This is a genomic window from Paenibacillus sp. FSL R5-0636 (genome assembly GCF_037974255.1).
Taxonomy (GTDB): Bacteria; Bacillota; Bacilli; order Paenibacillales; family Paenibacillaceae; genus Paenibacillus_AQ; species Paenibacillus_AQ odorifer.
Genome location: NZ_CP150232.1, coordinates 3979330 through 4037000, shown reverse-complemented (window position 1 = coordinate 4037000; position 57671 = coordinate 3979330). Strand labels below are relative to the sequence as shown.

Sequence of the window (57671 nt, the reverse complement as noted above, 5' to 3'; positions counted from 1 at the left end):
TTGTTTATAGATGATCCATTGTGGAATGAAGTTCCGTTCTATATCCGTACCGGCAAGAGAATGAAAGAGAAATCAACAAGAATTGTTATAGAATTTAAAGAACCGTTTAATGATAACAATAACAAAAATAAAGGGAATGACGTTCCAAATCTACTCATCATCGAGATCGGTCCAAATGAAGCCATTACGCTTCAGTTGAATACGAAGGATCAGCTGCAAAAAGGGAAACTTGAACCTGTCCTCGCTACTTATGAAGCCGGAACTTCAGACGTACCAGAAGCTTACGAAAATCTGATCTTTGATGCGCTTCGTGGTGACGCCACTTTCTTCGCTCACTGGAAAGAAGTCGAGCTGTCTTGGCAATGGGTTACACCAATCCAGGAAGCTATGGAGGAGGGGCTAATGCCACTTCATACCTATGCTTCAGGTTCTTATGGTCCAAATGCGGCTATGGAGCTTTTGGGTGAAGACCGCTGGTGGTTTGATGATGCAGATCAGGAGTCAGATGTTCTCGACGCTCAAGCAGAAGTTGCAGCAGCGCAGGAATCTATACGGCCAGGGGCTTAAGCCCCTGCCTGTTTTTTTTGCCAATTTAGCTAAAATACATCATAAGAATCTATAAATCGGAGGGAATTTACATGAAAGTAGGATTAGTTGGGTTAGGAAAAATGGGTTTTAATTTGGGTCAAAATTTGCTGGATCATGGACATGAGGTTGTTGCTTTTGATCTGAATGCACCTGCTGTAGAAGAAATGAAAGCTAAAGGCGCTAGTGGAGCAGTTACGCTTCCTGAATTGGTGCAGCAATTGGAAACGCCAAGAATCATTTGGATCATGGTTCCGCATCAGGTCGTTGATTCTGTAATCGCTGAACTCACTCCACAATTGTCTAAAGGTGATATCGTTATTGAAGCAGGAAACTCGCACTACAAGGAATCTATTCGCCGGTATGAGGAATTGAAGGAGCACGGAATTCACTTTATGGATGCAGGCACCTCTGGTGGTATGGAAGGGGCGCGTAATGGCGCTTGTTACATGGTTGGCGGAGATCCCGAAGCTTGGGAAGTTGTGGAGCCAATTTTCCGTGATACAGCTGTAGAAAGCGGCTTTTTATATGCTGGTAAAGCAGGTAGCGGCCATTTTCTAAAAATGGTGCATAACGGTATCGAATACGGCATGATGGCTGCGATCGGTGAAGGTTTTGAGGTTCTGGAAAAGAGTGAATTTGACTACAACTTTGAGGAAGTAGCTCGGGTGTGGAATCACGGCTCTGTAATCCGTTCATGGCTGATGGAACTTGTGGAACGCGCCTTCTCGAAGGACGCTAAACTAGATGAGATCAAGGGCATTATGCATTCGTCTGGTGAAGGCAGATGGACGCTTGAAACCGCCTTTGATCTACAAGCGGCGACTCCGGTTATCGCAATGGCGTTATTGATGCGTTACCGTTCCCTAGAAACTGACACATTTACTGGTAAAGTAGTAGCTGCACTGCGGAACGAATTCGGTGGACACGCTGTGGAAACTAAATAAGATTGGCCGACTCTGAAATGAGTGTTTACAAGCTCGAATTTCCCGCAATTTATGTTGCGGAGAAATTTGGGCTTTTTATTTTAAGGGGAATAGATAATGGGAAGTATAGATGGAGTACGAATTTAATGCAGTTTACATATTTTATGGGTAGAAGGGGAAGTTAGGAAGCAAGGGGGAGATTTCATGCAAAGTGGAATTCGTGAGCGACTTCATTTTCTAAATAAATTTTTGCATGCGCCCCGACAATATGGTAGTGTGACTCCCAGTTCACATTGGCTGGCCCAGACGTTGCTTGATCCAGTGCCTTGGAACCAAGTGCATTCTATGGCTGAGTTGGGTGCGGGGACTGGTGCAATCACAAGGTTTATTCCGCGTGGAGAAAAGACCGGTATGAATGTTCTTCTATTTGAAATAGATCCTGATTTTCGCAGTCAATTAAGAGAGGAATTCCCCGGATGTTTCTGCAACAACGATTGTCTCCGGCTGCGTCTTGCGCTTCATAACAGCAGTCTGGAGAAGCTGGATTGTATCGTGAGTAGTTTGTCTTTGATGAATTTCTCGAAGCCAGACCGCACTAGGTTTATGGAACAGATCACGTCTTCTTTAAAAGAAGGAGGGTGGTTTATAACCTATGAATATTTTCCGCGGATGAAAACAGAGTTGAGCCAGCATTTTGAGATCCTACACACGAAGTGGGTGCTGCTGAATTTTCCGCCAGCGCTTGTATATATTTGCAGGAAAAAAACCACAACGCAAGTGAAGCGCGAAAATCCCAAATCAACCGTCGACGTGGTCCCAATCTCTCAGGTTTATACAAAAAGATAATCATCTCCATACAACAAATGCCGTCACCCATTACTCATTGGGGAACGGCATTTTTAATTGGGCGCCGAAGGCGTTTGAGCCCGATTAATAGAGAAGCTCGATATTCTCTTCGTTCAGGCGTTTCAGCCAAACCTCAGAAGGCTGGCGGTCTGTGATCAAAAAGTCGATTTGGCCAAGCTCGATCAGCTTCGTAAAGGCGGTCTTATCGAATTTGGTGTGATCGGCCAGGAGTATGACCTTGTTAGCTTGACGTAGCATATATTTCTTGAGCTCGCACTCCGGTTCATTAGAATCTGTGATGCCCCGCTCCATATCTATTCCTTTACAACTGATAACCGCAGTATCCACATTGTATCTTTGAATGGTGTCATGTGCTACAGGACCCACGAGTGACATGGATCGGTAACGTAAAGAACCTCCGGTAGAGATGATATCCATCCCTGAATTCGAGAACTCATGCAAAATATTAATCGAGTTCGTGATAATGGTCAGATTGTTTTTATTGCCAAGCAGTTTTAGAAACTCAAAGGCTGTGGAGCTAGGATCCACCATTAACGTATCTCCATCATTGATTAAATCGAGCGCCTTGAGGGCGATTCCCCGTTTGATATCTGTATTCAGCGCATTGCGTGTAACAAAAGGCAAATCCTCGTTCGTGTGACGATTCAGCATGGCCCCGCCATAGGTTCGGCTCAGAATGCCATCCTTCTCCAGCTTCTCCAAATCTCTGCGTATCGTCTCTTCTGTAACTTCAAACATCCGGCTTAGATCAGAGACTAATACTCGTTTATCCTGATGAACAAGATCTATTATTTTTTTGCGTCTTTCAGCTGCAAGCATAGGGATCACCTTTCCGAAATCTGTATATTCCTTAATCTTAGCTCCAAATATCTGTGTTTTGCAATAAAATCAACGTAGAATCATGTTTGTTTTCCAATAATATTCACAAAACGGATATAAAACAAATAAAAACAACATAAATAATATTTAAAAAGTTGACAACAAAGATTTGCAGACATACGATGAAGGAGAAAAGAAGTCCTGTAGTGGTAATTAGATTTGAAAGATACCAGAGCCGGCCCAGTTGCGATTCAGAGGCCAGCCTGAGGCGCTGCAGCCGGAATACTACGCTCTAGCTTGCAGAGTTGTGTGTAAAACTTTGGTGTTGATAAATTAACTTTAGGAGGCTGGTCAAGCAATGAGCACGCATGTGTATTATGTTCCATCGATCAATATTATGGGCAAGGGATGCTTGCAGGAGATTGGTCCATACATCCAAGAACTTAAATTAAAAAAGGCGCTAGTAGTTACGGACAAATTCCTTATGAAAAGTGGCATTGCTGGTAAATTGCTGGCGGTATTGGACGAAGCGGGGATTGAATATGCCATCTATGATGAAGTGAAACCCAATCCGACCTGTAAAAATGTCCACGATGGCGTTGATTATCTCAAGTCGCAGAATTGTGATTATCTGATTTCCATCGGCGGTGGATCACCACAGGATACTGCCAAAGCCATTGGTATCATTGCCACAAATGGCGGTCATATCAAAGAATATGAAGGTGTACACAAGTCTAAGCATAAATCACTGCCGATTGTCGCCGTAAATACCACTGCTGGTACTTCGGCTGAAGTGACCATTAACTATGTAATCACAGACGAAGATCGCAAAGTGAAGATGGTTATGGTAGATAAAAACAGCCTTGCGACGATTTCAGTCAACGATCCTGAGCTTATGGTTGATAAACCAGCTGCACTTACCGCGGCCACGGGTATGGATGCACTGACTCATGCGATTGAAGCGTTGGTGACGCCAGGAGCTTATCCGGTAACTGATGCTACGGCACTAGCCGCAGTGGAGCTAATTTTTGCTAACCTGGCTCGTACTGTGAAGAATGGCCATGATATCGAAGCGCGTGAACAGATGGTATACGCGATATTCCTTGGCGGATTGGCTTTCAATAATGCGGGGCTTGGTTATGTGCATGCGATGGCGCATCAGCTGGGCGGCGTATACGATCTGCCGCACGGCGTATGTAACGCGATGCTGCTGCCTTTTGTGGAAGAAGAAAATGCCAAATATGTGCCTGAGAAATTCAGATCCATTGCTAAAGCGATTGGACTTAATGTAGAGAACCAAACGGATAAACAATGCGCGGATTTCGTAATTGAGTCGATCAAGGCGTTGTCTAAAGAAGTAGGGATTCCAGCCAAATTATCCGAGCTTGGTGTAGAAGAAGTAGATCTTGATCTTCTGGCTGAAAATTCGATGAAGGATGCTTGTGCACCAGGTAACCCTTTTATTCCTACTAAAGAAGAAGTTATTACACTGTTCAAAAAAATATTATAAATCACCCCTTATCATAGGAGATTGTTTATGAATAATCACATCGCCGTTGACATCGGTGCCTCAAGTGGGCGGTTGGTGCGCGGAATATTGCAAGAAGGTATTCTTTCCTTAGAAGAGCTTCATCGCTTTAGCAATAGCTTTACGGAACAAGAGGGTTCCTGTTTCTGGGACATTGATTATTTAGTAGAGCAGATTATGATCGGGCTTCAGAAGGCTAAAACCGATGGAATTACTACCTGTACGCTCGGTATTGATACATGGGGTGTAGATTATGTGCTGGTAGATGCGGACGGGAATCGTGTTCAGGAAGTATACGCCTACCGGGACCGCAGAACGGATCTGGCTGTGGATCTGGTGGCAAAGCAGCTTTCACCACAAACCGTCTATGAAAAGACAGGAATCCAGCAGTTATCCATCAATACCTTGAATCAGTTATATGTTCATAATGAAGAAGAGTTAGCGCAAGCGGATCAAATTTTACTTGTACCAGATTATCTATATTACCGACTGACTGGCCGCAAGATCAATGAGGTTACTATTGCATCTACAACACAGCTGTTGAATCTGGAAAGCCGGGATTTTGACGATGACCTATTAGAATTCTTGAATATCAGGAAAGATCAATTTTCAAAATTAACTGAGCCTGGTGTAGTGGTTGGTCCTCTTGACGAAGCTTTAATCCAACAATATGACCTGCCAGAATGCCAACTGATCTGTGTGGCTTCCCATGATACGGCCTCAGCAGTGCTAGGTGCTCCACTTCAAGAAGGCTCAGCTTATATCAGCAGTGGAACTTGGTCTTTACTCGGTGTAGAAAGAACGGAGCCTCTAAATTCTCTACAAGCCATGCAGGCCAACTACACCAATGAGTGGGGAGCCTACGGAACTTATAGATTCCTCAAAAATGTAATGGGCTTATGGCTTATTCAAGAGGTTCGCAGATTACTGAACAATCGATATAGTTTTGCGGAGCTTGCAGAGCTTGCACAGGGAGAAGAAGGGTTTCGCAGCCTGATCCCTTGTAATGCACCAAGGTTTCTTAATCCATCCAACATGATAGAAGAAATCCGCAGTGCCTGTATGGAGAGTGGGCAGCCCGTTCCGGAGACACCTGGACAGTTAGCACGTTGTGTTTTTGACAGCTTGGCGTTATCCTATCTAACTTATTTGGAAGAGTTGGAGGAGCTGACAGAAGGTCGGATCGAGGGATTGCAAATTGTCGGCGGCGGGGCGAACAACCGGCTTTTATGCCAACTAACAGCTGATGTTATCGGCAGGGAAGTAAAGGCTGGACCAACGGAAGCGACTGCTCTAGGAAATATAGTAGTGCAGATGATTAGCACAGATTCCATTGCAGACATAACTGAGGCAAGAGCTATTATCGAACAATCTTTTGAAATAACATCATACATTCCGCAGCCGATCAAGCATTTTGATAACATTCTAAATCGCTGGAGAAGCCTTCATCTGTCCAGAGTGAATGAGCTTATCTAAGCGAAACAGACATTGCACTATTTTAGGAGGATAAACAGCATGGATCAGAGCATTATCACTAGCTATAACGAAGCCAAAAAACTATACGCCGCCCACGGTATTGATGTGGATAAAGTGCTGGAGCGACTCGCGCAAATTAAAATTTCCATACATTGCTGGCAGGGTGATGATGTAAAAGGTTTTCTTTTTAAGGAAAAAGAACTAAGCGGGGGCATTGCGGTAACGGGAAGTTATCCGGGCCGGGCGGGTACACCAGATGAACTACGTCAAGATTTAGAAAAGGCGTTATCTCTTATTCCTGGTAAACATAAGGTTAACCTGCATGCTATTTACGCAGATACAGATGAACCTGTAGATTTGGATGAACTAGAGCCACGACATTTTCAATCCTGGGTGGATTGGGCGAAGGAGCAGGGCTTAGGGCTTGATTTTAACCCTACTTGTTTCTCACATCCGAAAGCAGCCGATGGATTCACTCTCAGTCATTCGGACGCGGAGATTCGGGATTTCTGGATCAGACACTGTAAAGCTTCACGTACGATCGCTGAGCATTTTGGGCGGGAGCTGGGTCAGCCTTGTGTGACGAATTTTTGGATTCCAGACGGATATAAAGATACGCCAGTAGATCGGCTAGCTCCAAGAGTACGTTTAAAAGAGTCGTTGGATGAGATTTTTAGTCAGGAAATAGATCCGCTTTATAATATGGATGCCTTGGAAAGTAAACTGTTTGGAATTGGCTCTGAAAGTTATGTGGTTGGCTCTCATGAATTCTATATGGGTTATGGTTTAACAAATGGAAAAGCAATCTGTCTGGATGCGGGACATTTTCATCCTACAGAAGTGATTTCGAATAAATTATCTTCGATTATGATGTTCAGTGAGCAGCTGCTGCTGCATGTTAGCAGACCTGTCCGCTGGGACAGTGACCATGTGGTAACGATGGATGATGAGCTGCTGGAAATCGCCCGTGAATTAGTTCGCGGGGATTTACTTCCTCGTACAAATATTGGATTGGATTTCTTTGATGGCAGTATCAATCATCTCGCGGCATGGGTCATTGGCACCCGCAACACTATTAAGGCGTTGCTGCGTGCGATGCTGGAACCAGTGGAAGAACTTAAGCAAATCGAGCAGTCCGGGGATTATACTTCACGTCTTGCTCTGGTAGAAGAGTTCAAATCGTATCCGTTTGGAGCGGTCTGGGATTACTACTGTGCATCACAAGGTACACCGGTGCGTGAACAATGGCTTACTGAAGTCAAAAATTATGAACAGGACGTTTTGTCTTTAAGATAAAAGTGGATACGGAGAGCAGCAAATACAAAGGAGAGAATAGACTATGAGTACATCCTTGTTAGAGTCAAAAGGTTATATTGCCAGCAGTGAAGCTCCATTTATTCAGGAAATGTCAGAGATCACCCGTCATATGTGGGAGCTTGGCTGGGATGAACTGAATGGTGGGAATGTCAGCTATTTGCTGGATGAGAATGAGGTGGCTAAGTATATTAATGTACTGGAGCCGTTGCGCACGATCAAACTCACCTTTCCGGTAAAAGAATTAGCAGGCAAGTATTTTATCGTAACAGGTTCGGGCAAATATTTCAGAAATGTGATTAAAGACCCTGAAGCGAATCTGGGTGTGTTAAGGGTTAGCGGCAATGGCGAAAGTGTGGAAGTATTGTGGGGATTGCGGAATGGTGCAGTTCCTACGAGTGAGCTCGCTTCGCATTTTATGAGTCATATTGAACGCTTGAAAGTAGATCCCACACACCGTATCGTGCTGCATACACATGCTACAAATGTTATCGCGATGACCTTCACGCATGATCTGAACGAACTGAAGTTTACCAAAACACTATGGGAAATGTGCACAGAGTGCCTTGTTGTTTTCCCTGATGGGGTCAGCGTTATTCCGTGGATTGTTCCGGGCAGCAGTGAGATCGGCCGCGAAACCGCTAAGAAAATGAAGGATCACCGTTTAGTCATCTGGCCGCAGCATGGGATTTTTGGCACGGGCTCCACCATGGATGCTACCTTTGGTCTAGTAGAAACGGTTGAAAAGGCTGCAACGATCTACAACTTGATTGGCGGTAGAGAAATCAAACAAAAGATCACAGACCAACAGCTATGGGATTTAGCTAAAGCATTTGGAGTTACACCTAAAGCGGGGATTCTTGAAGTCTAGAGAGTCATTATAATTTGGTGAAAACCGGGCATTCGTAGATTCTGCGAGGTCCGGTTTTTTTTGTCTTTTTCTTAAAATTTGCATTTCCCATCTTTTGGGTAGATAATAAGCTTACTTAAAGTAATCAATTAATAAATTGGAGGTAACATATGAATACAGAGCAACTATTTTCACCTTTTCAAGTGGGGAATCTTTCGCTGTCGAACCGATTTGTAATGGCGCCGATGACACGCGCGCAGTCTCCGAATGGTGTGCCGGGAAGCAATGTTGCCGCTTATTATCGTAGACGTGCAGAGGGTGGAGTGGGATTAATTGTTACTGAGGGTACTGCGGTAAATCATCCAGCGGCTGTCAGTCACCAAGATATTCCTAATATACATGAAGAAGCATCTTTAGAAGGCTGGAAGAAGGTTGTGGAAGAGGTTCATGCAGCTGGGGGCAAGATCATCCCGCAGCTTTGGCATGTGGGAATGGCGCGTACAATCGGCGAGTATCCTAACGTTGAAGCCCTTCCTGTAGGCCCTTCGGGTCTGAATTTAGCAGGTGAGCCGGTGACAGAGCCGCTGACTACAGAAGAGGTTGAAAGCTTAGTAACAGCCTTCGCTCAAGCGGCGGCAAATGCCAAAAGCGTTGGCTTTGATGGCATCGAGCTGCATGGCGCTCATGGGTATCTGATAGACCAGTTCTTCTGGGATAGAACGAATAAACGTACCGATCGTTACGGTGGCGATTTGGTAGGAAGAACAACATTCGCTGTCGAGATCATTAAAGCATGCCGTCAAGCGGTTGGACCAGACTTCCCAATCGTGCTGCGCTTTTCCCAGTGGAAGTTGGGGGCGTATGATGAGAAGCTGGCGAAGACTTCAGAAGAACTTGCGAGTTTCTTGGCACCGCTTAGCGAAGCGGGTGTAGATATTTTTCATTGCTCGACCCGACGCTTCAGTCAACCTGAATTTGCTGGCTCTGATCTTAATTTAGCTGGATGGACTAAGAAACTTACCGGGAAGCCGTGTATTACAGTGGGCTCTATTGGCCTGCAAAGCGATTTCTTCGCAGAAGATAAAGCTCAGAAGCCTGCGGATAATATCGATGAGTTAACTGAAAGGTTCGGTCGGGAGGAGTTTGATTTGGTTGCAGTGGGCAGAGCGCTTATTAGCGATCCGGCTTGGCCCGCTAAAGTACAAAGTGGAGCGATAGACGAAATCATCCCATTTACTCCTGAAGCGACGAATACTCTTTACTAAAACTAGCAGAATATACAATGACTATTTTTTTAGGTAAGAGGTTGTATAACTGTTTCAAGAGTAGTGTATCTGCTTATAATAGTAGCATACCCCCCTTAATATGATAGAACTTGACCCTGCCAAACGTTGGCGGGGTATTTTTTTGTCGATATGCAACGCTCCTTTACATCATTAATAGATCGGGCACTTCTATGTTAGGCCAGCATTATGTTATAATTTTAAATTAGCAAAGTATAAAAATAATTGTTGAACAATAGAGGACGTGAAAACAGCATGACAAAGGGGAACCACAACTCACCGGACTTAAAATCCGGCAAGGGTTCTAAGGATTATTCGAAATATTTTGATTTTAGTGATGCAAAGGTAATTAGTGAAGAAGAAGGTAAGGTTACTTACCGGATTAAAGGAAGAAATGTGCAAATTAATAGCCAGCCTGACTATAAAGAAGGAAAACGGCGCGGCAAGGAAGAAATAGAAGTGCATTATGATTTCGAGATTCCTGAAGAGATGCAGAATTTCGGAGTGGGCAAATATTATCATATAACGACTTATGGCTGCCAAATGAATGAGCATGACACGGAAACGATGAAGGGCCTATTGGAACAGATGGGCTACCGCAGTGTCGCTGACCGTAATGACGCGGATCTCATTTTGCTGAATACTTGTGCGATTCGGGAGAACGCCGAGGATAAGGTATTTGGAGAGCTAGGACATCTTAAGAACCTGAAGATCGAGAAGCCGGGTCTGTTGTTAGGGGTATGCGGTTGCATGTCCCAAGAGGAAGGCGTAGTCAACCGGATTATGTCAAAGCATGGCTTCGTGGATATGATCTTCGGTACGCATAATATTCACAGATTGCCACACCTCATTAAAGAAGCGGTATTTAGTAAAGAGCTTGTGGTTGAGGTATGGTCTAAAGAAGGCGACATTATTGAGAACTTGCCGAAGAAGCGGGAAGGCATGCGCGCTTGGGTGAACATTATGTATGGCTGTGATAAGTTCTGCACGTATTGCATCGTACCGTTTACACGCGGTAAAGAACGCAGTCGTCGTCCAGAGGACGTCATCGCTGAGGTGAGAGAGCTTGCCCGCCAAGGCTTCAAGGAAGTAACGTTGCTGGGGCAGAACGTAAATGCTTACGGTAAAGATTTTACAGACATTGATTACACTTTCGGTAACCTGATGGATGATATGCGCCTGATTGATATTCCGCGCATTCGCTTCATGACATCGCATCCGCGGGATTTTGACGATAAATTGATTGAGGTTCTAGGCAAAGGCGGTAACTTGGTGGAGCATATCCATCTGCCGGTACAATCGGGAAGTACAGCCGTTCTTAAGAAAATGAGCCGTAAATATACCCGGGAAGCTTACCTGGAATTAGTGCGTAAGATTAAGATAAGTGTGCCGAATGCTGTATTAAGTACCGATATTATCGTTGGTTTCCCTGGGGAGACTGATGAGCAATTTGAAGATACCCTATCGCTTGTGCGTGAGGTTGGGTATGATATGGCATATACGTTCATTTATTCTCCGCGGGAGGGTACACCAGCAGCAGCTATGGAAGATAATGTACCGATGTCGGTGAAAAGTGAACGTCTGCAAAGATTAAATGATCTCATCAAGGAGAACAGCCGGATCATTAATGATCGGATGCTGGGTGAAGTTGTAGAGGTGCTGGTAGAAGGGGAGAGTAAGAATAACTCCGAAGTCCTTTCTGGCCGTTCCCGCGCTAACAAGCTGGTCCATTTTGAAGGTCCGAAGGAGCTTATCGGCACATTTGTAAAAGTGAGAATTACAGATACCAAAACATGGTACATTAAAGGGGATATTGTGGTTGAGGCCGCAGCTGTTCATTAATCACATACGAATGGGGAGATGACTAATGAGTACAGAAGAACAACGGTTGAATAAATATGGAATGAAGACTTATAATACCCGTGATCTGATCGTTCGCGAGGATATTATGGGCAAAGCTAAAGAATTAGCATCATTAATCTCAACCAGCGAAGAGGTTCGCCATTTTCAGCAGGCGGAGCAAAAAATTCTTAATCACGAGCGTGTGCAAGGACTGATTGCAACCATTAAGAAAAAACAAAAAGAAATCGTGGCCTTCGAAAGCTTCAATAATAAAGATATGGTCGCCAAAATTGAACGTGAAATTGAAGTGCTGCAAGATGAGATCGACGGTATTCCTGTCGTCAATGAATTTCAGCAAAGCCAGAGCGATATTAATTATTTGCTCCAGCTAGTAATTTCCGTGATTAGAGATACCGTTTCGGAAAAAATAAATGTGGAAGCCGGCACCGAAGCGCCTCCGACCACATGCGGATAACCCACACTCAGTTCAGGGGGCGGATGCAGATCCGTCCCTTTATTTCAATATAAGAGGTAGAAGTAAGATTCAAGAATATACATAATCCTTATAATTCAACGACAAGGTCGTTTCTCATATAGTCTTTTTTGTAGGATAATGTAAAATAATGGAATTTAGCTGTTGATTTATGAAGAACATGTTTGGTACATTTAAAGATACGAATAAGTAAAACTACAGCTTCGGAAAAGGATGGGGCAATTATGAGCGACAATGGGGAATTAACCTATAACGCCAAAAAATATCGTACACCGGATGGTGTTCCGGCCGACATTGTAATGTTTACACTGACCAAACGCGAACGGAAGACGGTCACTAAGACGCTGCCTTTACGTGAATTGAAGGTAATGTTAATTAGACGGAAAAAATGGCCATGTGCAGGCATGTGGGCTCTACCAGGCGGATTCTGTCAGGAAGATGAGTCTATTTATGATGCTGCAACTCGTGAGCTGAAAGAAGAGACCGGTGTCGATGGAGGTCACTTAGAATATCTTGGAGTTTATAGTACACCTGGCCGCGACCCTCGGGGATGGATAATCAGCCATGCCTTTTTCGCCTTAGTAGAAGAGTGGATGCTGGAACAAAGACAAGCTTCCGACGATGCGGGTGAAGTGGGTTTATTTACGTTGCAGGAAGCGTTAGAAGAACTGGAGCTCGCTTTTGACCACCATGAAATCATCAAGGATGCATACGTACGTATCCAACAGCAAATGCTGCAGACAACGATAGCAAGACAGTTTTTGCCTAGGCATTTTACGCTAAGTGAGCTTTATCAGGTGATTCAGACAGTAGTGCCGGAATTTAAAGAGCCAAATTTTATTCGTAAAATCACGTCAACACGCAGCCGTCAGGGTATATTAAAAGAAGTGAGAGATGAAGAGGGCAATGCACTCAGCTCCAATCAATACTCACAACGCCCGGCTCAGCTGTATATGTTTACAGATCACGAGCCATTGTTGTCCATTTATACGTAGTGTCTTAAATCAGGGGAGGGACGATTCTCATGAGAGCACTAATAGTAATTGACTTTACCAATGATTTTGTCAATGGGAATTTACCGGTTGGGCAGCCTGCAATCGACATCGAGCCAAGAATCAGCCAATTAACATCTGAGTTTGTCCAAAATGGCGATTATGTTGTAATGGCTGTAGATTTACATGAAGACAATGATCCTTATCATCCTGAGAGTAAACTGTTTCCACCTCACAATGTACGAGGGACTGAGGGGCGGGAGCTTTATGGAAGTCTGAAAACTGTTTATGAAGCTGACCAGGATTCCATCTATTGGATGGACAAAACTCGATATAGCGCTTTTAGTGGAACCGATCTAGAGATCAAGCTGCGGGAACGTGGCATTACTGACCTTCATTTGATTGGTGTATGTACAGATATATGTGTTTTGCACACTGCGGTGGATGCATATAACAAAGGTTTTATTATTACTTTGCACGAAGATGCGGTCGCCAGCTTCAACGCGGATGGACATAAATGGGCACTAAATCATTTCCGGGGAAGTTTAGGAGCAGACGTTGTTAAGGCATAATACTATAAAAAACATACACATACAGCAACGTGGATATTAGGAGATGAGGACTTGAAGAGAGAACTTGCGCTACATACAGATAAATATCAGATCAATATGATGTATGCTCACTGGGTGAATGGAAGCCATAAGCGAAAAGCTGTATTTGAAGCTTATTTCCGCAAGTTACCTTTCGGAAACGGCTATGCCGTGTTCGCAGGATTAGAGCGTATCGTTGGGTACATCGGCGGTTTGCGTTTCACCGAAGATGATATCCGTTACTTGTCGGAGCAAGAAGAAAATTACGCTCCCGCTTTTTTGGAAGAACTGCTGCAATTTCATTTTCAGGGCAATGTTTATTCGATGAAAGAAGGGGCGTTGATTTTTCCGGATGAGCCACTAATCCGTGTGGAAGGGACGATCATGGAAGCGCAGCTGGTGGAGACCGCCATTCTGAACTTCATGAACTACCAGACGCTGATCGCTACGAAGGCTTCCCGAATTAAGCAGGTGGCTCCGAATGATATTCTGCTGGAGTTTGGTACCCGACGGGCACAAGAAGCGGATGCGGCGGTCTGGGGCGCTAGAGCGGCTTATATCGGCGGCTTTGATGCAACCTCTAACATGCTGGCAGGTAAAATGTTTGGCATCCCTACCAAAGGTACACATGCGCATTCTTGGGTTCAGAGCTTCAGCAGCGAGCAGGAAGCTTTTGATGCTTATGCCAAGGTGATGCCGGATGAAGTTACACTATTAGTTGATACCTTCGATACGTTGCGCAGTGGTGTGCCGAATGCGATTAGAACCGCCAAAAAGCTTGAAGCTCAAGGTAAAAAGATGATCGGTATCCGCTTAGACAGCGGTGACTTAGCCTATCTATCCCGGCAGGCGCGGAACATGCTGGATGAAGCTGGGCTCGATTATGTGAAGATTGTGGCATCCAATGATTTGGATGAGAATACAATCATGGATCTGAAGCTGCAAGGTGCAGCCATCGACACGTGGGGCGTAGGCACCCAATTGATTACGGCTTCGGATCAACCCTCTTTGGGTGGGGTCTATAAGCTGGTAGAAATTGAGTCCGCAACGGGAGAAATGGTACCGACGATCAAGATTTCTTCTAACCCTGAAAAAGTATCCACGCCAGGCAGCAAGGACGTATTCCGGATTATCGGGAAAAATGGCAAAGCGCTAGCAGATTATATCTGCTTCCCGGAAGAGGAAGCTCCGCGCAACGGCGGTCGGGTGAAGCTGTTTAATCCGCTGCATCCATACATGCACAAGTATGTGGAGCGCTATGAAGCGCTGCCTATGCTTGAGCCGATCTATGTGAACGGCTTCCAGGTCTATACTTTGCCGGATCTGAATGAAGTTCGCCGTTACCATCGGGAGCAGAAGGATCTGTTCTGGCCGGAATATCTGCGTAAGCTCAATCCTGAGGTGTACCGGGTGAATCTGAGTGAGAAGGTCTGGACTAACAAGCAACAATTGATCGCGGAGCATATTCAGCCGGAGATCGAGTAGATTTTGTAGTTTCGATGGAAAGAAGCATGGGAGGATTAGATTCCCGTGCTTTTTTGCGTTTGGGTGAAGCCGACGTTTGGGTGAAGCTTGCGTTTGTTAACTTCGAACGCCGCGAGTTTATTTCTGAAAGTATATTAAGCCAGCTTGTCTGCGTATATCTGATTTGGCTTTCGTTGCATTTTGTGCAGCAGAACACTAGTTAAAGTATATCGACAAATTACCATAAACCCAAAAGAATAAGTAAATCCTGTAGAATGTGGCGAATCCGGTGTAAGTAGGCAAATCAACGGTATAAATCCCGTAGAATGGGGCGAATCCGGTGCGAGTGGGCGAATCAACGGTATATCTCCCGCAGAATGAGGCGAATCCGGTGCGAGTAGGTAAATCAACGGTATAAATCCCGTAGAATGAGGCGCATCCAGTACGAGTAGGCAAATCAACGGTATAAATCCCGCAGAATGTGGCGAATCCGGTGTGAGTGGGCAATTCAACGGTATAAATCCCGCAGAATGGGGCGAATCCGGTGCGAGGAGGCAAATCTACGGTATAAATCCCGTAGAATGTGGCTCGTCCGGTGCGAGTGGGCAAATCAACGGTATAAATCCCGTAGAATGAGGCGAATCCGGTGCGAGGAGGCAAATCTACGGTATAAATCCCGTAGAATGAGCCGAATCCGGTGTGAGTGGGCATATCAACGGTATATATACCGTAGAACGGGACGAATCCGGTGCGAGTAGGCGAATCAACGGTATATATACCGCAGAATGTGGCGAATCCGGTGTGAGTAGGCAAATCTACGGTATATCTCCCGCAGAATGTGGCGAATCCGTTGCGAGTAGGCAAATCTACGGTATAAATCCCGTAGAATGTGGCTCGTCCGGTGCGAGTGGGCAAATCAACGGTATAAATCCCGCAGAATGAGGCGCATCCGGTGCGAGTAGGCAAATCAACGGTATAAATCCCGCAGAATGAGGCGAATCCGGTACGAGTGGGCAAATCTACGGTATAAATCCCGCAGAACGGGGCGAATCCGGAACGAGTAGGCAAATCTACGGTATAAATCCCGTAGAATGTGGTGAATCCGTTGCGAGTAGATAAATTAACGGTATAAATCCCGCAGAATAGGGCTCATTAGGTGCAAGTAGGCAAATCTACGGTATAAATCCCGTAGAATGAGGAGAATCTGGTGTGAGTGGGCATATCAACGATCCCATAAGAAAAGGTGTATCCCCGTTCTACGCAATCGCGAAGAACAATGGATACACCTTTTTACATGTCAATGCGAGCAATTTAGTTTAGTTCTTCTTCCGGAATTTCGCGAATGACCAGATGGTAAGCATCAGCAGGAAGCCCAGACATGTGCCTATGCTGATCCGGTTCTGAGTGTCGAAAAGGAAGGAAATCGTAATAACCGACAAACAGATAAGTGTCAAAATCGTTATATAAGGAAAGCCCCAGACTTTAAAGCTTGGCTCTTTAGGATAGGTTTTTCGCAGCTTCAGCTGTGATAGACAGATGCTGATCCATACCAAGCTTACTACGAAGCCGGGAACAGCCATCAGCAGCCGGAAAAGTCCATCCTGTGCGAAGTACGCTAACATAGAACCAACAAAAAGAACTATAGCGCAAAGTTTAAGACTGTTGATCGGCACACCTTTTGCTGAGGTCTTTGCTAAGCTACGTGGAGCTTCACCCTGTGAAGCCAAAGAGTGCAACATCCGTGTGGCGCCATAGATACCGGAGTTAGCAGCAGAGAGCACAGCTGTAATCAGTATGAAGTTCATAACATGGTCAGCACCCTTAAGTCCTGTAGCCGCTAACACCTGCACAAAGGGGCTGGTATGCTCGTTAAGCTGATTCCAAGGAATTAACCCACAGATGATCAGAATTGGAATCGTATAGAACAGAATAACGCGCAAAATGAAGCTTTTGACAACTCTAGGCAACACTTTTTCTGCATCTTGAGTTTCTGTTAAAGTTAGTCCAATCAGCTCAGATCCGCCATATGAGAACATGACGACCAGAAGGGCAGAGAAGATAGGTGTCCAGCCTTGTGGGAATAATCCGCCATAATCCGTAAAATTACTTAAATAGGGTGTCCCTTCAGACATAGGCAATAGCCCAAACAATAATGCAGCTCCCAGAATAATAAAGATGATAATCATAGCTATTTTGATTCCTGCTAACCAAAACTCCGTCTCTCCATAACCGCTTACACTCATCATATTGATGCCAATAATTAAAGCCCCGCTTGCTAGACTCAGTAGCCATAACGGAACATCCGGTAACCAGTATTGCAAGAAGCTTCCTGCCGCCAGCACTTCGATCACGCAGACAGTCAACCACATGAAGCAATATAGCCAACCCACGATAAAGGAGAGCCGTTCTCCAAAAGCCTCGCGAATGAATTCCTTCATATTTTTGTTCGGGTATACCGTGGCCATTTCGGCAATTGCACCCATAACGACTAGTAGCAGCAAGCCTGCCAATACATAGGAGAGAACAACCCCTGGTCCAGCAATGCTTATCGTCTCAGAGCTTCCTTTAAAAATCCCCGTACCGATTACGCCGCCCATCGCCATAAAGCTGATATGCCGTGGAAGCAATTTTTTCTGTAATGATGCTTCGTTTGACTTCACATTTAATGCCTCCTAAGTAGGTTCAAAAAATTACACCAAGAATCAGTTTATCCTGAAATGGACTAGTTGAAAAGTATAAATGATACACATTTGTAGAAATAGAGGTGATTTTTCATCGGTGTGTGATATTTATCATGAACAATGTGATGAATTTAACATCTTAATTTTTAATTTTATTGCTAAATGAAAGTAGATAAATAAGCTTAGGCAACACTTGGAAAATGCAAGATTTGTCACTTCGCGTCTTGCGAAATCAAGTTACAATCGTTGAAAAAGTCAAAAGGATATTATACTAGATGACATTCTGAAAGGGGCTATGTCGGTGGTACAGTTACCAAAAGTGAACGAGCTCGGATTTTTTGAGATTCGTCTGGAGTCAATTGGAGGGTTGGGTGCGAACCTGGCTGGTAAAATGCTTGCGGAAGCAGGTGTTGTCGGTGCTGGAATGAATGGGGTCAGCTTTTCGTCATATGGTTCGGAGAAGAAGGGATCAGCGGTAAAAGCGCATATCCGGTTTTGTGATTTGAACACACCTATTCGTGACACGTCTCCGGTTGAGCGTCCGCATGTTGTTGGGGTATTTCACGAAGCACTAGCAAAGACAGTTAACGTAATTAGCGGAATTTATGAACATAGCACAGTATTGGTAAACTCAGCAAAATCGCCGGAGGAATTGAAATCCTCCCTGAATATGATGGCAGGAACTATTGCAGTCGTTGATGCTACAACTATCGCCTTAGATGAGAAAAACCGCGTTAATATGGCGATGCTGGGCGCGTTGTTCCGGATGTGTGATTTCTTGGACCCTGAAATTATGAAAGGCGTTATAGAGAAATCACTAGGCAAAAAGTATCCACAGGCAGTACAGTCAGCGCTGACTACTTTCGACCGTGGATTTAATGAAGTTAAGTTTATGCATTTTCCACTGCCTGCGGGCGTGACAATGCCTGAATTCGTGCGGTCTGATATTTCCGCATTGGGTTATGAAACACAGCCTATCGGCGGTACCATTACGAATCCTGGGAGCAGCTTTTTAAAGAACTTGAGCATTTCTCGCTCCGGTTTGCTGCCTCATTTTAAGCAGGAGGATTGTATTCATTGTGCGCAGTGCGATACGGTGTGTCCTGATCTGTGTTTTGTTTGGGATGAGCAGCCTGATAAGAAGGGGCGTCCACAAATGTTCCTGCAAGGTATTGATTACCAATACTGTAAAGGCTGTTTAAAATGTGTAGAAGCTTGTCCTACAACTGCCTTGTCTGGCGAACGTGAGGAAGAAGGCTACGCAGAGAGTCATACGGTCCGGCATATTTTTGATCTCGTTACTGAGGCCTAATTAACGGAGGAAAGGTGGAATACACGTGGCAATAGATTATGAAAAAGAAGTAGGCTCTGCTAAAGTAGAGCAGAAATTCCTATATGAATCCGGCAATGAAATGGCAGCTTATGCTGCTCATCAGATTAATTATCATGTAATGGGGTATTTTCCGATTTCTCCATCGACAGAAGTAGCGCAATTTCTTGATACGATGAAAGCGAACGGCCAGCATGATATTATGCTGATTCCGTCAGATGGCGAGCATAGCTCTGCTGGAATCTGTTATGGCGCTTCAACGGCTGGCGGACGTGTATTTAATGCTACCAGTGCCCAAGGTTATATGTTCATGCTTGAGCAATTGCCTGTACAAGCTGGTACGCGTATGCCTATGGTTATGAATCTAATCTGCCGTTCGATCTCTGGACCGCTGAATATTCACGGGGATCATTCTGATTTGTATTTTGCCCTGAATACAGGTTGGCCTATTTTAATGTGCCGGGATCCACAATCTGTTTATGATATGAACCTAATGGCATTGAAGCTTGCTGAACATGCTAAAGTTCGTCTTCCGGTAATGGTGGCTTCAGATGGATATTTCACTTCCCACCAGAAGCGCCGCGTACAGGCCTTTACTCATCGGGAGGATGTTCATAAATTTGTTGGAGCACAACCTCCAACAGGTTTCACCGATACTTTAGACCGCAATAATCCGGTAACCGTTGGTCCTTATATGAACGAACCTGACTATATTAACAACCGTTATCAACAGTCCGTAGCTATGTACAATGCGGGTGAAGTTTTTGAAGAAATCGCGAAGGAATTTGCTGAGTTAACCGGACGTTATTATCCAATGATCGAGGAATATCGGATGGAAGATGCTGAAGTAGCAGTATTCTTGATGAATTCTGCCTCTGAGATTATTAAGGATGTTGTAGATCAGCTTCGTTTGCAAGGAATCAAAGCCGGTGCAATCTCGCCGAATATGATCCGTCCTTTCCCGCAGAAGCAAATTGCTGAAGCGCTGAAAAACGTTAAAGCAATCACCGTTGGTGACCGCGCAGATTCTGTTGGCGGACACGGTGGTAACATGGTCAATGAAATTAAGGCAGCCCTGTTCACATATGGCAACACTACGACTAAAGTAATAAGCCGTATTTACGGTTTGGGTGGTAAGGACTTCTACGCAGAAGATGGTCATGCATTTTTCCAATTAGCAATTGATGCTGTTGCTGCAGATCGAGTAGACATACCATTTGATTATTACGGCCACAATCCGGGTACACCAGATAAAGCTCCACAACGTCTTCTGAAGCCAATGGACTTTGACTCACTGAAGACAGGCTTGATCACTGTGAAACAGGATGAAGCAACGGGCAAATTAAGCGTACGGATTCCGCCGCTACGCAGCTTGACGAAGAAACCTAAACGGCTCTCCCCAGGGCATGGTGCGTGTCCGGGTTGTGGGATTTTCTCAGGACTAGAGACTTTCTTCAAAGGGATTGAAGGGGATATCGTCGCACTTTATCATACAGGCTGTGCCATGGTAACGACTACGGGGTACCCGTATTCCTCCCATAAATCAACGTTTATCCATAATCTTTTCCAAAATGGAGCGGCTACCTTGTCCGGTGTCGTAGAGATGTTCTGGGAACGCAAACGTCGCGGTGAGCTGGATGGACTAGGGCTTAAAGAGGACTTTACGTTTGTTATGGTAACCGGAGATGGCGGCATGGACATCGGGATGGGACCGGCAATTGGAGCTGCGCTGCGTGGTCACAAAATGATTATTGTAGAGTACGATAACGAGGGTTACATGAATACTGGAGCACAGCAGTCCTATTCGACACCACTGGGTCATCGTACTTCAACCTCCAGTATCGGCAAGCAGCAGCAAGGTAAAGTGACTCAGCATAAAGATACAGCACAAATTATGGCGGCTACTAACATTCCTTATGTCTTCACGGGTTCGGAGGCTTATCCGCAGGATCTGGTGAAAAAAGCGGCAAAAGCACAGTGGTACGCACAAAACGAAGGTTTGGTGTATGGTAAAATCCTGATCGCATGTCCGCTAAACTGGATGTCTGATGATAAGGAAGGCACTAACATCGTTTCATTAGCTGTTGAGTCTTGCTTCTTCCCGTTATATGAAGTAGAGCATGGTTCTACGAATATCACATATAATCCTGAAGACAAGGGCAAACGTGTCGAGCTCTCAGCATGGCTGAAGACAATGGGTAAAACTCGTCACTTGTTGAAACCTGAGAATGAGCCAGCTTTGCACAGCTTCGAAGAAGAAGTTGAGCGCCGTTGGAATCGTCTCAAGGCAAAACACGAACATCCTGACTTATAAGATGTGTTTATCTCCAGCATATAAAATATGAAAAAACCCGGCAGATTTGTCTGCCGGGTTTTTTGTGGTTAGGGAGCATTTGCGCGTAAGAAACAGTTTTCGGACACCACTGACCTTAAACACAGTCTTCTTTCCCATTTGGAATTCTAACGGACTGCATAGCAGTTATCGGCCCTAAAAACTCCCAATATGAACCCTTTTTGAAGGAATAGTGTCACTGGAGTCCGCGAAACTTCTGAAAAAGCTAAGAACCGGCAAATAACGTCATTTAGGTCCTATGTGTTAAAGACTTGGTCATTTACAATTAGAATAAAGTCCAATTCCCTTTTACTCTTGCATGTTGTTCTGCCCTAACCAGAAGATAGCGGGTACAAATGACAAGACAAGAACTACCTACGATTAAAGCGCCGAGAGCCCACCACCAGCTAATCCCGATATTATCGTATAACGCCCCGCGCACGAGAACCAGACTATATGTGAGTGGAAACAGAAGGGATAGGCCCGTTGCCCATGCTGGGAATACCGCTGGTGGAATACGAACCCCACCAAACAGCTCCATTGGTGCTTGAAAGATGTAATAGAGTAGCCCTGAATCCCTTGAGAATAGAGATATCGCACACAGCAAAGCTCCCCATATAACCGCTGATATCATGATAAGTACTAATACAGGCAATAAGGCGCCCCAGTTAACAGTCGTTGCATCCGCAAGAAAAATGAAAGTCAGGATGGAGAAACAAGCGAACATCCATATTCCGTGAAATAGTGAATATATGGAACGTCCATACAGGAAGGCCATTTTTGACGCTGGGGTTAGGAACACTACCTCAAGTGTGCCCCCTTTGCGTTCTTGTTCGAATAACCATGCGGCTTGCACAACCGTCCAGTATAACTGAAAGACGAGATATCCGCTCAGCAGAAAAAGGGGAATCCGTCCATCTGGTATAACTTTTGAGAGTGCTGATCCTGCTCCTGTTCTAAAGGGCTGCATAGTAAAGTAGGTGGTTAAAAAGGTGAGCGCCGGCCAGAGTAGAAGTGAAAAAAACACTGCGCGTCCCTTAACTCTATTTCGATGCTGCTTAGTGATCTCCGCGCTAAGGGTAAACCATAAGCTATGTAAGTTCATGATACCCTTCCTTCCGAAAGGAGGATAATCGCATCCTCCAAATTAGGTTTTTCGGATGCGAAGCTTTTAATGCTAAGCCCATGCTCCGTAGTCCATGGCAGCAGCTCTGTAATGATCCTATCAGCCGAAGGTGTCTTTACAGAAATGCGCTGCAGTCCATCATTTCGAAGTTCAAGTTTTTCTGTTGCGCAGACACCCATTAATTCCGCAGGCTGAGTATATGTTCGTAGATGCTCTAGTAGCTTGGGACGAAGTGATTCATGCCAGCCTGTAACCTCTAAATGAGCAGTTTGCGAGCCTGCAACCTGATGGACAATCCGCTCAGGTTTGTCACAGAGCAGAAGCTCGCCTCGATTCAGTACATAAACCCGGTCACAGAGTTCTTCGACCTCCTGCAAATAATGGCTGGTCAGAAGGATACCCTTTCCACTGTCCAGTGCAAGCTTTCTTATCGTACCGCGAAGCTGCCTGGCAATGGGGGCATCAAGGCCAAGTGTGGGCTCATCTAGAAATAAGTATTGTGGATCGTTGATAAGTCCGCGGGCGATTTGCAGTCGTTGCTTCATCCCTTTAGAATATTGCTCAACGGGTTGGTCAGCAGCTTGGGTCAAACCTACTTCCTCCAGAAGACGTTCTGCTTCTCTAGCGATTTGAGGGCTGTTCATTCCATAGAGTTTACCGAAGTATTGAAGATTCTCTCTACCAGTGAGTCGCCAGTACAACATTCGTTCTCCTCCGGCGATCATATTTACTTTTTGCTGAATGGCCTGTCGATTCTTGTGCAGTGACATTCCATCGACTTCAATACTGCCTGAGGTTGGCTCTAGGAGAGTAGAGAGCATACGGATTGTAGTGGTTTTTCCAGCGCCATTTAGACCGAGAAGACCTACGATTTCCCCCGCAGCGATATCTAAAGATAGTGATTTCACTGCAGTCACTGATCTTTTTTCCGAACGGAACCAGCCCAGTCTGTGTTTGCTTTCGTAAATTTTAGTAACTTCATGCATGTTTATCAATGGTTTTCACCCTCCAAGGTTTTAGAAACGTTCGAACAACCCGCGCTCTATGCGCCGATTTGTCCATTGACCAACCGTTATGTATACAACACTAAGTAGTATGATAGGCAATGCATCAATTAATCGTATTGATTCTCCAGTTAGCAGCGTGCCTCGTAGCAGTTGTAGCGCATAGGTCAATGGGAAAATCTCACCTATAGCCTGCAAGTAGTCAGGCAAGTATTGCCTTGGAAACTGAAATCCACATAGTAGAGCAGTTATCGTAAATAGAGTATTTTGAACAATGAAGGTGTCCCTTGTATAAAGCATAATGCTTCCTAGCACCAGCGCCATCGCATAACATGATAGTAAAAACAGCAAAATTCCCACGAGGAGAGATATAAAGTGAACAGAGGGGAGCCGAAGTCCTGCCAAAAGGCCAAAGAAGAGAACCACCAGCAATTCCGCCCCGCTTCGATACAACTGCTGGACTGCGTTTCCTAGAAAATAACCGCTCCGGCTTGAAGGGGAGAGCAACAGTGCCTCAAGTGTACCTTCTCTCCATTCGGTAATAAGTGCCCTGGATACATTCATCATCATACTGACGGAAAATATACTGAGCATACCTCCAATAATTACATAGGTCAGATAGTCATCACTGCCACTATAGATAGCGAATTTTGAATCTATATCCCCATTGATTAGATACACATAAGAAAAATAAGAGATGATGACTAGATAAACTCCATCAATAATGTGCCCGAATGTAAAGGTCCAGGGAAAGGCTCTAAGATTAGATTTTTGGTTTCTTTTTAGAGTTGCGATAGCGATATGCCACAACTGTACTCACACCTTTCATTAACCTTATTGTTCAAGGTACTGCCTTTGCAGAACGAGAAGATTATCAAAGACTTCTTTGTTCACTGAATAAAATAAATAATTCCCTTTTCGCTGTGATTGGGTAAATCCTGCTTCACTTAGTTGTTTTAGCTGTTTAGAGACCGCAGCTTCAGAAATACCCAATATTGGCGCAAGCTGCTTGGTACAATGTGGATTTTTCCACAGTAGTTTCAGAATTCGCATCCGCGTATCATCACTTAAAGCTTTGAGTTGGCGCAACAGGTCACTCGGCGGTCCTTCACTAAAGGCAAGACCGGGAACATCCACCGTGAGTGGTAAAAATAAAGTATCTTCGTACCAGCCAACAAGCAGATGCGGAAATATGAAAGTAGAAGGAAAAACGTACACTTGTCCAAGCTGTTCATAAGAAAAGTAATACGTTACTGCCTTTTGAACTGTTAGAGTCCCGTTCTCTGCGAGGAGGCGTGGGTGGAGCGTATTTAGTGCCTTTTCCGGGGATCGACTGGCTAAGTCTTGAAACTGAGCGGCTGAGATGTTCATAAATGGTTCAATATAGTCCCATTCCTGCCCGAAATAATCATGTTCGTATGTAATTAATGTTGAGATTAACAGCTTGCGAACACTAGCCAGATTGTTTATCAGGTACTTCACGTTTCCACTCAACTTCATCAGCGAACGCTTGCTTTCAGATTCATTCAGCCATTCGACTAGGGTACTTAGTGCAATTTCTTGATTCATAAATAGATACACTAGCTCTGCATCCGGAAGTTTTTTGAGTAGGGTGATTCCTTGATTGCAAGAAATAGGGACACCCATACGGTCCGGTAAATCTAGCAGAGCGATCCAACGGTCTGACAACTGCCCAAGTGTGTGGATGTTCTCCTGTAGAGCAAGAGGCATCCTTTTCTTGAGCTCCAGAGCCCATTGTAATCTTGTTGGATGGTGTTCTGGTTGATGGAAGACATGCAGACTGCATAATAACTCATGAAAAGGACTGACGACCGTTTTGATCTTTCGATTTAAAGTTTGGAGTGAGCTCATCTCTTTCCTTTCCGATTAACTGTTTGGTTAATCAAAAACCACTTTCGCGTAAAGTGTTCAAAATTATAGGGGGAATGGTCAAGTTTGTCAAATCTTTTATACAGAAAAAAGCGAGAGCACATCCCCATGCGATGGACATGGATGTTTCTCTCACTTATAGGATTCTTTTGATAGAGTTATGAAGTAGAGTTATCTTCTGCCTCTAGGCATCATGGAGTTATCGCACATGATATCTTTAACAGAATAGGTGTAGCAATGACGAGGAACTGGGACACAGTGATGGCGTCTAACGATTTCTACCGGGTGAATAACATTCACAACTTGAGGGTGGTAGTAATCTTGATAAACCACCTTAGGTGGGTCAGTGACAGTTTGGGCCGGGCATTTTGGACATCCTTCTGACATTTCCTTCAGCTCCTTTGTGTGTGAACTTACCGTATTATACGCACAGAACAAAGGCATGCTTGGTTATTTGTCTAGTTTATAAAAAAATGGGTGGGATTATTGTTTGTATATCTCTCGCATTACATGACGAAGCTCCGGGATAATGAGCCGTTCCATAGCCAATTTAACGGCTCCAGTGGAGCCAGGCATAGAAAAAACAGCTGTGTTGCCAATCGTACCTGCAATTGCCCGGCTAAGGATTGCCGCCGAACCAATGTCCTCTGTGTAGCTTAACATTCGAAAAATCTCACCGAAGCCCGGTAGCGTTTTATCAAGCAAGGATGAAACTGCTTCGTAGGTGGTATCACGGGGAGAGATTCCTGTTCCACCTGTCAGCAACACGGCCTCAACTTCAGTGTGATCAGCGTTTTTATAGAGTAGTTCACGAATGTCCTGATAGTTGTCTTTGATAATGGTATGACCAATAACTTCATACCCGGCAGCCTCGAGCATGGATTTGATTAATGCTCCACCGGTATCTGTTTCAGTAGTTCTGGTGTCTGAGACGGTAATGATGTAGCAGGAAACGGATTGTGGTGCTTCCTTCCGATGTTCTTCAACGGATGACAATGAGATCAGCTCCTAAATTAGAGATGTTCTCATGATAGGGTATGGGGAAGGCAAAGACAAGTTTTGTTATCAATCGCTATTCTTTTGAGGTTATAGGTGTGCCGCTTGCGTGCTTTGGCATCATGTAGTAAACTCGCTACCATACCCGTAATTTGCAAGGAGCGATGAATCATGGAACAGGTTGTACCTGTGTATATATTGTCAGGATTTCTGGGAAGCGGCAAAACTACCCTGCTGCAGCGCCTGCTGGAACATTGGAAAGATCAGGGCTTGCGCCCGGCAGTAGTGATGAATGAGCTGGGTGAAGTGAACCTGGATGGGCTGCTGGTTGAGCAAACCGTTCCTATGGCAGAGCTGCTCGGCGGCTGTATCTGTTGTTCTATCCGAGGGGATCTTAGCACAGAGCTAACTACTCTTATCAAGAAGGAATCACCTGATGTGGTTGTTATTGAGGCCACAGGTGCGGCGAACCCGTTGGAAATTGTAGATGGTGTAACCGAAACTTCACTGTATCAAAAAGTCGAGCTAAAAAGCTTGATCACCGTCGTTGACGCCGCGCATCTGCTCGAATTGTACCGTGCGCAGCAGGGGGCAACCTATCGACTGATGCAGGAGCAAATTCGCTGCGCATCTGTTTTGATTCTGAATAAAACTGACCGTGTCTCAGCAGATGAAGCGGAAGAGATCACAACTGTTCTGCGAAAATGGAATTCTTATGCACCGATTATGCCAGCGGAGCGTTGTGAGATCGACACAGAGGAGCTCCTGCGTAGTGCAGGTGGAGTTCTTACGGATACACAGCTTGAAGAGAGCGACAGCGAAAGCCAAGTGCATGAGGAAGCTCAACTACCTTTAGGAGGCACCCATGCTTCTCATGATCACGTGATGGCATACACACATTACTTCAAACGACCTGTCAACAGCGAGACCTTTGAACAGTTCGTCAAGGAGCTTCCGCGGGATGTTTATAGGGCTAAAGGCATTGTGACCTTTAATGACACCTCCAGTCGTTTTCTTTTTCAATATGCTTACCGTGAAGCTGATTTTATGAAAATCACACCTCAAGGCGAAGTCCCAGACGTAGCTGTATTTATCGGGGAACACTTCTCATCCAGTGAGTTACGCACGAAGCTGCTGGAGATGGAAGGACGTATTTTAGTTCGGCCTGGCACGATCAAAAGAAGCCTGTAATCCGTTCTGCTTCAGAAGAAGCTGTGGTTCATTCCTAATCTTGTAGGTTAATAGTAAGGCATACCCATTAAAAATGCAGGAGGTTGAAGGCTATGACCCGAATTCAATATCAGGAGTGCATTGACGCTTGTCTCGAAAGTATGAATGCCTGTAACTACAGCTATGTCTCAAGCCTAAAAGAATATGATCTTGCATCACTTCGTGAGAGCATGCGACTCGATCGTGAATGTGCGGATATTTGTTCTTATGCCATTCAAGCAATGACTCGTCAAAGTCCGTTTGTATCTGGAATTCTAAAACTATGTGCGGAGATTTGTGAAGCATGCGCAGATGAGAGCAGCAAGCATATACATAATCACTGCCAAGAATGTATTAATGCCTGCCGTAAAGCTGCAGAGGCATGCCGTTTGATTAGCGATGCTGTTGAGGTATATGCGTAAGATCGTATAGCTTAACTCTCATATATGAACTAATAGCCAGACTGTTGCTGTAGAAATATAGCAATAGTCTGGTTTTTTATATCCAGGTCTGTTTGATTAATGCTACTGGTAGAAAAAAAGGGGAGGAATACTGGATAGAAAGGAAGTTTTAGAAAGGGCTGCTATGGCAGTTCTTTCATTTTTTTGATTCCTAGAAGAGGAAATTCGTAGGGAACCGGAGAATTAACAGTAGATATGAAGGGAGAATGTTAAGTGGCGAACTTAGTAGATCGTAACTTTGCCAGCGGTAGTATAGATGTTGCTATTCCCCTGATAGAATTAGAACAGATCAGTAAACAGTATGGACGCCGACCCGTATTGGAAGATGTATCGTTTACTATTGAAAAGGGGACTGCAACTGCTCTGATCGGACGGAACGGATCCGGCAAAAGTACGCTGTTGTCAATCTTAGCTGGACTGGTCCATATTTCCTCTGGAAAGCTGAGTTGTAAGGATTCAAATCTGAGAATTGGTTATGCACCTGAGATGTTTCCAGGGTTGAAGCTGACCCCAGAACAGTACTTGCGAAGTATGGGACAGATTAGCGGCCTTGCGCCAGTCCTGATCGAGCAGGAGCTAACAACGTTATTTCAACTTTTTAAGCTGGAGCACTTTCGCAAGCAGTCGATGCTAAATTTCTCCAAAGGAATGCTGCAAAAAATTAATTTGATTCAAAGCTTGCTGGGAAGTCCCTCGTTGCTGCTTCTTGATGAGCCTATGTCGGGCCTTGATCTCCCCTCAATGAATAAGTTAGCTGAGCTTCTTATTGGTTTGAGAAATAAGGGTACTGCTATAGTCTTCTCTGTACATGAACCCCAATGGATTGAATTGCTTGCGGATCAGGTTCATGTGATACATGAAGGGAAAATTGTAAAGTCAATTCAGGGGTCAGAGAAGCTGAACTTTAAACCCTCTACATACATACTATTGTCTAATCTGTCGATTCAGAAACTGCAGCAATTGAAGGAAATGGCAGGTTTTATTGCAATAAATACGTTTAAGGATAGTTGTAACATAGCACGTACAGCGTTGACAGTAACAAGTTCAGTATCAGATGCTTTTTTGCGGGTTATCTTGGAGTCGGGTGGTTCAATACAATCGGTAGAACCTCGCGGAGGATCGCATGACTTAGAAAAATGGATGAATCCTAGGAGTTGAACCAAGGGGGGCTAACGTGTATCCGTTTATCGTTTACATGCTGCGAAGTTATACTCGATCTCAGCGTTATTTCGGCCCGTTAGCGGGGATTGTGATTGCAGTCTTGATATTGTATTCTTATAAGCCCAATCCAGTTATGAATAGCTATGCCGCTACAGCAGTAATGCTCTTTATAAGCTGCGCTTGGATGAGTCTTAGTTTTTTGAATCATGAGCACGCTGTTCATCGGCAGATTGCAGTTGTTCACATGCGAAGTGCGGCAAAACATAGTGCAGGTAGTATCTTAACGCTTTGTTTTCTAACGTTGCTGCTAGATATATTGATTGTCCTTTATCCTTGGGTAACAGGTCATTTCGCAGAATCACCTGGGGCATATCGGTTAATTCTAGCGCTTATAGGACATGGATTGTTGGGTATGCTTGGTGTGGCTATTGCCCTATTCTTTCAATCTTCTTGGATTCAAAAAGGCAGTCACGCAACAGGTATGTTATTAGCTATCGTTGTACTATCACTGGGTGGAGCACAAATCAGCGAAAGTTTGCCTGGTATATTTCATTTTTTGATCTGGTTGTTGCCGCCAGTAACTCCTGTAATGGAGGCCATGATGAAAGCTGATACATTGTCATTAGCGGAGTTGTTAGGTTCATTTGCACAAGCATTAGTATATATAACACTGCTTATCGGTTTTTATTTGTACAGATCAAGACAGAGGGATTACAACAAAACATAACTTGTATAGATAAAAGGAACAAGGATACAGAAGTGGGGGAAAAGATGAAGGATACATATGTACCTGAGAGTGAACAATCGAAAGAGTTATTCGCCTATTTTGGACTGGCAGTTTATTATGGACAGGCCCTCGAGCAGCAGCTTACCAACTTGCTATTGCTTACTAAGCTATCACAAGGAAAAACGCCAACAGAAGCAGATCTGACAGACCTTTATCAGCGAAAACTCAGCAATTCACTCGGCCAACTCATCAAAGAAATCCAACATCATTTTCCTTTCTCGGAGCAAGAAACCGCTCAGTTGGAGGAAGTGTGGAAACAACGTAATTACATCGTTCATGATTACTTTAAAGAGCGTATACAGGAAACCTTTACGCCTGCCGGAAGAGCTAAAATGATTCGGGAGCTGAAACGTTTTAAAAATAAAGCAAGTAGACTTGAAGTTAAACTGCAAGGCTACTGCACAGAAATGTTCACGAAGCTTGGATTAGAGGAGGAAAACTTATTGTAATAATCCTTCTAAGCCGCAAGCTGTTACAACCTCTGGTCTAAAATGAACCGAAGAAGCTCTAACACAGCGAGAGAGTGCAGTTAAAGCTTCGCCTAATGCCGGAATCATCTCCGGTGTTAGGCTTTCTCCAGGTTCCCACCACCAATTGTTAATATTCAATGTTTGGTTCTTCTTATCCATCACCGGTTCAAATCTGCCAACAAAACGATCATTATATAATATTGGCAGTACATAGTAACCATATTCTCGTTCTATTGCCGGCTTATAGACCTCCCAGCGGTAATGAAATCCGAATAATTGCCGAACCAGCTCGCGTTCCCACAACAAATTATCCAGCGGAGCCAAAACAGCCGCAAATGAATCACGTGGTTGAAGCCCAATCTCTTCAGATTCTCGCAGCATCACAGACTCCAAGGTTGGAGCATCTATACTGCGGATATAAAGCGGAACCTTAATCCCCTCGACCCAAACTTCTCTGAGACTATCCTTCTCCAGCAATCTCTGAATCGCCGCCGCACGCTCTTTGCTCTTCAGTCCGGATATGCCCAGCCATCCGTCTCCAGATTTATTCCATAACAAGCCGATACTTCCTATTCTACGTATCACATACCAATCGTGAAATTGTTCTTCCGTGACATTTGGATCGGCTGAACTCAGCAGCTCTGAGGGTAACAAACGTTCAGCGAAATCATAATATCGCCGAGTATGTACACGATGGTGGACAACAATCTCTCCCCAAAAGTACATGCTTTCCATTGCAGCTCGTGATAATCTTGTCGGAGCCCAAGCCCAATCTACTTTCTCCTTTCCGTCTAAATCCAAAGAGGAGAGGGGACCGCGCTTCTGAAGCTCTTCACGAACCTGTGCTACAGCGACCATTACAGGCTCATTAGCCTGATGGTGGGAGGCAGCAGCTGTTCTTCTCCGCTTAAAATAAGGCCAATCCTCTGTACAATAAATAGACATGTTCTTGTCCCAGCCATCAACGAGCAACCTGTCTTTATACAGAAGCTCTTGGACCAGTTCTGGCGTAAATCCCGGAATCCGTGCTTGGAGGACCAGCTCATGATTATGGCCGGCAATATTAAGGGGGTCATATTGGATGCAGCCTACGTGACGAACATAGTCATAAATACTAAGTTTTCCGGAAGGGATAGCTCCGGCAGTTAACTTTTGATGAGATAGCAGAAACAGCCTGGCTTGTTTCTTAGTCAGATTATAAGTAAGCATCGTTTACTCCTCCAAGGATATGTATTAATTCCCATAATACAGAACATCTGTTCTAAGATCAAGCAGGAAAAAACCCTGAATCACAATGAAGTGACTCAGGGTTGTAAATTACATTTTCTCAAGAGAGGGTTGCAAGTTTCCGAGTGCTGGACGGTTGCTTGCGCCAGCGTTATCGTCAGAGCTGTTAGCAGCGGCACCTACTTGCAGCTGGTACATACGGAAGTATCTTCCGCCAAGCGCCATCAGTTCATCGTGGCTACCGCGTTCTACGATCTCTCCGTGATGTAGGACTAGAATCTGATCTGCACTGCGAATCGTGGATAAGCGGTGAGCGATGATGAAAGTGGTGCGTCCTTTTTTGAGAACTTCCAGCGCATCCTGAATGACGCTTTCCGTTTCTGTATCGATGTTGGAGGTAGCTTCATCTAGAATAAGAATAGCTGGGTCAAAGGAGAGAGCTCTCGCAAAAGAAATCAATTGCCGCTGACCCGCAGATAAAGTACTTCCTTTCTCAATTACCGGTTCATCAAATCCTTGTGGAAGATGAGCGAGCAACTTATCCGCACCAACCTCACGCAATGCACGTTCTACACGTTCACGTGAAATTCGTTCATCCCCTAGGCTGACGTTCGAAGCAATGGTGCCCGTGAAGAGGTACGGATCCTGCAGCACGATGCCCATGTGATTCCGCAGCCACTGCTTCGGAATATCCGTAACCTTTTGACTGTCAATCGTAATATCGCCTTTTTGTGGATCATAGAACCGGAACAGCAGATTGATGATTGAGCTTTTGCCGGAACCCGTATGACCTACAAGAGCGACAGTTTCACCCGGGCGTGCTTCAAAGGAGATATCGCGAAGGACGTAGTCTTTTTTATAAGCAAAAGATACATTCTTAAATTCCACTTTTCCTTTGTAGCGTGGCATGGAGCCGTCAGTAACATTCTCTCCAGGTTCATCCATAAGCGTAAACACACGTCCCGCAGATACCATAGAAGTATCCAGGTTCGCCAACTGGTTCACCATACCTGTGATAGGTTGGAACAAACGTCCGAGCACATCGACAAAGGCATACAGAACGCCTAAGGATACAAAGGTTGAACCAGTAATACTGCCATGTCCGAAATACCAAAGCACCATCACAAAAGAGAGACTACGAAGTGAGTTCACCAGATTGTGGGACGTGAAAGCATTCAGATTTAACATTTTATTCTGATATTTCAAGTAATCATCGTTCAGGTTCTCAAATTCTGCACTAAGCTGCTTCTGACGGCGGAATATCCGGACGATTGACATCCCCTGAATCGATTCATTAATAATGGCGTTAATTTCACTTAGACGTGAGCGAATGATCGTATTGTATTTGGTCGCAATTTTGCGATAGAGCACGATCCACAGCACAAGAATAGGTACAATGAACAAGCTGATCAGACCCAGACGGACATCAAGTAAGAACAGAGCGATATATACGCCAGTTATATTGATAATACCGGTGCTGAAATTGGAAAGAACGGCAATGAATAGATCCTTAATCGCCTCGGTATCATTTGTAACCCGCGACACTACCTTACCAGCAGGCAAATTGTCAAAAAAATGAACGGGTAGTCGCTGGATATGTGCGTATACATCTGTCCGCAGCTTCCGGATTACCTGATTCGCCGAAGATTGCAGCCAGTAGGTTTTTCCGAATTCAGCAAAGATGGAGATTACAAGAAAAATAGCATACATTCCGACCAACTGATAGATTCCAGGAAGCTCAGGTTTGTAAAAAGCGAACAGCTCATCGGCCGATAGCTTAACCGCCGGATAGATAACTTCGTTATCACCACGGGTGATATGCATCTCTCCATCGATGAACTTTCGTTCACCGTCAGGCTGTGTTACAGCTTCGTTAATAAAATAAAAACTTCTCCCTGCTTGAAGAACACGAATTTCTTGGCCTTTAGTTTCACCAGGCTCAAAGCGATCGCCGCGTTTGTATAAACTATTGTTATATTCAGCCGCCTTATCGGGAGACGTGGTGCTGAAATAGGGCTTCTCGATGGCCAGCATGTGATTGTCGATCATGCTTTTGGCTATAAATGGACCTGCCAGCTCTGCCGCTACCCCGATTGAAAGCAGCAGAAGGGCTGCGATAAAGGTTTTCTTTGCGGTCAATGCATATTCCAGCAGGCGTTTGCCTGTACTTTGTGTCAACCGTGACACCTCCTAAAATGTTTTGCGTAGTCGTAGCTCGTTTATTTATGGTTGTAGTTTAATCATTCGATAAGTTATTTTCGACTTGCTGCCGATCATATTGTTCACGGTACCAGCCATTCAAATCCAACAGCTCCTGATGTGTACCTCGCTCAACGATTTGTCCGTTATCCAGTACAACAATCATATCGGCATGTTGGACGGCGGAGAGACGGTGAGTAGAGATTAATGTGGTTTTTCCGGCACGTTCATTCCGGATATTGTCGATAATCTGAGCTTCCGTACGAGCGTCAACGGCTGATAAGGCATCGTCCAGAATAAGAATATCAGGATTAGCGATAAAAGCTCTGGACAGAGAGACACGTTGCTTTTGTCCACCGGAGAGGGATACACCACGTTCACCCACCAGAGTATCCAGACCATCGGACAATGTGCCCAGGTCGTTCTGGAAAGCGGCAGCTGTAATGGCTTGCATAATCGTATCGTCACCGGCGTTGTCTAGACCAAACTGAATGTTTTGCCGAACGGATTTGGAGAAAAGGATTTGCTCTTGTGGAACATAACCCATCCAGCTATGCAGCTGATCCAGGGAAATCTGTTGAATAGGCACGCCAGAGATAAGGATCTCTCCATTACCTGTCGGATATTCGCGGAGCAATTGTTTGAGCAGTGTAGATTTCCCGCTTCCTGTACGCCCGACTACACCTAATGTCTGCCCTTGGTTCAGGGTTAAGTTGACATGGCTTAGATTGTCTATCGTCGAAGAAGGATAACGGAAAGTCACATCGTTAAGCTCGATTCGAGTAGGATGGGGAACTTGAACGGGATGGGCAGCATTTTGAACATCGGGTTTGGAGTTTAACGTCTCGTCGATACGTTCGAGGGAAGCTCCGCCACGCTGCATAATGTTGATCAATTCTCCAATAGCGAACATCGGCCATACAATCATACCGAGGTACATATTAAAGGAGACTAGATCACCCAGTGTGATCTGATTGCGGAATACAAGGTAAATCCCATAAGTAAGACCAATAATGTAGCTGAGTCCGACGCAGAAGCGGATAGTTGGTTCGAAGAAAGCATCGACACGAGCTACGGCCATATTTTTGTTGTAAACATCTTCAGTAATATCCGAGAAACGTTTTTCATCAAGACGCTCTTGGACATAAGCACGGATTACGCGTACACCAGAGACAGATTCGAGCACTTGGTCATTCATATCTCCGAATGCATCCTGCGCTAAGCTGTATCGATCATGAATAGCTTTACCATAAAAAATCATAGCTATTGCAATTAGGGGTAATGGTAATACTGCTGCAAGGGTCAATTTCCAACTCACGAGAAAGCCCATCGCAAACAGCACAACCGTGAGGTAGATTGTAGAATCCACCAGTGTAAGCATCCCGAATCCTACGGTAGCTGAGACGGCTCTGATATCATTGGTTGCCCGGGCCATGAGGTCACCAGTTCTATTTTTTTCGAAGAACGAGGGTGTCATAGTCATAAGATGATTCATAAATCGGGAGCGCAGCAGGCGCTCAACAAGGTTGGAACCTCCGAAAAGTTTGTGCATCCATATGTAGGTAATCCAATAAATAACTAGCAGCAAAATAAAGATCATGCCGATATATTTGGCAAGCGAAGCTGTAGTAATCGAACCGCGTACTATGTCGTCAATGGCATTGCCTAGCAGACGTGGAGGGAGTAATTCAAGAACGCCTACACCTATGAGTAATATGAGTCCAATCAGGTAACGCCTTTTTTCTCGGCGAAAAAACCAGCCGAGATCGCGAAGAACAGAGAACAAGTAAATCCCTTCCTTTCAGGTTGTAATGATTGCTTGTGATGCTGATAAAAGCGCAAGTGATTATCTCTTCAGCAAACAAAAAAGGCATATCATCCGAAAACGGACGATATGCCTGTAATTTACAGCTATCATGCGCACGGTGCGTTACAGCACCAAGCATGTGAGAGACCTTCAAGAACTAAAGTTATACGGTCCATAAGACTCGCAAAAACTTCAGGATGGCTTAATCACTTGGGCTGCTTCGGTATTCGGTTGAGTAAAAATTCCAACAATAGTAAAATAATATGGCTGTAACTTCGTAAACACCGCGCTCACCCCTTTCATTAATTTGGTAATAACTAGAAGACGTTTAGTTATGTTCAGAGTTTATCATCCGGTTCGCGAATTTGTCAAACTTAATTTTAAATGGATTGGGAAATCATTAATTGCATAAAGTTGTTTGAATATCGACTTATTTTCGTTATGATTAGAATATACAAAGGAGCTGAGAGAAATGAACATGGAAATTAGTCAAGCAGCGGCAGCTTGGTTTAAGAGAGAATTGGACCTTAAGAATGGAGACTATATTCGTTTATTTCCCCGGTATAGCTCGGGAGGTGGACTTCAGCCCGGTTTTTCGCTGGGCATTGCTACAGAAGCGCCTGGGCGTCCAGCTATTCAGGTCAAACAGGATGATATTGTGTTCTACATGGAGGAGCAGGACTTGTGGTATATGGAAGGTTATGACCTATCTATCGTATACTCTGAGTCAGAGGATGACATTGAATATAAGTACGAACCAAAGCCGGTATCCGGCGAAGTGCAGGTATAGTTGTCTTAATGATTGTTTATTTTAATCAGGAAAAGCCCTTGCCAAAAGGCAGGGGCTTTTCAAATGCTGTCTTTAAAAATGAGGGTATTCCAGTTGGAAATACATAGGTGTTATCAGTGCAAATTGCGAGAGGTTTCTTCCTCCAGAGCGAAGTCGAAGTCGTCAATATCGTACACCTGAACTGGAACTCCACCCTCGATGATCCGTTGAATCAATTCAAATTGATCCGTTAGGATAGGTACTTTCTCACGTTGTGAGGACAGCAGAAGCTCTGTTTCGATGGGATCGAACATCTCACCGTAGACAGCGGTATCCATGCTGTTAATGATGGTGATTTTGGATTGCCCGCCAAGGAGAATACCTGAGCTTTTCGCCCATGGCACTGCTAAACAGCGGTTGATCTTCTTCGCGTTGAGCGGTTCTTCAAAATAAGCAATGAGCTCACTAATCTTCAACTTAACATGCTTGTCGTCGTCCGGACGGTTCATCAACGGATCATCGCTGTCTCGCAGTTCGTATAGTTCCATCACAGTAGTATAAGGCACTATATATTCTACAGGGCTGCTCGATACGAGAAGCTGGCCGTAAATCGCCATCATGACGGCTTCCGTCACAAATTGTCTAGACATCGTTATCCTCCTGAAGTTCGGTACTGCAATTGTACTTATGATCTAAAATTATAAAAACACTGTAGAGAGCAAAAGTCAACTGTACTTAGCAACTCACTAAAGAGAAGGGAAAGAATATTCCTGTGAAGCAATGGAAATCATATTTTACTTTTGTACGACCTTATATGAAATTGATTGTGTTTACGCTGTTTATCGGCATGATCAAATTCAGTATTCCGCTAACACTGCCAATGATTCTGAAATACGTGGTTGATGACCTCCTAATGAACCCGAGCATGGGGATTGAGGAACGGGTATCGCATTTGATGCTTATTCTGGGTGGTGCCTTAATTTTATTTGTTATCGTAAGAGGACCCGTGGAGTATTATCGCCAATACTTTGCTCAGCTTATCACAAGTAAAGTGTTGTTCGATATGCGAAATAAGCTTTACAGTCATTTACAGCGGCTGTCACTGCGGTATTATCAGAATACCAAGGTGGGAGAAGCCATCTCCAGATTTATTAACGATGTTGAGCAGACCAAAAATTTGGTCGAAGTCGGCATGATGAATGTATGGCTCGACACGTTTACGCTAGTTTTTGCTTTGGGATTTATGTTTTATTTAAATCCGGTGCTGGCGCTCGTGTCTATCTCGGTATTGCCTTTTTACGCAATTGCTGTTAACAAATTGTATAAGCGGCTTAAGCTTTTAACGAAAGATCGTTCCCAAGCTCTGGCTGGCATTCAAGGTTATCTCCATGAACGGATTCAAGGGATATCAATTATCCGCAGCTTTACGATGGAAAAAGTGGATCAGAAGCAGTTTGAAGACATCAACGGTAACTTTCTTAAAAAAGCGATGGCGCAAACCCGCTGGAACGCTATGACCTTCGCAATTATTAATACATTAACGGATATAGCACCTCTTTTGGTCATCGGATATGGTGGTTATCAGGTCATTCATGGCAATTTGACAGTAGGTACCTTTGTAGCTTTCTTTGGCTATCTGGACCGGATGTATTCTCCGCTGCGAAGATTGATTAATTCCTCGACGGTGCTTACACAAGCCTCTGCTTCTCTTGAACGGGTGCTTGAGCTGCTGAATGAGCCTTACGATATTGTAGACAAGCCGGGAGCAAAAGTGCTAAAGGATGCACGTGGTGAGATTGCTTTTCAGAATGTATGGTTTAAATATAACGAAGAGAATGATTGGGTCTTAAAAGATATTAATCTGAGTATTCAGCCCGGACAGACCATTGCGTTCGTCGGAATGAGCGGTGGAGGAAAGTCCTCCCTTATAAGCTTGATCCCGAGATTCTATGACATCAGTAAAGGCAGCCTCCAAATGGATGGTTATGATATACAGGAATTAACACAGGAAAGCTTGCGCAGGTCTGTCGGTATGGTCTTACAAGATAATTTCTTATTCAGCGGATCTGTGCGTGAGAATATTTTATTCGGTAATCCTAACGCCACGGAAGAAGAGGTCATTTCAGCAGCGAAAGCTGCCAATGCGCATGATTTTATTGAGCAGCTGCCACTGGGTTATGAGACAGAAGTGGGAGAACGTGGTGTTAAGCTATCCGGAGGACAGAAGCAGCGGGTTGCTATCGCAAGGGTATTTCTCAAGGATCCGAAGGTCCTTATATTAGACGAGGCTACTTCGGCGCTGGATCTGGAATCGGAGCATTTAATTCAACAAGCGCTGCAGTCCCTTTCTTCGGAACGTACTACACTAATTGTAGCGCATAGACTGTCAACGATTACACATGCAGATCAGATTGTCGTACTTGAGAATGGTGAAATTACTGAACGGGGTACGCATGAACAGCTGATGGCGATAGAGGGTAGTTATGCGCGATTATTTAACGTACAGCATTTAGACGCTTAATATGTTTTGGAAAATAATTAAACACCTTAGTGGTCCTCTCGAAAGAGAAGGCCACTTTTTTTGAATTCCAATCAGGCTAGCGGCACACAGTAACTTTTACTATGGCAAAAATTCTACACAGGATTTGAGTCTTTTCGGAGATCATGTGCGTCTAAAGCTTATAAACATCATGAAAGGAAGTGAGGAACGTGAATAAAACCACGCTTGAGGAAAAGGCGATAGCAGGTGATGAAGACAGCTTTACTGCGCTTATTGACGGCATGCAGGAGCGTTTATACCGAATGGCCTACTCCTATGTGAGGAATCAAGAGGATGCGCTGGAGATTGTGCAGGAGACCGTCTTCAAAGCCTATATCTCCATTCATAAATTGAAGCAACCGCAATATTTTAAAACTTGGCTCACCAAGATCGCTGTCAACTGTGCGCTGGACTTTATCCGTAAATCTAAAAAAATCGTGTATATAGATCAAGAGCTAGGAGGCAGTTATGCTCCGAAATCTAGGGAAGAGGTTATGGATTTGCATGAAGCGCTCAGCGGTCTTGATGAAAAATCAAGAATGGTGATTGTGATGAGATATTTGGAGGACTTGCCCATAAAGGAAATTGCAGAGGTTCTCGATATGCCCCTGAGCAGCGTCAAAACCGTTATTTATAGAGGTTTGGAAAAATTAAAAATAAGTATGGAGGAGAGTGAGTACTTTGGATAAGCAACTAGAACGTCTACAGGAAGCCTATAATGAGATTGAAATTCCTAAAGAACTATCATTCGCTTCTCGTAAAGGAATTGAAAGAGGGAAAATCTATAAACAGAAAAACAGTTCTTCAAAACGTACTTTGAAATGGACAGGATCAGTAGCTGCTGCTGTATTGATTTCTTTTACGGTGGGTGTAAATACGGTTCCTGCTTTTGCGAGTAGTATGGATCAAATACCGGTTCTAGGTAAGCTGGTCAGTGTTCTGCAATTTACGGAGGGAAGCGCAGGAGGTGGAACTATTCAGGATGGAGTAGATGTGAATTTTATTTCGGTCAAACAACTGAAGAATAGTGATCAATTGATTTTGAATTTTGCAAATCCGGATGAAACTCAACAGATGGCAAGCTCATATAACGTAAAGTTTACGGAAAATCCGGCAACAATGACGATTACAGTAAGTGGGGCCAGAAAATTCTCAGCAGTCAAAGATCTGGAGACATTAAAACAAAGCCGATATGTTCAGGATGCTTATCCACTAATTACACTAGATGATTCGGCCATTCGGTTCAATGTCACACTTACGGACTCGGTTGCTTATGAGGTGAAAGAATATAAAGAGCCAGCACAGGTAGTGATTACGTTAAAAGAGAAAGGAGACGAAGCAAAAGGGGGCTCTGTATATTCCTTAAGAACGGTCTCACAGCCTTCTGGTGAGGCGCTGGGTATGGCTGAAGAAATGTTATATGGGTTAGAGGATATGCGGATGTTAAAGGATCAGAAAGGCTTATATCTCGTGGAAGCAGGATATTTTAATACAGAAGAAGAGGCTTTGAAGCAGTTGCAGAAAATTAAGACAGAGTATGGCGTTGAAGATTTATTAGTCGTTGAAAAAAGAGCAGTACAGCAAATTCCGCAGTCCATTTCTCAGGTGGAAGAATAATGAAGAAGAAGGTTTAAAAAAGGCACAATAAAAAAAGACCGCCAAAAGCGGTCTTTTTGTGCTGTTCTATTACATTTTGCCGATCATAAGTGATAAAATGCCGGCTGCGATCAGCGGACCGACCGGAACGCCTTTAAATAATGCAACCCCGATCACTGTGCCAATCAGCAGACCCGCAACAACTGTGGGTTGGTTGGTCATGAGCGTAGCACCGCGGCCTCCAAGAAAAGCGACGAGAATGCCGATAGCGATAGCAAGCAAGGACTTCCAGTGTAAGAAGGATTGACCGACTGTCTGCAACGATATTTTGCCGCTGGCTAATGGGGTCATGACCCCGATGGTCAGGATGATAATCCCGATGGTTAAACCGTATTTTTCTAGCCAAGGAAAGGTTTGCTGCAGGCCAAGTACTCTTAGCAGTAATAGGACGACCATTGCTATTGTTACAGGGGAATTGCTGCTGATAATTCCCAGCGCTGCAAGTCCAAGCAAAAGCAAAGAGGTCATGTCCATCTTAATGTTTCAACTCCTTAGGATTAGAACTTTGTTTTGACACAATGTGATCTGCGATAAGCTTACCATGCCCTCTTCCGGTCTCAATAAACACTTCGTTAGCATTGCGGCCGGAGGCGATTACTCCAGCAACATACAACCCTGGAACATTACTTTCCATGGTAGAGGTGTTAAAAGCAGGCTTATCCATGTCGTCATCCATGATCACACCCGCTGAAGTGAGGAGGGTACGGCTAGGACGGAAGCCAGTCAAGGCAAGAACGAAATCATTATCCAATGCTTTCTTGTCCCCCTTATGATCCGTAACAATTACTGAGCTTGCAGTAATTTCAGTGACACGCGAGCCTAAGTGCAGAGTGATTTTCCCTTTTTGCACCATGCCTTCAAAGATTGGCCGAACCCAAGGTTTAATATTCTCTGAGATGCTTTCACCACGATATACCATATCTACCGTAGCTCCTACACGCATAAGCTCCAGCGCTGCATCTACTGCGGAATTACTGCCGCCAATTACAGTTACCTTCATTCCCGTGTAAGGATGAGCTTCACCGAAATAATGAGTAACTTTAGGTAGTTCTTCACCTGGAATGCCAATCATATTCGGCTGATCAAAATAACCTGTTGCTATAACTACATTAGCAGTGATACGTTTCTGATGCTCACCACGCATATTTGACGTATGTACGGCAAAGGTTCCATCTTCAAGCGGCTCAATGGATAAAGCTTCTTCATAAGCGGCGATCTCTAGACCATATTGCTCAGCGGCTCGGCGATAATAGACAAGCGCTTCGTGACGGTAAGGTTTGTCGTTGGTCGAAGTGAACGGAACATCCCCGATTTCTAATAACTGAGCCGTACTGAAAAATTGCATATTTGTTGGATACAAATAAATGGAGTGTACAATAAAGCTTTTTTCAATGATAAGGCTGGACAGGCCTTGGCGTTGGCATTCGATAGCTGCCGAGAGGCCGCAAGGACCTGCACCGATAATAATGACATCTTTCATAAAGCGGGTTACCTCCTGATTGTTACTATCTTTTCTTTAAATCCTACCCTAAATTCATGAATTTTTCCATAAGAGCAGATTGAGTATAATAACCATTGCAAGAATAACGTTGATTATTATATAATTAGATATATATCTAATGTTTCAATTTATTGTGAAATTCTAGGAGCGTGAACCCAGTGCAGTTGGAGAAAATCGTGAGTTATCATAAAGCTTTAGCTGATCCAACGCGTCTTCGCTTATTGTTGCTTCTGTCCCAAGGAGAAATGCACGGGCAAGCGCTGGCTGAGAAGTTGAATTTATCGCAGCCTACAGTCACTCATCATGCGGCTAAATTACGTGAAGCGGCTCTAATAAAAGAAAGACGCGACAAAAATACAGTTTATTTTAAGTTGAATCCGGAGTTTATCAATAATGGTGCTGAGGCTTCACTGCAGTTTATTTTTTCGAAAGGAGCTGAGAATATGGAAGAGCAATTACCTGAGAATAGTCTTCAGGATACTGTAATTCGTAATTTTTTCTCTAAAGATGGCCGGCTGCGGCAAATTCCAGCACAATACAAGAAGAAATTGATAGCGCTTCAATACATGGTTGAGAAGCTGGAGCCAGGAGTTGTTTATACGGAAAAGGAAATTAATGAGTTTATTAAGCAGTTTCATGAAGATTTCGCCACTATTCGTCGTGAATTCATCATGCATCAGTTTATGTATCGTGAGAAGGACAAGTATGAACTAAATCCTCGAGAAGTATGGACTCGGTGGGAATATGTCAAATAATGATCTTTTAAATATTAACATTCTGTGTCGATTTGAAATGTACTGATTAATTATTCGAATTTCGAATAAAATGGAATTGTAAGCGTTATCTGAGACATATTTAGAAAGGAGACTTTCGTTATGTTATTTAAACGCACAAAAAAGCAACCCAAATCAGATCATGTAACCGTCACATTACCCCAAGTGAAACAGGCGATTCGAAAGTTCGAAGAAGATATGCCTGGACCTATTAATAGAACAGCATTAATCTTAGAGGACAAAAGAATCGATATGAGTCGCCTGAAACGTTATTTGGGTGGAATACCCGAACGGAATTTCTATATGTCACGAGAGACCTATGAAATTTTCGAGGAAGAAGACAAGTTAGTGCCGTATTATCTGGATTTAGTTCAGGCTGCTGTAGACAGTTATATTAGTGATACAGGCAAGCTACCGTTGCTTGAAGACACCTGGTTGCCAGAGGTTCATTATCGATTGTTATCTACAGAAAGTTATCTAAAAGAAACACCTCCTTTTCCGCTGTATATTACGGATGAAGAAATGATGCTGACCCATCGGGCAGAGCATTTCGAGTAAAGGAATGACGCAGATACGAATCTTCATAAAGACTGTTCAGTAAAAGGGAAGCCATAAATCCTTTTTGTTGAATAGTCTTTTCTTTGTCTCTTAAGGCATAGTACAATTACATTCTGTAGGTTAGGTTTGAAAATTAACAGCATGTAAGGGGAATCGCTTGATGAAGGAAGTACAAGCTATTTTATTTGATCTGGACAATACTTTAATGGATCGCGACTATACATTTCGCAGCTTTAGCACTCAGTTCGTGCAGGATTTTCTTGGGCATCTGAAACCTGCGGAAGCGCAGGCCGTGATTGAGGATATGATCCACAGAGACGCTGATGGCTATCGTGATAAAGACGGATTTTTCTTAGAACTTAGTGAGATCCTGCCTTGGGAAAAGCCTGTGACGGCTGAACATATCCGGGCGTATTATGATGCGAGCTACATCAATCATGGCGCAGTCATGGAGCATGCTTTGGAGGTTCTGGAGTATTGCGTGGAGCGTGGATATACTTTGGGGCTGGTCACCAATGGTAAAAAAGAAATCCAGAACACCAAAATCGATATTCTCGGCCTGCGAGAGTACTTCAAGGCTATAGTTATATCTGGAGAAGTTGGCATTGCGAAGCCTGATCCTGCGATTTATCAATTGGCACTAGACAAGCTGGGTGCCTCTGCGGATCAAACCTTGTTTATAGGGGATCATCCGGTAAATGATATCTGGGGTGCAGGTAAGGCTGGCCTTGAAGGAATTTGGCTGCAAAGGAAACATCCTTGGGACGATCAGCTGGACATCCAACCTTGGAAAATGATCCGTGAGCTGAAAGAATTAAAGGCTATTTTGTAATCTGGAAAATTTGGGGTTGACATTTTACTGCTGCACCAATTATGATAACAGCATCTTAAATTTCGGAAGGAGACGATGTTTTATGACAGTTTTAAATGTAATGAACTCAACTGTTGTGGATACGTGTCTTCCGGGAACAGCTGCTGCCGAATAATTGATTCGTGCAGTTTAGCAGGTAAGCTCAATTACGCTTATTAGAGCCGCCGGGAACCGTATAGGGTCCGGTGGCTTTTTTGCGTGTGTAGAAAGATTGGATTTGGTGTAATAAATCCACATGTCTATATACTGCCGCCGGAGTCTTTATTTCCGGCGGCTTTTTGTGTTCTCGGAAAACGCCAAGGGGCAAGAAAAAACATAAACATATCTTTTAGGAGGAAATGAATGAATAGCATAAAGCAATATGGTTGGAATGAAAACTGGAGTACAAAATGGAATGAAAAGTGGAGTCATGCAGAGGATAAACAATTTATACCCGGGAGAATCGTTGGTGATTTCGGTAGTAAGTATAAAGTGTTAACTGATGTAGGAGAGACGTGGGGAGAGCTTGCCGGGAAGCTGAGACACACATTTGTAGCCTCGGGTGATTTTCCTGCCATTGGAGACTGGGTAGCATTAGCAATGCAAGATGGCGGCGAGCATGGAATTATACATGGCGTATTGCCCCGGCAGAGTGTGATCTCACGCAAGGTCGCAGGAAATACACAAGATGAGCAAATTGTTGCCTCCAATGTAGACACGTTATTTCTGGTCAGCGCGTTGAATGATGATTTTAATGTTCGCCGGATGGAGAGATATCTGATCATGGCTTGGAATAGTGGGGCAAATCCAGTTATTCTACTCACTAAAGCGGATCTTTGTCCGGATGCAGACAGTAAAATCGCTGAAATGGAGAGCGCGGCTCCCGGAGTATCAGTACATGCTGTTAGTGCAATACAAGATGAAGGGCGCGAGAAGCTGCTGCCTTACATTGGTGAGGGTCAAACAGTAGCTCTAACGGGCTCCTCCGGTTGTGGGAAGTCGACAATGGTCAACTGGCTATGCGGGAAGAACCTTCAGATTACTCAGGATGTTAGAGAAGGGGATAGCCGCGGACGTCATACTACTACCCACCGTGAACTGTTTGTTTTGCCGGATGGGGGGATTATCGTAGATACACCGGGGATGCGGGAGCTGCAGCTCTGGGAAGATGAAGGTGGTCTTGATCTAGCCTTTAGTGATATCAGCGGCCTAGCTACTAAGTGCCGGTTTAGTAACTGTAGTCATGAACGCGAAGAGGGCTGTGCTGTACTTGAAGCAGTCCAAACAGGTGAACTGGAAGAGAAGAGACTATTCAACTACCGAAAAACACAACGAGAAGTATTGTACCAAAATAATAAAGAAGCCAAGCTTAAGAGAAAAAGCGCAGCTTCCACTAAAGTGAGTTCATCCAGAACCAGAGGATACGGATGGCGTAAAGAGCTGGATGAATATTAAAAAGAATTGATATAACGGCATAGACATTGGAAAAGGGCGCCCCTTAGCTTTTGACAGCTAAGGGGCGCCCTTAATTATTGAATTGAATCTAAACGGTTATGGTTTAGAAGGATGCAGCAGTTTCCTTAGCCAGTTGCAATCCGTTTTCAATGATTTCAGCAGATTGTGCTGGAAGTTGGTTGTGGCCTTCGATGATTACTTGTGTAATATCTTTAATTCCCCACAGGTTAAGGTTACCAACGATGAAGTTTACTGCCATTTCAGCACTTGCTGCAGGACCTTCAGAGTAGATACCGCCTCTTGCATTCAGAACGATTGCTTTTTTACCTGTCAAAAGACCAACTGGACCTTCAGCAGTGTAAGAGAATGTTTTACCAGCTTGGCAAAGGTAATCTACATAAGTGTGCAATACAGCAGGTACAGTCATATTCCACAGTGGGAAACCGAATACTACCTTATCTGCAGCGATGAACTGGTTAAGATATTTATTAACGATAGCGGCACCAGCTGCTTCTTCAGGTGTTGCTTCGTATCCTTGAGCGGCTTTATACATACCAGTGATCAGGGTATTGTCGTAGTATGGAAGTTGCTCTGCGAACAGATCAAGCTCAGTGATTTCATCTTCTGGGTTGTTGAGTTTATAGCTCTCCAAGAATTCATTGTAAAGCTTAACACTTACGGATTGTTCTGCTGGACGGTTGTTTGCTTTAATAAATAGAACTTTAGACATTATGATTTCTCCCTTGCATGTGTGTATTTAATATTAACTATATTTAATATAGCATGTAATCTTTTGTTTGTAAATTATTTTTTTGTCATTGAAATTTGTTTACGCTCAAGGAGTTTGAAAAAATGAAAACAAGGTTAATAGGAGATACAAGAGAACAGGAAATAATTTCCTGTCTCTATAAGTTCCAGAATGATCTAAAAGGAGCGATTGACATGTCCATCGATCGGTTTATCATTAAAAAATTGGACAGCTGTCACGAAGAGCATACGCGTCAGAATTTAGTGAAGCTATTTAGACTTCGAATCCAAAAAGCTGAAAAAGCAGAGCAGAAGAATTACAAGATCAGCTGATAATTGCTTAGCTCTTCCTAATAGTAGATTTTTCGCTGAATGAGACAGAGTCCTTGGGTTAAAAAAGTCCGTAAATATAGCAGAGCAGTGATCCTCCCGTTAAGGGGGATCACTGCTCTGCGTTTTTAGTCTTGGGCAGATTGTTTCAGCTTAGAATCAGCAAAGGAAGCTGACCGACCACAAACGTTACTTTGGCAAGTGACATTGTAGCGTCAGGTAACCCGCTACCTCTAATCTGCTGACAAATGCAAAGTCATTTGTCGAGTTACACACTAAGTGACCTTCCAAGTTATCCTCAGCGGCCAACGGACTCAGATGACGTTATATGCGAATTTTTAGTCATTAGAGCAGAGTTTCGGACTCCAGCGCAGCTATTTAGCTTTTTGAGGTCGTTAATTAGTGTTTTTCGTGCCAATAGTGACTCTGGGGTCCGATAGGATTCCAAATGAGCCAAAAAGCTGCGATTAAGGTCAACTGAGTCCGAAAGCATCCAACAATGAGTCCAATAGCAGTCAGCTATGTGACTAGTCAGTAAACAGCAATTCAATTTTGCTATATAGCAGTCCCAAGTCGAACCAAAGCAAACCATGCAGAACTCAAGCAGAACCAGACAGAACTAAGGTCGCATACTTTAATAGTAGAAGCTATGTATGTGTAAATGGTATCTAATACAAATGATGGCTCGGATTTAGATCAAGATGCTAGAGGGAGCTCCAAAATGGTCAAGAGTCCCAGCGGCTATTATAGTGTTAAGTGACAACTCCCTGGAATGTCATGTAACCCGCTATACATACATCTGCACCACCGAGTAATAAACATCCATCGCAGGCAACGGACTCAGATGACGTTATATGCGAAATTACTGGCATTAGAGCAGAGTTTCGGACTCCAGCGCAGCTATTCAGCTTTTTGAGGTCGATAATTAGTGTTTTCGTACCAATAGCGACTCTGGGGTCCAATAGGATTCCAAATGAGTCAAAAAGCTGCGATTAAGGTCTTCTGGGTCCGATAGCAGTCGGCTATGGGATGGCCGGCAAGCAGCAATCTAAAATGTGCTATGAAATAGCACAAAGCAGTACAAAATAGCACCAAGCAGAACCAAGGATGATTTTGATAGTAGAAGCTATGTATGCGCAAATGGTATCTAAATCAAACGGAGTGTCATTTTGGATCAAGTTTAGCTTCAAAAAGAAAACGAGTCTAAGCTGCAATTCTTAGTTGCTTAGGACGCTCTTTATTAGAAGCTTAGGACTGCAATGTTGTGACAAAAAAACTACCCCTCCATTAATAGAGGGATAGCGCCAATGAATCATTTTCACTGTAACTGTGCAATATAGCTTCAGAGCCTTTAATTTCGATACTAATCAGAGAATTGAGGCATTTCTGGAGGGCACTTTTGCCCTTTTGAATTTTGAGCTCCAGCGTACTGTTAAGTAATCTAAGTACTTTTTGAGTGGGCTGTTTATTTTCTGTTGTGAAATACACAGGTACAAGTTTGTTCTGAAATGTGATGAGCATTCTCATTTTGAAATCACCTCGCTACAAGTATTTCATGTTAATGATCATACCCCTTGTTTCTTAATTTTACCTTAAAATTAGCTTATGATAACATAAAGATTGCTAGTTTAATATACATTTATATGTAATACAGGAAGGATACAATAATGTGAATGAGAAAGAACGAACGGATTTAACGGATTTAACGGAATTTTTATTTCCAGATCGGGTAACCGACCAAGTAGTATTAAATGAATTGTTAAATACTGCGCCTACAGCAGAAAGGATAGGTAGATTCAAATATAGAGAGAAGGAGAAAACTAAAGATCTGTGTTTGCAAATACATAAGGATAAAATACTAGCCTACTGCAATAATACACCGGACTCTCCTCCGTGTGTGCTGAAGAGCAGAGATGAAACAGAGAGCTTTTGTCTCGAGTTGTTCGAATGTGAGAGAGCGATGGAGCCCTTTGCTCACGGGATTCCGGCGTTGCTAATGTCAAAAAAAAGGTTTGAGGAGCTGAAAAAAGGCTCGGATTCCTCTACGGTTCACAGACTCTCAGAGTGTTTAGCTGCAGAGACAGGGGATGACGTCCATTCCAACCATCTTGCACGAGTGATGAAATGCTTCGACGCAGAGGGAGAATTACGACTTTGCATTTCTAGTGATAATGGCTGGAAGTTTCAGTATGCTAGCTTCATAAGCGATCATTCAAGTGGCTGGTTGCTGCGAATGAGCAGCGATCCTTCCCAAGACTGGATTGTAGCTCTTCCTATATCGAAAGCACAATTATGTAGTTCAGTGGCAGAGTGGGTATTAGATTCCTCCTCTTTTCCTACTTCACAATAACCGTTGAATAGGGAGGAAGAGTAAGCTGATCTGAATTTAAGGTCACTTTGTCAGCAGTTGTCTTTTGGATCTTGGTGTAAGAGATACCTTCGACATTTGGATGAAGCGTAATGATTTGTTCATCTCCAGTTAGGTTATGAACAACGAGGACTTGATCCTTTGTTGTTATACGTTCGTAGGCCATTACCCCTACATTGCCAGAAGTGTAGTCTCGAATTCCGCCATCACGGAGCGCAGGGACTTCGTTTCTTAACGCAATGAGTTCGCGGTATCTTTTAAGCAGTGAGCTGCTGTCGTTAGTCTGGCTTTCGACATTAATGCTAACATCATCAGCGTTATTGCTGCCGACCTCCCAAGTAGTCTGCCCCTCACCCTGATCCGCTGTCATCCATCTCATGGGCTCACGAATTCCTTCATCTGGTTTTACACCAAGCATTCCTATTTCTTCACCATAATAAATAAAAGGATTTCCAGGCAAGGTTAACAGCAGGGCTGCTGCCATTTTTGCATGATCCAGATTGCCGTCTAATTGACTCATGACTCTGTTTTGATCATGATTTGTCAAAAAAATCGCATCGGTAAAATGGCTCTCAGATATTTTGGAGTACAGATTATACGTACGTTCCAGCGTAAAGGCAGTCCCGCTGTCTTTTTCAGTTTTCACGGAATTAATAAGAGTCTCTGCTAAACCAAAGTTAAAGCTGGAGTCAAAGGCTTGATCCAAATAAGCCCCTACGGTGACTGCAGAATTCTCCCATACTTCACCAACAATATAAGCTTGAGGATTCACTTCATTCATCGCTTTGCGGAAATCCTGCCACCAAAATACATTTTTATGGGTTGTGGCTTGGCTTTTGTCGGTTAGAAGGTCTTCGTAAATATGTTTAGCAGCGTCTAAACGGAATCCATCAACCCCTTGTTCCAGCCAAAACTTGCCGATATCCTTCATTTCATTACGAACTTCCGTATGATCAAAATTTAGATCAGGCATGCCTTCCCAAAAGCCACCTAGATAATGACTACCCAGTAAAGAGTGCCATGCATTGCCACTACCAGCGGCACTGGCTCCATTCGCAGGACGTCCTTGATCTTCAGCCCATATGTACCAGTCGCGATATTTGCTGTCCTTATTTTTAGCGGAATCTACGAACCAAGGATGTTCTTTGGAGGTGTGATTCACGACCAAATCCATAATTACTTTAATCCCACGTTTATGCGCCTCCGTAACGAGCTCCTGTAAATCCTCAATCGTCCCATAATCTGGATTGATTGCACGATAATCAGTCACATCGTAACCATGATAGCTTGGTGAAGGGTTGATAGGCATAAGCCAAATCCCACCGATCCCCAGATCGTCTGTGGTGTCAGGATTTCCGTCATTTAAGTAATCTAATTTTTTGGTAATCCCTTTGAGGTCACCGATGCCATCCCCGTCAGAGTCATAGAATGAACGAACAAAAATCTCATAATAAACCGTTGAGGGTTGTTCGTCAGTAGTTATCGTTTTTGCAGCGGGAGGTGTTGTAGTATCCAGAACAGTATTTGCTTTTGGCGATGGAAAAGGGGAGGCAGAGGAAGAAATATTGTTATTATTTCCTGAACACCCGGAGAGCAGAAAGGCAGTTAAGCTAAGACCCAAAAGTCCGTTTATTGTGTGTTTTTTGGTGATAGGTGTTGCTCGTTTATCCATATAAAATAACCCCTTCTGCTGCAATTTTCCTATAAAGGAAATGGTAAGCGCTTTAATTCTTATAGTACTGTAATCAAATCCTCAGGTAAAACGTTTGCACAGATATAAAAACAGCAAATCCAGTGATATTTATCCATAAATTCAATAAAAACTGCTGATATCATGGATATTCTTTTAATTCCCCACGATATTCGGGATTTTAACCTTTCAGTAGGCATGTGCATATGCTTTAAGCAAGGGCGAAGGACCCGGTAAGAAAGGAGAATGAAGAATGAAGATTCGGAAAAAGCTGTCATTGTCGCTCATGATCATTACTTTATGCTTTTCAGTACTTGCCGGTTGCGGCGGAAAGTCAGAGACGGTAAAGGTGAAGATTGGGGAGGTTACCCGCTCTGTCTTTTATGCACCCGAGTATGTTGCCTTGACTCAAGGTTTCTTCAAAGATGAAGGGCTGGATGTAGAACTGCAGACGATTCCCGGTGGCGATAAAACGATGACCGCATTGCTTTCAGGTGCTATTGATGTGGCGTTGGTTGGTTCAGAAACCTCCATTTACGTGTATCAGCAGGGCTCGGATGATCCGGTCATTAATTTTGCACAGCTGACTCAAAGGGATGGAACTTTCCTGTTCGCCCGGAAGGCTGATGGAGATTTTAATTGGGATAAAGTGAAGGGCTCTACTTTCCTTGGTCAAAGAAAAGGCGGAATGCCACAAATGGCAGGCGCGTTTACTTTATCTAAAAAAGGAATTGATCCTGCGAAGGATATTACCTTGATCCAAAATATCGATTTTGCTAATATTGCCGGTGCATTTGCTTCAGGTACTGGTGATTATGTGCAGCTGTTTGAGCCGCAGGCCTCTATCTTCGAACGAGAAGACCGGGGAGCTGTAGTGGCATCGTTTGGGGTAGAGAGCGGTTATTTACCTTACACAGTATTTATGTCAAAGAACAGCTATATAAGCAAAAATGGGGACACCGTGCAAAAGTTCACTAATGCCATCCAGCGTGCTCAGCTTTGGGTGAAGGAACATAGTCCTGAAGAAATTACGGATGCCATAATAACTTATTTTGATAAAACGGATCGTGACATTGTGATTTCTGCTGTAAAACGTTACAAGGAGCAAGACACCTACGCCATTAATCCGGTTGTTGATAATGAGGAATGGAATAATCTACTAGATGTTATGGATAACGCAGGTGAACTTAAAGAACGTGTTCCAGCAGAAAAAATCGTGAACAATACTTTTGCTGAAAAAGCTGAAAAGACCATAAAGAGCAGTGGCTCTAAATAAGAGAGATAAGATCCTAAAAGGATTTTGTTAACTATAAGGAGGGGATGACCTTGCTTCCAGTAGTGCAATTAAAGGGAGTAACGCATGCCTATCTCGGCGATCGGGAAGCTTCACTGGCCGTTGAGGATCTAAATCTTAATGTCGAGCAGGGAGAGTTCGTCAGCTTAGTAGGCCCAAGTGGCTGTGGCAAGACGACTCTCCTATCGATTATTGCCGGACTGCTGCAGCCCTCTGAGGGTGAAGTATTCGTAAATGGCCAACCCATTCTAGGCCCTTCACCTGAGGTTGGATATATGCTGCAGCAGGATTATCTTTTTCCTTGGCGGAGTATTCTTGACAATGCCGTGCTTGGACTGGAGCTGACCGGAAGCTTAAACGAGGAAAGTCATAAACGGACTTTGGAGCTGCTGTGCGAGATGGGATTAGAAGGGAAAGAACAGGCCTATCCTTCTCAGCTATCCGGAGGGATGCGGCAACGGGTGGCTCTTGTACGAACATTAGCTACCAATCCAGGACTGCTGCTGCTAGACGAGCCGTTCTCGGCACTTGATTATCAGATCAAACTTCAGCTGGAGGATTTAGTCTCAGAGACCTTACGCAGCCGGGGAACCACGGCTATTTTGGTCACGCATGATCTGTCAGAAGCGATTGCGGTCAGCAGTAGGGTTATTTTATTGCAGCGAAATCCAGGGAAGATTCGTAAAGTGTTTCCTGTTCCGGAGCTAATCCGCTCAGCCCCACCGCTGTATGCGCGTGATCAGCCAGGGTTTGCGGAGCTTTTTCATGAAGTATGGACAGAGATGGAGATCGCAGGGAGGGAAAGCTAATGAAACGAACAGAGCAAGCGGGAGTTTTAGCTTCCCGTGAACTGTGGCTGCAGCAAATGCATGTGGATTTCAAAAAAAGAAAGCAGCGCCGGCGTAATCAGGTAATCGCTGTAAGAAGCAGTCTGTTGCTGCTGTTCTTTGTGTTGTGGGAAGCGGGAGCAAGAATGGGCTGGATTGATGAGTTATTGTTCAGCTACCCGACAAAAATCTTCAAGCAGATTTGGCAGGATATGATCAGTGGAAGCTTGTGGCCTCATTTGGGGATGACGGCAGGAGAGACTGCGGTAGGGTTTGTTCTGGGAACCTTGTTAGGAACGCTGCTGGCAGTGATTATTTGGTGGTCTCCGTTTTTATCAGCGGTGCTTGATCCGTTTATGGTTGTCTTTAACAGTATGCCGAAGGTGGCCTTGGGGCCGATTTTTATCGTAATGTTCGGGGCGGGTTTCACCGCTATCGTTGTAACAACCTTATCGATTACGGTGATCATTACTACACTTGTTGTTTACAATAGCTTTTGTAGTGTGGATCCTAATCTTGTGAAGGTGGTTCGTTCTTTTGGAGCTTCTAAAGTTCAGGTGTTTTTTAAAGTGATTCTTCCGGCATCTTTTCCAACGGTTGTCTCTACCCTAAAGGTGAATGTGGGTATGTCATGGGTCGGGGTTATCGTGGGAGAGTTTCTAGTAGCAAAATCCGGTCTTGGGTACCTGATCATATATGGATTCCAGGTGTTTAATTTCACGCTTGTGATGTCCAGTCTGCTGATTATCGCAGCCGTAGCAACGGCAATGTATCAACTGGTAGTGTATCTGGAGAAGCGCTTGTTATACCGGCGGTAAGTCTAATGTAACGTTGTGTCCGTACACAAAATCTTGTAACATGTCTATATCTTTACCTATTAACGGTTAGTGCTTTTAAGGAGAGATAGGGTTATGGGATTTCGTGTGATTAAAACAGCTGCTGCGACGTTAATGTCCGTTCTTCTCGCGTCTGCAGTAGGCATACCCAATGCACAAAGTGCAGGGCTTTTAGCCATTTTGGGTGTGGAGGTTACCTTGAAAAGGAGTTTCCGGACGATAACGGCGCGTTTTTTGGCCTCGCTCGTGGGACTCTTTTTTGGGTGTATTTTATTTTGGATATTAGGATTTCATTACTGGGTGCTTGGACTATACGTTCTGGTTGGCTTTCCGATGATTGTGAAGTCCGGCTACAAGGAAGGGATTGTCACTAGCTCTGTTATTGTGTTTCGTGTTTTTGGACAAGCTGAGTTATCGCTTCATGTGTTGTTGCAGCAAGTAGAGCTTCTGGCCATAGGTCTCGGTTCAGCGGGGGTGGTTAACTTGATTTACATGCCACAGACCGGGGGAGTTATTTATGGAATCCGCAAGGAAGTGGATAGATACTTTTCAGTTATTTTTACTCAGATGGCCCGTACTTTGCGTGAACCTGCGTATATGTGGGATGGCAAAGAATTAATTGATGCGGATAATGCAGTGCAGCGGGGACTGACTGCCGCTACTCGTGAGATGGAGAATCATGTGATTCATCCTGATGAAGCTTGGAATGTCTATTTCTATATGCGTAAGGAGCAGCTGGAATCGATTCAAAGCATGATGCAGCTGATTTCTCAAGTATATCGCCATTTACCGCATGGAGAGATGGTAGCTGAATTGTTCGACCAGCTTAGCGGAGATGTTTTGGCTGAAGAATATACAGGCCGCACGGAACATTTGCTGGAAGAGCTTGAACAAGAATTTGAAAGCATGGATTTGCCGGAGACACGTGAGGAATTCGAAGTGCGATCAGCGATTCTGCAGCTTTGCAGAGAATTGGCACTTTATTTGAAAATTGCGAAACGCCATAAAATACCGGTCAGCTATAAGCCTGAGAAACGTTTGCTCACCCGGAAAAAAGCTTAAAATTAGGCTTTAATAAAGTGAAGTATTAACATTCGCCCCTGAAATCACGATAAAATATGTATGAACTAAAAGTTGATCTCCGAAAGGGATTAACAATTATAGGGTGAGTTCAAATTCAAGCAGGAAATTCATATACGAATTTTCCGCATTGGCAGGTGAGGCGTATGGACAAAGATATGGAATCATTTATCGGAAAACAACTTGTAGCTAACCTCTTTAATGACAAAGGAGTATTTGTTTTACCCGCATTGACTTTATTGAGTGCTGAACATATTAGATTAATTCGACAACATAAGATCACTCTGGAATCTCATGACGTCGTCCAGCTGGATAGCGCGGAATTTTTCCAGCTTGCAATTGATGATTGTACAGCTGCGATTGAGAATATTTTTGAACAGATTCGTCATAACAAAAATAAAAGAATTCCTATGCTGGAAGTTAGAAATGAAGTGATTCCGTTTATCCAGCAGGTAAGCGAAAAGAATGACTTCTACGGAGTATTGGCTGCTTTGCAGACCAAAGATGATTATACATACAGACATAATGTAGCCGTGGGCATAATATCTACCTTGCTAGGCAAATGGCTGAAGCTAAAGTCTGAGGATTTGAGCATGTTGACCATTGCAGCGACTCTTCATGATATCGGCAAAATGAGAATCCCGGATGACATATTAACCAAGCCCGGTCCATTATCCGACGAAGAGTTTCAGCTGATGAAAAAGCATACGACCTTTGGGTATGAGATGATCAGGGATACGGTAGGCACAAACCATACCCAAGCGCTAGTAGCCTTACAGCATCATGAAAGAATGGACGGCAGTGGTTATCCATTTGGTGTGCTTGGGAACCGGATTACTGATTTCAGTAAAATCGTTGCTGTGGCTGATGTGTTTCACGCGATGACCTCCGACCGTTTTTATCGCAAAGCGGCTCCTTTATACGAAGTATTACTGCAAATGGAGGAGAGTGTGTTCGGTAAGCTCGACCCTTATATTTGCAGAGTGTTTATTAATAAGTTAATGCAGTCAATGCTAGGGAACGAAGTGGAATTGACAGATGGGCGAAAAGGAAAAATTGTTATGATTCTTGCTACAGACCCTTTGCGGCCACTGGTGAATATTGATGAGGATTTTATTGACTTAAGCAAACATAGATCGCTTGGAATTGTGCGGGTAATCCCGCAATAGCTGGTGTTTTAAGGTTTTTTGAGGGGTCAGGAATGGCTCTGGAACAGGTTGGACCATTTTTGGAATCTACTCATATATGTACAAATTTTGAAATAAAATGAACTATGAGTCTCCTGAAAAAGCCTTCTTGAGGGCTTACTCAAATTTATTTATAGTCTAACAATCAACAAATGCCTAGAACCTGCATACACTTGATAGTGAATGATTGTATGGAGGAGGTTCAAAGATGTCATTAAGCCATAAACGTCAAACAAGGGAGATCATTACGAAGGCAATTTGCGGCAAAGGTCGTAAGTTCTCTACAGCAACCCATACCGTGACTCCGCCACATCATCCGACTAGTATTTTGGGGGCTTGGATTATCAACCACCAATACGAAGCGGTTGCCGCCGGGAACGGAATCGAAGTAATTGGTACTTATGATGTAAACATCTGGTACTCGTACGACAAGAACAAGCAGACCGAGGTAGCAAAGGAAACAGTCTCTTATGTGGAGCTCATCCCGCTTTCCTACCTGGACACGAGACACCGCACTTCAACAGTTGAGGTCTCTGCGGAGGCAACGCAGGAACCCAACTGTGTAGAAGCGGGCGTATCGCCAGGCGGAGGCAGTGTGACACTTCGCGTAGAGCGCGAATTCGAAGTGGAGTTGGTGGCTGAGACCAAAGTCCGTGTGTATGTCACTGAGCAAAGTGATGATCCAGAAGACAAGGATTATGATTTTGAAGGTGATAGCTTCGATTACGATGATCTGGACCCTGACAATCTGGATGATGAGCTGTAAGGAAGGATACGCCGCCGTTAACTGAGTATCAATGGGTTATGGTCCATTATATGTAGGGAGTGCGGCGGCGTAGAGGGCGAATGCCCTCCTTTTTTTTATTTATTTTTAGGATGAAAAAAGGTTCACGCTCGGATGGAGGCGCTAAAGAGTATGAATGAAGGTCTTAAGGTGTATTCAGAATTGTCTGTGGCAGAGAGAGAGTCTAGATTGCTTAGAAGCGGAGTTGAAGCAACGCTGACGCCATCTGTAAAACGTTTTGTCGATACATATGCTTCACACGCTACTGAGAAGGGGCACAGGCAGTGTTATAAGATATTGGTTTATCATTTGACTGTGCTCCACATCTCTTTGCTTGGAGCGGGTCTTGGAATGCGTGTGGCCACCGATAATTATAGCGAAGCTGTGAGCTTTGCTAATGCCGAGAGCAATACCACGGGAGGCCGAGTGCGGGGAGAGCTTCGCGGGGTGATGAAATTGCTCCAGCGGATTGCTGTCCGCACGCTGTACAGCTTGGGGCTGGATAGCGGTGAGGTCCTGCTGAGGGCAATGGGGAACCGGAGGTATGTGGTGGAGGGAGTCACTCCACTAGTAAAGACCTCCGGGCAACGATTGCCCGAGCCTTATCGTTCCGCAGCGTTAGCGCTGGAACGAGAGCTGGCTCTGGAGCAGCCGGGCCGCAGCGGCTTGCTGATGGGTATGGACCCGGAGTTCATCATCCTCCGGGAATCCACCGGCC

Annotated in this window: 55 protein-coding genes (2 of these 55 only partly in view); 38 read left to right on the top strand and 17 right to left on the bottom strand. The window is 44.1% G+C overall.

Going from position 1 to position 57671, the window contains the following annotated elements; genetic code table 11:
- The 3 genes from zwf to MKX34_RS18425 form a co-directional block, all read left to right on the top strand.
- Positions 1–567, top strand: partial view of a glucose-6-phosphate dehydrogenase gene (gene zwf / locus MKX34_RS18435; RefSeq protein ID WP_076296501.1) — the 3' end only. 969 nt of this gene lie to the left of the window's left edge; only the last 567 of its 1536 coding nucleotides appear in the window; its start codon lies beyond the left edge, outside the window; it ends in the stop codon at positions 565–567.
- A 71-nt stretch (positions 568–638) separates the two neighbouring features.
- Positions 639–1532 (top strand): phosphogluconate dehydrogenase (NAD(+)-dependent, decarboxylating), encoded by an 894-nt coding sequence (gnd, locus tag MKX34_RS18430; RefSeq protein WP_036688068.1) that lies wholly within the window; start codon positions 639–641, stop codon positions 1530–1532.
- A 183-nt stretch (positions 1533–1715) separates the two neighbouring features.
- Positions 1716–2357 (top strand): methyltransferase, encoded by a 642-nt coding sequence (locus MKX34_RS18425; protein WP_076144713.1) that lies wholly within the window; start codon positions 1716–1718, stop codon positions 2355–2357.
- Between the two features lie 84 nt (positions 2358–2441).
- Here MKX34_RS18425 and MKX34_RS18420 read toward each other — a convergent pair whose 3' ends face one another.
- Positions 2442–3197 carry a DeoR/GlpR family DNA-binding transcription regulator gene (locus MKX34_RS18420; RefSeq protein WP_036688147.1) on the bottom strand — a complete coding sequence of 252 codons (756 nt, stop codon included), beginning with the start codon at positions 3195–3197 and terminating at the stop codon, positions 2442–2444.
- 358 nt (positions 3198–3555) lie between these two features.
- Between MKX34_RS18420 and MKX34_RS18415 the strand changes: the two genes are divergently transcribed.
- The 11 genes from MKX34_RS18415 (at position 3556) to MKX34_RS18365 (ending at position 15253) form a co-directional block, all read left to right on the top strand.
- The gene (locus MKX34_RS18415) at positions 3556–4707 is read left to right on the top strand and encodes an iron-containing alcohol dehydrogenase (RefSeq protein WP_036688067.1); all 1152 of its coding nucleotides are present in this window, start codon (positions 3556–3558) and stop codon (positions 4705–4707) included.
- Positions 4708–4734: 27 nt separating this feature from the next.
- Entirely contained in the window at positions 4735–6201 is a 1467-nt protein-coding gene (gene rhaB, locus MKX34_RS18410) for a rhamnulokinase (RefSeq protein ID WP_076296502.1), read from the top strand.
- 39 nt (positions 6202–6240) lie between these two features.
- Positions 6241–7497 (top strand): L-rhamnose isomerase, encoded by a 1257-nt coding sequence (rhaA, locus tag MKX34_RS18405; protein ID WP_076296503.1) that lies wholly within the window; start codon positions 6241–6243, stop codon positions 7495–7497.
- Between the two features lie 43 nt (positions 7498–7540).
- Positions 7541–8386: a rhamnulose-1-phosphate aldolase gene (rhaD, locus tag MKX34_RS18400; RefSeq protein ID WP_076296504.1), complete on the top strand. Its 846-nt coding sequence runs from the start codon at positions 7541–7543 to the stop codon at positions 8384–8386.
- Positions 8387–8535: 149 nt separating this feature from the next.
- On the top strand, positions 8536–9630 hold the full coding sequence (locus MKX34_RS18395) for an NADH:flavin oxidoreductase (protein WP_036688059.1): 1095 nt from the start codon (positions 8536–8538) through the stop codon (positions 9628–9630).
- 273 nt (positions 9631–9903) lie between these two features.
- Positions 9904–11490, top strand: coding sequence for a tRNA (N6-isopentenyl adenosine(37)-C2)-methylthiotransferase MiaB (gene miaB, locus MKX34_RS18390; RefSeq protein WP_076273624.1), 1587 nt, complete (start codon positions 9904–9906; stop codon positions 11488–11490).
- Between the two features lie 25 nt (positions 11491–11515).
- Positions 11516–11965, top strand: coding sequence for a YlbF family regulator (locus MKX34_RS18385; protein WP_036688057.1), 450 nt, complete (start codon positions 11516–11518; stop codon positions 11963–11965).
- Between the two features lie 242 nt (positions 11966–12207).
- Positions 12208–12978: an NUDIX domain-containing protein gene (locus MKX34_RS18380; protein WP_036688055.1), complete on the top strand. Its 771-nt coding sequence runs from the start codon at positions 12208–12210 to the stop codon at positions 12976–12978.
- Positions 12979–13007: 29 nt separating this feature from the next.
- Positions 13008–13547 (top strand): isochorismatase family cysteine hydrolase, encoded by a 540-nt coding sequence (locus MKX34_RS18375; protein ID WP_038571647.1) that lies wholly within the window; start codon positions 13008–13010, stop codon positions 13545–13547.
- Positions 13548–13598: 51 nt separating this feature from the next.
- Complete coding sequence (locus tag MKX34_RS18370; RefSeq protein WP_036688051.1) at positions 13599–15050, top strand: nicotinate phosphoribosyltransferase; 1452 nt, start codon at positions 13599–13601, stop codon at positions 15048–15050.
- Positions 15051–15064: 14 nt separating this feature from the next.
- Positions 15065–15253: a hypothetical protein gene (locus MKX34_RS18365; RefSeq protein ID WP_076296505.1), complete on the top strand. Its 189-nt coding sequence runs from the start codon at positions 15065–15067 to the stop codon at positions 15251–15253.
- Here the strand turns inward: MKX34_RS18365 and MKX34_RS18360 are convergent.
- Together MKX34_RS18360 and MKX34_RS18355 are read right to left on the bottom strand one after the other, a co-directional pair.
- Complete coding sequence (locus MKX34_RS18360; RefSeq protein WP_143763726.1) at positions 15246–16097, bottom strand: hypothetical protein; 852 nt, start codon at positions 16095–16097, stop codon at positions 15246–15248. The two genes, MKX34_RS18365 and MKX34_RS18360, sit on opposite strands and share 8 nt — an antisense overlap.
- Before the next feature lie 248 nt (positions 16098–16345).
- On the bottom strand, positions 16346–17689 hold the full coding sequence (locus MKX34_RS18355) for an amino acid permease (protein ID WP_036688050.1): 1344 nt from the start codon (positions 17687–17689) through the stop codon (positions 16346–16348).
- A gap of 322 nt (positions 17690–18011) precedes the next feature.
- Between MKX34_RS18355 and MKX34_RS18350 the strand changes: the two genes are divergently transcribed.
- Both MKX34_RS18350 and MKX34_RS18345 read left to right on the top strand, forming a co-directional pair.
- The gene (locus MKX34_RS18350) at positions 18012–19022 is read left to right on the top strand and encodes a 2-oxoacid:acceptor oxidoreductase family protein (protein WP_038571642.1); all 1011 of its coding nucleotides are present in this window, start codon (positions 18012–18014) and stop codon (positions 19020–19022) included.
- A 25-nt stretch (positions 19023–19047) separates the two neighbouring features.
- The gene (locus MKX34_RS18345; RefSeq protein ID WP_076103970.1) at positions 19048–21354 is read left to right on the top strand and encodes a thiamine pyrophosphate-dependent enzyme; all 2307 of its coding nucleotides are present in this window, start codon (positions 19048–19050) and stop codon (positions 21352–21354) included.
- A gap of 304 nt (positions 21355–21658) precedes the next feature.
- Here the strand turns inward: MKX34_RS18345 and MKX34_RS18340 are convergent, their stop codons facing one another.
- From MKX34_RS18340 to MKX34_RS18320, 5 genes are all read right to left on the bottom strand, one after another.
- Positions 21659–22477, bottom strand: coding sequence for an ABC transporter permease (locus MKX34_RS18340; protein WP_076103969.1), 819 nt, complete (start codon positions 22475–22477; stop codon positions 21659–21661).
- The gene (locus MKX34_RS18335; protein ID WP_038574550.1) at positions 22474–23484 is read right to left on the bottom strand and encodes an ABC transporter ATP-binding protein; all 1011 of its coding nucleotides are present in this window, start codon (positions 23482–23484) and stop codon (positions 22474–22476) included. Before MKX34_RS18335 ends, MKX34_RS18340 begins: the two co-directional genes overlap by 4 nt.
- Before the next feature lie 30 nt (positions 23485–23514).
- Positions 23515–24312, bottom strand: coding sequence for an ABC transporter permease (locus MKX34_RS18330; protein ID WP_036688041.1), 798 nt, complete (start codon positions 24310–24312; stop codon positions 23515–23517).
- Between the two features lie 24 nt (positions 24313–24336).
- A complete protein-coding gene (locus MKX34_RS18325) occupies positions 24337–25374 on the bottom strand; it encodes a metalloregulator ArsR/SmtB family transcription factor (protein WP_080742514.1) in 1038 nt (345 codons plus the stop codon).
- A gap of 501 nt (positions 25375–25875) precedes the next feature.
- Entirely contained in the window at positions 25876–26394 is a 519-nt protein-coding gene (locus MKX34_RS18320) for a molybdenum cofactor biosynthesis protein B (RefSeq protein ID WP_036688034.1), read from the bottom strand.
- 165 nt (positions 26395–26559) lie between these two features.
- On the opposite strand from MKX34_RS18320, the gene MKX34_RS18315 reads away from it, so the two are divergent.
- The 5 genes from MKX34_RS18315 to MKX34_RS18295 all read left to right on the top strand — a co-directional run bounded on the left by MKX34_RS18315 (position 26560) and on the right by MKX34_RS18295 (position 30455).
- A complete protein-coding gene (locus MKX34_RS18315) occupies positions 26560–27579 on the top strand; it encodes a GTP-binding protein (protein WP_038571630.1) in 1020 nt (339 codons plus the stop codon).
- Positions 27580–27671: 92 nt separating this feature from the next.
- Complete coding sequence (locus MKX34_RS18310; RefSeq protein ID WP_036688030.1) at positions 27672–28019, top strand: four-helix bundle copper-binding protein; 348 nt, start codon at positions 27672–27674, stop codon at positions 28017–28019.
- 252 nt (positions 28020–28271) lie between these two features.
- The gene (locus tag MKX34_RS18305; RefSeq protein ID WP_076273307.1) at positions 28272–29216 is read left to right on the top strand and encodes an ABC transporter ATP-binding protein; all 945 of its coding nucleotides are present in this window, start codon (positions 28272–28274) and stop codon (positions 29214–29216) included.
- A 16-nt stretch (positions 29217–29232) separates the two neighbouring features.
- Positions 29233–29946 (top strand): hypothetical protein, encoded by a 714-nt coding sequence (locus MKX34_RS18300; RefSeq protein ID WP_036688027.1) that lies wholly within the window; start codon positions 29233–29235, stop codon positions 29944–29946.
- A gap of 44 nt (positions 29947–29990) precedes the next feature.
- Positions 29991–30455, top strand: coding sequence for a hypothetical protein (locus MKX34_RS18295; protein ID WP_038571625.1), 465 nt, complete (start codon positions 29991–29993; stop codon positions 30453–30455).
- Here the strand turns inward: MKX34_RS18295 and MKX34_RS18290 are convergent.
- The 3 genes from MKX34_RS18290 to MKX34_RS18280 all read right to left on the bottom strand — a co-directional run bounded on the left by MKX34_RS18290 (position 30447) and on the right by MKX34_RS18280 (position 35688).
- The gene (locus MKX34_RS18290; protein WP_038571622.1) at positions 30447–31685 is read right to left on the bottom strand and encodes a winged helix DNA-binding domain-containing protein; all 1239 of its coding nucleotides are present in this window, start codon (positions 31683–31685) and stop codon (positions 30447–30449) included. The two genes, MKX34_RS18295 and MKX34_RS18290, sit on opposite strands and share 9 nt — an antisense overlap.
- Before the next feature lie 108 nt (positions 31686–31793).
- Positions 31794–33881: an ABC transporter ATP-binding protein gene (locus MKX34_RS18285; RefSeq protein WP_076296506.1), complete on the bottom strand. Its 2088-nt coding sequence runs from the start codon at positions 33879–33881 to the stop codon at positions 31794–31796.
- Between the two features lie 58 nt (positions 33882–33939).
- Positions 33940–35688: an ABC transporter transmembrane domain-containing protein gene (locus MKX34_RS18280; protein WP_038571619.1), complete on the bottom strand. Its 1749-nt coding sequence runs from the start codon at positions 35686–35688 to the stop codon at positions 33940–33942.
- A gap of 493 nt (positions 35689–36181) precedes the next feature.
- Here MKX34_RS18280 and MKX34_RS18275 point away from each other — a divergent pair, with 493 nt between their 5' ends.
- The gene (locus tag MKX34_RS18275) at positions 36182–36499 is read left to right on the top strand and encodes a HesB/YadR/YfhF family protein (RefSeq protein WP_076296507.1); all 318 of its coding nucleotides are present in this window, start codon (positions 36182–36184) and stop codon (positions 36497–36499) included.
- A gap of 113 nt (positions 36500–36612) precedes the next feature.
- Here the strand turns inward: MKX34_RS18275 and MKX34_RS18270 are convergent, their stop codons facing one another.
- On the bottom strand, positions 36613–37128 hold the full coding sequence (locus MKX34_RS18270) for a hypothetical protein (RefSeq protein WP_038571616.1): 516 nt from the start codon (positions 37126–37128) through the stop codon (positions 36613–36615).
- A gap of 122 nt (positions 37129–37250) precedes the next feature.
- Here MKX34_RS18270 and MKX34_RS18265 point away from each other — a divergent pair, with 122 nt between their 5' ends.
- From MKX34_RS18265 to MKX34_RS18255, 3 genes are all read left to right on the top strand, one after another.
- Entirely contained in the window at positions 37251–38999 is a 1749-nt protein-coding gene (locus tag MKX34_RS18265) for an ABC transporter ATP-binding protein (RefSeq protein WP_076213460.1), read from the top strand.
- A gap of 188 nt (positions 39000–39187) precedes the next feature.
- Positions 39188–39706, top strand: coding sequence for a sigma-70 family RNA polymerase sigma factor (locus tag MKX34_RS18260; protein ID WP_076128340.1), 519 nt, complete (start codon positions 39188–39190; stop codon positions 39704–39706).
- Complete coding sequence (locus tag MKX34_RS18255; protein ID WP_076142122.1) at positions 39699–40634, top strand: DUF4179 domain-containing protein; 936 nt, start codon at positions 39699–39701, stop codon at positions 40632–40634. Before MKX34_RS18260 ends, MKX34_RS18255 begins: the two co-directional genes overlap by 8 nt.
- Positions 40635–40703: 69 nt before the next feature.
- Here MKX34_RS18255 and MKX34_RS18250 read toward each other — a convergent pair whose 3' ends face one another.
- Together MKX34_RS18250 and MKX34_RS18245 are read right to left on the bottom strand one after the other, a co-directional pair.
- A complete protein-coding gene (locus tag MKX34_RS18250; RefSeq protein WP_036688009.1) occupies positions 40704–41147 on the bottom strand; it encodes a DUF441 domain-containing protein in 444 nt (147 codons plus the stop codon).
- A gap of 1 nt (position 41148) precedes the next feature.
- Positions 41149–42153: a YpdA family putative bacillithiol disulfide reductase gene (locus MKX34_RS18245; protein ID WP_076273299.1), complete on the bottom strand. Its 1005-nt coding sequence runs from the start codon at positions 42151–42153 to the stop codon at positions 41149–41151.
- Positions 42154–42332: 179 nt separating this feature from the next.
- On the opposite strand from MKX34_RS18245, the gene MKX34_RS18240 reads away from it, so the two are divergent.
- From MKX34_RS18240 to rsgA, 4 genes are all read left to right on the top strand, one after another.
- Positions 42333–42929: a metalloregulator ArsR/SmtB family transcription factor gene (locus MKX34_RS18240; RefSeq protein WP_036688006.1), complete on the top strand. Its 597-nt coding sequence runs from the start codon at positions 42333–42335 to the stop codon at positions 42927–42929.
- A gap of 120 nt (positions 42930–43049) precedes the next feature.
- Entirely contained in the window at positions 43050–43505 is a 456-nt protein-coding gene (locus MKX34_RS18235; RefSeq protein WP_036688004.1) for a DUF3939 domain-containing protein, read from the top strand.
- 160 nt (positions 43506–43665) lie between these two features.
- Complete coding sequence (locus MKX34_RS18230) at positions 43666–44337, top strand: HAD family hydrolase (RefSeq protein ID WP_038571611.1); 672 nt, start codon at positions 43666–43668, stop codon at positions 44335–44337.
- A gap of 381 nt (positions 44338–44718) precedes the next feature.
- Positions 44719–45810 (top strand): ribosome small subunit-dependent GTPase A, encoded by a 1092-nt coding sequence (gene rsgA, locus MKX34_RS18225; RefSeq protein WP_076144727.1) that lies wholly within the window; start codon positions 44719–44721, stop codon positions 45808–45810.
- Between the two features lie 103 nt (positions 45811–45913).
- Here the strand turns inward: rsgA and MKX34_RS18220 are convergent, their stop codons facing one another.
- Positions 45914–46540: an FMN-dependent NADH-azoreductase gene (locus MKX34_RS18220; protein WP_038571605.1), complete on the bottom strand. Its 627-nt coding sequence runs from the start codon at positions 46538–46540 to the stop codon at positions 45914–45916.
- Between the two features lie 122 nt (positions 46541–46662).
- On the opposite strand from MKX34_RS18220, the gene MKX34_RS18215 reads away from it, so the two are divergent.
- The gene (locus tag MKX34_RS18215; RefSeq protein ID WP_038571602.1) at positions 46663–46890 is read left to right on the top strand and encodes a hypothetical protein; all 228 of its coding nucleotides are present in this window, start codon (positions 46663–46665) and stop codon (positions 46888–46890) included.
- Positions 46891–48174: 1284 nt separating this feature from the next.
- On the opposite strand, the gene MKX34_RS18210 is transcribed toward MKX34_RS18215, so the two are convergent.
- Entirely contained in the window at positions 48175–48414 is a 240-nt protein-coding gene (locus tag MKX34_RS18210) for a hypothetical protein (RefSeq protein ID WP_036687997.1), read from the bottom strand.
- A 142-nt stretch (positions 48415–48556) separates the two neighbouring features.
- Between MKX34_RS18210 and MKX34_RS18205 the strand changes: the two genes are divergently transcribed.
- On the top strand, positions 48557–49237 hold the full coding sequence (locus MKX34_RS18205) for a hypothetical protein (protein WP_076098755.1): 681 nt from the start codon (positions 48557–48559) through the stop codon (positions 49235–49237).
- Here the strand turns inward: MKX34_RS18205 and MKX34_RS18200 are convergent.
- Positions 49224–50927 carry an alpha-amylase family glycosyl hydrolase gene (locus MKX34_RS18200; protein ID WP_076103962.1) on the bottom strand — a complete coding sequence of 568 codons (1704 nt, stop codon included), beginning with the start codon at positions 50925–50927 and terminating at the stop codon, positions 49224–49226. The genes MKX34_RS18205 and MKX34_RS18200 overlap by 14 nt on opposite strands.
- Before the next feature lie 271 nt (positions 50928–51198).
- On the opposite strand from MKX34_RS18200, the gene MKX34_RS18195 reads away from it, so the two are divergent.
- From MKX34_RS18195 to MKX34_RS18165, 7 genes are all read left to right on the top strand, one after another.
- Positions 51199–52221 (top strand): ABC transporter substrate-binding protein, encoded by a 1023-nt coding sequence (locus MKX34_RS18195; protein WP_038571597.1) that lies wholly within the window; start codon positions 51199–51201, stop codon positions 52219–52221.
- A 50-nt stretch (positions 52222–52271) separates the two neighbouring features.
- Positions 52272–53048, top strand: a complete 777-nt coding sequence (locus MKX34_RS18190) for an ABC transporter ATP-binding protein (RefSeq protein ID WP_076103961.1) — start codon at positions 52272–52274, stop codon at positions 53046–53048.
- Positions 53048–53884, top strand: a complete 837-nt coding sequence (locus MKX34_RS18185; protein WP_076103960.1) for an ABC transporter permease — start codon at positions 53048–53050, stop codon at positions 53882–53884. The genes MKX34_RS18190 and MKX34_RS18185 overlap by 1 nt, the downstream gene beginning before the upstream one ends.
- Before the next feature lie 93 nt (positions 53885–53977).
- Positions 53978–54964 carry an aromatic acid exporter family protein gene (locus MKX34_RS18180; RefSeq protein ID WP_036687757.1) on the top strand — a complete coding sequence of 329 codons (987 nt, stop codon included), beginning with the start codon at positions 53978–53980 and terminating at the stop codon, positions 54962–54964.
- A 164-nt stretch (positions 54965–55128) separates the two neighbouring features.
- Positions 55129–56151 carry an HD-GYP domain-containing protein gene (locus tag MKX34_RS18175; RefSeq protein ID WP_051491532.1) on the top strand — a complete coding sequence of 341 codons (1023 nt, stop codon included), beginning with the start codon at positions 55129–55131 and terminating at the stop codon, positions 56149–56151.
- Between the two features lie 226 nt (positions 56152–56377).
- Positions 56378–56935: an outer spore coat protein CotE gene (locus tag MKX34_RS18170; RefSeq protein WP_036687755.1), complete on the top strand. Its 558-nt coding sequence runs from the start codon at positions 56378–56380 to the stop codon at positions 56933–56935.
- A 468-nt stretch (positions 56936–57403) separates the two neighbouring features.
- Positions 57404–57671, top strand: partial view of a hypothetical protein gene (locus MKX34_RS18165; RefSeq protein WP_256717803.1) — the beginning only. 725 nt of this gene lie beyond the right edge of the window; 268 of the gene's 993 nt are visible here — the first part of the coding sequence; the start codon lies at positions 57404–57406; the stop codon falls past the right edge of the window.

Coding starts and splice junctions, on each gene's coding strand:
- gnd (WP_036688068.1), top strand. CDS start 639: ATGAAAGTAGGATTAGTTGGGTTAGGAAAAATGGGTTTTAATTTGGGT.
- MKX34_RS18425 (WP_076144713.1), top strand. CDS start 1,716: ATGCAAAGTGGAATTCGTGAGCGACTTCATTTTCTAAATAAATTTTTG.
- MKX34_RS18420 (WP_036688147.1), bottom strand. CDS start 3,197: ATGCTTGCAGCTGAAAGACGCAAAAAAATAATAGATCTTGTTCATCAG.
- MKX34_RS18415 (WP_036688067.1), top strand. CDS start 3,556: ATGAGCACGCATGTGTATTATGTTCCATCGATCAATATTATGGGCAAG.
- rhaB (WP_076296502.1), top strand. CDS start 4,735: ATGAATAATCACATCGCCGTTGACATCGGTGCCTCAAGTGGGCGGTTG.
- rhaA (WP_076296503.1), top strand. CDS start 6,241: ATGGATCAGAGCATTATCACTAGCTATAACGAAGCCAAAAAACTATAC.
- rhaD (WP_076296504.1), top strand. CDS start 7,541: ATGAGTACATCCTTGTTAGAGTCAAAAGGTTATATTGCCAGCAGTGAA.
- MKX34_RS18395 (WP_036688059.1), top strand. CDS start 8,536: ATGAATACAGAGCAACTATTTTCACCTTTTCAAGTGGGGAATCTTTCG.
- miaB (WP_076273624.1), top strand. CDS start 9,904: ATGACAAAGGGGAACCACAACTCACCGGACTTAAAATCCGGCAAGGGT.
- MKX34_RS18385 (WP_036688057.1), top strand. CDS start 11,516: ATGAGTACAGAAGAACAACGGTTGAATAAATATGGAATGAAGACTTAT.
- MKX34_RS18380 (WP_036688055.1), top strand. CDS start 12,208: ATGAGCGACAATGGGGAATTAACCTATAACGCCAAAAAATATCGTACA.
- MKX34_RS18375 (WP_038571647.1), top strand. CDS start 13,008: ATGAGAGCACTAATAGTAATTGACTTTACCAATGATTTTGTCAATGGG.
- MKX34_RS18365 (WP_076296505.1), top strand. CDS start 15,065: ATGGAAAGAAGCATGGGAGGATTAGATTCCCGTGCTTTTTTGCGTTTG.
- MKX34_RS18340 (WP_076103969.1), bottom strand. CDS start 22,477: ATGAACTTACATAGCTTATGGTTTACCCTTAGCGCGGAGATCACTAAG.
- MKX34_RS18335 (WP_038574550.1), bottom strand. CDS start 23,484: ATGCATGAAGTTACTAAAATTTACGAAAGCAAACACAGACTGGGCTGG.
- MKX34_RS18325 (WP_080742514.1), bottom strand. CDS start 25,374: ATGAGCTCACTCCAAACTTTAAATCGAAAGATCAAAACGGTCGTCAGT.
- MKX34_RS18315 (WP_038571630.1), top strand. CDS start 26,560: ATGGAACAGGTTGTACCTGTGTATATATTGTCAGGATTTCTGGGAAGC.
- MKX34_RS18310 (WP_036688030.1), top strand. CDS start 27,672: ATGACCCGAATTCAATATCAGGAGTGCATTGACGCTTGTCTCGAAAGT.
- MKX34_RS18295 (WP_038571625.1), top strand. CDS start 29,991: ATGAAGGATACATATGTACCTGAGAGTGAACAATCGAAAGAGTTATTC.
- MKX34_RS18290 (WP_038571622.1), bottom strand. CDS start 31,685: ATGCTTACTTATAATCTGACTAAGAAACAAGCCAGGCTGTTTCTGCTA.
- MKX34_RS18275 (WP_076296507.1), top strand. CDS start 36,182: ATGAACATGGAAATTAGTCAAGCAGCGGCAGCTTGGTTTAAGAGAGAA.
- MKX34_RS18270 (WP_038571616.1), bottom strand. CDS start 37,128: ATGTCTAGACAATTTGTGACGGAAGCCGTCATGATGGCGATTTACGGC.
- MKX34_RS18250 (WP_036688009.1), bottom strand. CDS start 41,147: ATGGACATGACCTCTTTGCTTTTGCTTGGACTTGCAGCGCTGGGAATT.
- MKX34_RS18245 (WP_076273299.1), bottom strand. CDS start 42,153: ATGAAAGATGTCATTATTATCGGTGCAGGTCCTTGCGGCCTCTCGGCA.
- MKX34_RS18235 (WP_036688004.1), top strand. CDS start 43,050: ATGTTATTTAAACGCACAAAAAAGCAACCCAAATCAGATCATGTAACC.
- MKX34_RS18230 (WP_038571611.1), top strand. CDS start 43,666: ATGAAGGAAGTACAAGCTATTTTATTTGATCTGGACAATACTTTAATG.
- rsgA (WP_076144727.1), top strand. CDS start 44,719: ATGAATAGCATAAAGCAATATGGTTGGAATGAAAACTGGAGTACAAAA.
- MKX34_RS18220 (WP_038571605.1), bottom strand. CDS start 46,540: ATGTCTAAAGTTCTATTTATTAAAGCAAACAACCGTCCAGCAGAACAA.
- MKX34_RS18215 (WP_038571602.1), top strand. CDS start 46,663: ATGAAAACAAGGTTAATAGGAGATACAAGAGAACAGGAAATAATTTCC.
- MKX34_RS18210 (WP_036687997.1), bottom strand. CDS start 48,414: ATGAGAATGCTCATCACATTTCAGAACAAACTTGTACCTGTGTATTTC.
- MKX34_RS18200 (WP_076103962.1), bottom strand. CDS start 50,927: ATGGATAAACGAGCAACACCTATCACCAAAAAACACACAATAAACGGA.
- MKX34_RS18195 (WP_038571597.1), top strand. CDS start 51,199: ATGAAGATTCGGAAAAAGCTGTCATTGTCGCTCATGATCATTACTTTA.
- MKX34_RS18185 (WP_076103960.1), top strand. CDS start 53,048: ATGAAACGAACAGAGCAAGCGGGAGTTTTAGCTTCCCGTGAACTGTGG.
- MKX34_RS18180 (WP_036687757.1), top strand. CDS start 53,978: ATGGGATTTCGTGTGATTAAAACAGCTGCTGCGACGTTAATGTCCGTT.
- MKX34_RS18175 (WP_051491532.1), top strand. CDS start 55,129: ATGGACAAAGATATGGAATCATTTATCGGAAAACAACTTGTAGCTAAC.
- MKX34_RS18170 (WP_036687755.1), top strand. CDS start 56,378: ATGTCATTAAGCCATAAACGTCAAACAAGGGAGATCATTACGAAGGCA.